Raw genomic sequence first — 57,671 nt, 5'->3', positions numbered from 1 at the left:
TGCTCGACCTCTCATGCGGTCAGTGCAGCTACTGCGGCAGCTGCGCCAGAGCCTGTCCGACCGGAGCACTCGACTTGCAACTGGGCCGTCAGGTGCAGACCCGGGTCCAGATCGAGGAGAGCTGTCAGGCACGGCAGGGCTTCTACTGCCTGCTCTGTGAAGATGCCTGCCCCCAGCAGGCGATCAAGGCCACCGCCGACGGCATCAACGTCAATATGGATGCCTGCAATGGCTGCGGTGCCTGCGGCCTAGCCTGTCTGCACGGCGCCATCACCCTGATCCGCCAGCCGGGTAGTCGCTGAAAAGCAAAAGGGGCCAGCTGGCCCCTTTTGCTTTTATATCTGTTCTTGTTTTCTGCCGGTCAGGCCATCGCCAGAATGGACTCCTGCTCAATGCCCAGCAGGTGACAGAGACGGGTCGGATCGCGCACCGCATCGGCCAGGGTGTACTCACCCAGCACTTCGAGGAAGGCGTTCATGGCGCGGCGCAGGATGCCCTGAATGCGGCAGCCGCCGGAGAGACGGCAGTTCTCACGCTTGCAGTCGACCGGACAGAGCACATGCTCCATGTCCATCACCACATCGCGCAGGTTGATGGAGACTGCGGAGCGACCGAGCCGAATACCGCCATGCTTGCCACGCACCGTCTCGATGTACCCCTTGATGCCGAGCTGGTGCACTATCTTGACCACGTGGTTGCGAGAGATGCCGAAGGTATCGGCCACTTCGGTAATGGTCGACAGGCGATCGCCCGGCTGCACCGCCAGGAAGGTCAGGGTACGCAGGGCGTAGTCGGTAAATCGTGTCAGTTGCATGGTCGCACTTGCCTCTTACTACAAGCCAGGAATCAGGACGACAACATTGAGCTAAGAGGCAGGAGACAACCGGTTTGCCTCTGTCCACCAGAGGGGGCCTGTCTCTTAATCTGAGTTGCGGAGTGACAAGGTTAAGAGCAGCACAACCGGGTGTCGATGAAGATGCACATAAATCGACACTTTCTTTGATTGATCGCAAACTTGCCGGGTTAGCCCGGCGTTTGCCTCCATTCTGGCGGCTAAATTTCCCGAAATTCCTTGCCGCCGCCCCCAACACACAAGAGGGGAAATCCCCCTTCGAACAGTGAATGAACGGGGCGTCAGTGAGGCTGTTTCAGCCAGTTTTTCAGCGCGACCGAGGGGATGGAACTCTCGGAGGCGACGGCAAATGCGCCCCAGTCCACCGCACACTGCAGCGCATCCTTGATGGCCATGCCTCGCGCCAGACCATGGATCAATCCGCCAGCGAAGGCATCCCCTGCCCCCGTGGTATCAACCACCGAAACCGGCCGGGCGGCGACCCTGATCTGCTCCTCGCCATGGATGGCCACTGCGCCCGCCTTGCCTTCGGTCAACACCAGCCATTCGAGCTGCTCCCCCGCCAGCTGACGGGCATGTTGCCAGGGGTCGCTCACCTCGCCGAGATCGGAGCGGGAGGCCACCAGCACGTGGCAGGGACGGCGCGCTTGACCACCCTTGGGATACTGGGCCACCACAAAGCTCTTGCCGAGCATCTGGCGCATGTAGCTGATGATGGCGGTACCGGGATAGTTCACGTAGAGGCAGTCGATCCCCTCCAGCGGCAGATCACCGGGCAGATCGGGACGCCGCGGGCGGCGCAGTATGGTGCGCTCGCCGGTGGAATCCACCAGGATCAGCAGCTCGCCAGTCTCGCCGCCAAAGCGCTCTACATGGCTGCAATCCAGCCCGTAACCGGCCGCCTGCTCCAGCAGCCAGTCGCCGGTCTCGTCCAGCCCGATGCGGGAGGCGATGGTCACCTCATGACCCGCCCATACCAGCCCGATGCCGGTGTTGGCTGCGCCACCGCCCAACCTGCGCCCCTGATCCACATATTGCAGCCGGGCCCCCGCCACCAGCGGTTCGGAGAGGGAGAGCACATGATCACAGTTGAGATTGGCAAGCAGCAGAATGCGGGACATAGAGACCTCGGACGATGGAGATAGCCCAAAAGAGACAGGCTGAACCCCGAGTAGAGCCCAGCCTGACAGAAGAGACAACCGGCAGCGATCGGGAATCCGATCGGGATCAATAGATGGGCAGCTCCACCCCGGCCAGCAGCTCGTCGATGCGCGCCTGGGTCGGCTGCTGCATCACGCTCTGGATCACCTCCTTGGTGAGGTGGGGCGAGAAGGAGCTGATGAAGTCATACATGTAGTTCTGCAGCAGAATACTCTTGCTGAAGCAGATCTGGGCCGGGCAAGGCTTGAACAGGTGCTCCAGATTGATGGAGACCAGCCCGGGGCTGTCGGTGTCGTTGGCCACCAGCGAGGAGATGATGCCGATGCCAAAGCCCAACTCCACGTAGCGCTTGATCACCCCGGCATCCATCACCGTCATGTAGTAGCTCGGGGTCAGTCCCGCCGCCTGAAACACCTCATCCTGCACCTGACGACCGGTGGCTCCGCTCTCGTAACTGAGGATGGGGTAGTGGCAGAGCTGCTCCAGCGTCGGCTTCTTCACCTTGGCCAGAGGGTGATCCTGCGGCACCACCAGAGAGAGGGTCCAGAGGTAGGCGGGCAGCGCGATCAGCTCCTTGTCGAAGCCAATTTCGTGGGCAACGATGGAGAAATCGGAGTAACCCTTGCTGATCTGCTCCTTGCTCGCCGACATCACCGGATGGAGGTGGAACGAGATCTTGGGGTACTTCTTGGTGAAGTAGGTAACCGATTTGGGCAGCAGATAGCGGGCGATGGTATGAGTGGTGTGAATATTGAGGGTGCCCACGGTCGGATCCAGATACTCGCGGGAGATCGCCTTGATCTTGCTCTCGATATTGAGCATCGCCTCGGCACACTTGATGATCTCCTCGCCCACCGGGGTGATGCGGTGCAGATGCTTGCCACGGCGCTCGAAGATCCGCACTCCCAGCTCGCTCTCCAGCAGGCCGATCTGCTTGCTGACCCCGGGCTGGCTGGTATAGAGCGCATCGGACGCCACCGAGACGTTGAGGTTGTGGTCCCGGATCGCGATCAAGTACTTCAATTGCTGTAGTTTCAAGGCTTCACCCTCTCAAGCTGGTGCGGCGATCACGCCAGACAAACAGGCCGCCACAAAGGGCGGCCAGTGTATCATCCGATCCCGACATCGCAGCGCTTGATCCTTCATTTTGCTACAAAATCTAGCACCCGAAGGGGGTCGCTGACAAACCGGGCTCAGGCCGCGCCGGCCTGCAGCGGCAGGATCCCCAAAAACTGCAGCAACCACTGCATCATGGTGGTCGAATCCACCTCCCCCTCCAGCGAGGAGAGGCTGCTCTGGTAACGCTCGTCGGGCAGCAGGCCACGGCGCCGTTCGATCAGCGCCCGGTTGTACTCCACCGAAAATTCCGGATGTCCCTGAATGGCCACTATGTTGTTCCCCTGCAGAAACATGAAGTTGGGGCAAAAATCGTTGCCCGCCAGCCGGGTCGCTCCGGGTGGCAGCAGGGCCACCTGATCCTGATGACTGGCCAGAATACGGATCTGATCACGAGACGGCGCCATCCAGGGCTCATCAGCCAACATGGGGTGCACCGACACTCCCAGTCCCCACCCCTTGGTAGACTTCACCACTTCGCCCCCCAGCGCCTGGGCGATCACCTGATGACCAAAACAGATCCCGGCCAGCTTGACGTCGGCATCATGGGCACGGCGGATCCAGCCGCGCAGTGCCTGGATCCAGGGGATATCGCTGTAGGCATCGTGGCGCGAACCTGTGATGAGCCAGGCAGTGCACTCATGCAGATCCTCCGGCAACTCGCCATCGATGGCTGACCAGACCCGAAACTCCAGCTCGGGTGCCAGCGGCTGAAACCCCCTGATAAACATCTCGGAGTAGACGGGGCCAAAACGATCCGCCAGATCGGGATCCAGCCGGTCACAATCGAGAATTCCCAATCGCATCTGTTGCTCCTTTACAGAAGTGCCCCCGCAGACTAGCGATCTGCGGGGGCAAGAGAATCAAATCATGCTGGTGAGCCCTGAGCTCATCACTTCATGGTTGGCATAGAGAACTCGGCACCACTGCGCAGGCTCTGGGGCCAGCGCGCCGTTACCGTCTTCATCCGGGTATAGAAGCGAACCCCGTCCGGTCCGTGCATGTTGAGCGGCCCGAAGATGGAGCGCTTCCAGCCACCAAAGCTGTGAAACGCCATCGGCACCGGAATGGGAACGTTCACCCCTACCATACCGACCTGTACCCGCGCCGTGAAGTCCCGCGCGGTGTCGCCGTCGCAGGTAAAGATGGCGGTGCCATTGCCGTACTCATGCTCGTTGATGAGTCGCAGTGCCGTCTCGTAGTCCGGCACCCGCACGATGGAGAGCACGGGGCCGAAGATCTCCTCGCGGTAGATCCGCATCTCTGGCGTCACCTCGTCAAACAGGCAGCCACCAATAAAGTACCCCTCTTCGTGGTTCAGCGTGCGGCCATCGACCCGCAGCGCGGCCCCTTCGGCCACCCCCTGATCCACATAACCGCGCACCTTGGCCAGATGCTCCTTGCTGATAAGCGGCCCCATCTCGTTTTCCGGGCTCTGGCCCAGCCCCGGGCCCACCCGCAGCTTCTCAACGAGCGGTGTCAGTTTGGCTACCAAGGCATCGGCGGTCTCGTCACCCACTACCACGGCTACCGAAATGGCCATGCAGCGCTCGCCCGCCGCCCCATAAGCAGCCCCCATCAGAGCTGAGACCGCCTGATCGAGATCAGCATCCGGCATCACCACCATATGGTTCTTGGCGCCGCCCAGCGCCTGCACTCGCTTGCCGTGGGCCGAGGCGGTGGCATAGATGTACTGGGCGATGGGGGTGGAGCCGACAAACGACACGGCGCCGACCCGCGGGTCGGTCAGCAGCACATCCACCACCTCCTTGTCACCGTTCACCACGTTGAGCACCCCGTCCGGCAGACCGGCCTCCTTGAGCAGCTCGGCCATCCGCAGCGAGAGCGAGGGATCCTTCTCGGAGGGTTTGAGAATAAAGGTATTGCCGCAGGCGATGGCGACCGGGAACATCCAGAGCGGCACCATGGCCGGGAAGTTGAACGGCGTGATACCGGCGCAGACCCCGACCGGCTGCATCATGGAGTAGCTGTCTACCCCGCGACCGACGTTGAGGGAGTGCTCCCCCTTGAGCAGATGGGGAATGCCGCAGGCAAACTCCACCACCTCCAACCCGCGGGTCAACTCACCCTGCGCATCGGAGAAGACTTTGCCGTGCTCGCGGCTGATGAGCTCGGCCAGCTCGTCCCTGTGCTGCTCCATCAACTCTTTGAAGCGGAAAAAGACCCGAGCCCGCACCAGCGGCGGGGTTTGCGACCAGTCGGCAAAGGCACGCTCGGCGATGGCGATCGCCTCCTGACACTCGGCGGCGCTGGAAAGCCCGACGCTTCCCTGCTGCTTGCCGCAGGCTGGGTTGAAGATGGCGCCCTGGCGCTCGCTACGACTCTCCTGCGGCTGGCCGTTGATGAAGTTGCTGACCCTGTATGTCATGTATCCTCCGTGATAACTGATGTGGTAAATGCGCTGAGCAAAACAACGCAAGGCCCCGCCAGTGCGGGGCCATCAAATGGGTTAGGGTTGTGCCTGCAGGGCATCCTGCAGCAGGGTGAAGAGATCATCGATCTGGCTGCGCTCGATGATGAGAGGTGGCGACAGAGCGATGATGTCGCCGGTCACCCTGATCAGCGCCCCCTTCTCGAAGCAGCGGACAAACACCTCATAGGCGCGCTTGCCCGGCGCATCCGGCATGGATTCAAGTTCGATACCGGCCACCAGCCCGTAGTTGCGCACATCCTTCACATGCTTGCAGCCCTTCAGCGAATGGGCCGCCTCCTCCCAGTAGCCCGCCAGATCCGCGGCGCGGCTAAGCAGGTTCTCGTTGCGATAGATCTCGAGGGTCGCGAGACCGGCAGCGGCAGCCACCGGGTGGCCGGAGTAGGTGTAGCCGTGGAACAGCTCGATGGCTCCTTTGCCTGCCGCCATCATGTCGTCATAAATATGCTTTTGCACCAGCACAGCTCCCATGGGGATAGCGCCGTTGGTGAGCCCCTTGGCGCAGGTGATCATGTCGGGGATGGCATCGAACTCCTGTGCGGCAAAGGGGGAGCCGAGGCGACCGAAACCGGTGATCACCTCGTCAAAAATCAGCAAGATGCCGTGTTTGGTACAGATCTCGCGCAGCCGCTTGAGGTAGCCTTTGGGCGGCATCAGCACGCCGGTACTACCAGCGATGGGCTCGACGATCACCGCCGCGATATTGCTGGCATCGTGCAGAAAGACGATCTTTTCCAGCTCGTCGGCCAGCGCCACATCCTCCTCGGGCAGTCCTTTGGTGAAGGCATTCTTGGCGATATTGAGGGTATGGGGTAGATGATCCACCCCGGTCAACAGGGAGCCAAACCACTTGCGATTACCGGGAATGCCCCCCACCGAGATGCCGCCAAAACCGACGCCATGGTAGCCCCGCTCGCGGCCAATCAACCGGGTACGGGTGCCCTGACCACGGGCCCGCTGCCAGGCCAGTGCGATTTTGAGCGCGGTATCGACCGATTCTGAGCCGGAGTTAGTGTAGAAGACATGGCCAAAGCCCTGGGGAGCGATCTCCACCAGCCGGTTAGCCAGCTCGAACGGCAGGGGGTGGCCCATCTGAAAGGTGGGGGCAAAATCGAGGTGGGAAATCTGCTGGGAGACCGCCTCGGCAATCTCGCGCCGACCATGGCCCGCGTTGCAACACCAGAGTCCGGCAGTGCCATCCAGTATCTTGCGGCCATCCTCTGAGTGATAATACATCCCCTCTGCCGACTTCAGGATGCGCGGCGCCGCCTTGAACTGCTGGTTGGCGGTGAACGGCATCCAGAAAGCGGACATGTCGGAGGGGGTATTGATGTCGCTGATCGGTTTCATGGTCACCTCATCCTTAAGGTGTTTAGCAACTATTGGCTATTGCCCATTAAATTAAACACCTGAATCCATAAAAAAGGGCTCATGATCGCCCTGTCTGATGCCACCCCTAGCTAGATGGCTCTACAGGGTGGTATAAGATATTTAACACAAATTTAATAATAGTAAACAGTCAAGGAGTGTCTATCGATGGATATCGGTCACCGTCTCAAGGCGGTTCGCACCAAGGCGGCCCTCTCCCAGCGTGAGCTGGCCAAACGTTCGGGCGTGACCAACGGATTCATCTCCCAGATCGAAAAGAATCAGGTGAGCCCGTCAGTTGCCTCCCTGCGCAAGGTGCTGGAAGGGATCCCCATGTCACTGGCCAGCTTCTTTACCGAAGAGACTGAAATGGACTCCGAAGTGATCTTCCGCGCCGCCGACATGCCTGATCTCGGCACGCATCCCATCAGCTATCGACTGGTGGGCCACAGCCGCGCCAACCGCGCTATCGGCATGATGCAGGAAGTATTGCCACCGGGCGCCGATACCGGCGACGACATGCTGAGCCACGAGGGTGAAGAGTGCGGCATCGTCATCAAGGGCGAGGTTGAAGTGACCGTGGGCGAGCAGATCTACCTGCTGACACCGGGCGATGGCTACTACTTCGACAGCCGCACTCCCCACCGTTTTCGCAATGTGGGCGGGCAGGAGTGCGTATTGATTTCGGCCAATACTCCCGCCAGTTTCTAACTGGGTGATAAGGGGTCAGCCAGTCACCAATGTTTAATGAATTGTTACAAAGTGGATTTACAAGTGGCCGGATGTTTAGCATATTGATACGCGGACAATGACTTTTGCCGGTTCAAGGAGTGAACATGAGTGACCTGACCCTGGCCCAGTGGCAACACAAGGCCGCCCATCTGACCCTGCCCTCACAAGCCTTTATCAACGGTAGCTATCGGGATGCCGTCAATGGTGCCACCTTCGACTGTATCAACCCGGCCAACGGCAAGCTGCTGACCAGGGTAGCAGCGTGCGATGCCGCCGATGCCGAACTGGCGGTACAGGCCGCTCGTAAAGCCTTCAATGACAAGCGCTGGAGCGGCATGGCGCCGAAACAGCGCAAGCTGATCATGCAGCGCTTCGCCGAACTGATGCGTCTCAACAAGGTGGAGCTGGCACTGCTGGAGTCGCTGGACATGGGCAAGCCCATCGGCGATGCCATGGGATACGATGCCCCTGCTGCAGCCAACTGCATCGCCTGGAACGCCGAGGCTATCGACAAGATCTACGATCAGGTCGCTCCGGTCGAGGAATCCGCCCTGGCGCTGGTGACCCGCGAAGCGCTCGGGGTGGTCGCCGCCATCGTGCCATGGAACTTCCCGCTGGTGATGGCCTGCTGGAAGCTGGGGCCGGCGCTCGCTACCGGCAACTCGGTCATTCTCAAACCTTCCGAAAAGTCCCCCCTGACCGCCTTGCGTATCGCAGGTCTGGCCAAGGAGGCCGGCATTCCTGACGGCGTGTTCAACGTACTGCCCGGCTTTGGCCATACCGTGGGCGAAGCGCTGGCCATGCACATGGATGTGGATTGCATCACCTTCACCGGCTCCACCAAAATCGGCAAGCACCTGGTGGAGTGTTCCGGCAAGTCCAACCTCAAGCGCGCCTTTATGGAGTGCGGCGGCAAGAGCCCCAACATCATACTGGCGGATGCGCCGGATCTGGACGCCGCCGCCAAAAGCGCGGCCAGCGCCATCTTCTACAACCAGGGCGAGGTGTGCACCGCCGCCTCCCGGCTGCTGGTGCAAAACAGCATCAAGCCGCAGTTTATGGAAAGGCTGCTGGCCCACGCCCGCGAATGGATCTCGGCCAACCCGCTCGACCCCGCTACCCGCATCGGCGCCATGGTAGATCACATCCAGATGGAGCAGGTGCTGCGCTATGTCGAGATTGGCAAGCAGGAGGGGGCCAAGCTGCTACTGGGGGGCAAACGCACCAATCTTGAGAGCGGCGGCTTCTATATCGAGCCCACCATCTTCGATGAGGTAACCCCGCAGATGCGTATCTTCCGCGAGGAGATTTTCGGCCCTGTGCTGGCGGTGACCGGCTTCGACACGCTGGAAGAAGCCATCGCCCTTGGCAACGACACCGACTACGGGCTGGCGGCGGCGATCTGGACAGCGGATCTCAACAAGGCGGTGAAGGGCTCCCGCGCCCTGCGCGCCGGCACCGTGTTCGTCAACAACTGGGATGGCGGCGACATGACCATGCCGTTTGGCGGCTTCAAGCAGTCCGGTAACGGTCGCGACAAGTCGCTGCACGCGCTGGAGAAGTACACCGAGCTGAAAAGTACCTGGATCCAGCTCGAATAAGGGTATAAATAGCCATCATCATCAGCAAGGGGGGATAAATCCCCCCTTTTGCATTTTGGCCTTCCATCAGGCAGCACAATCGATATAATCATCAAATAAGCAAGCCATTAAATATAAAGACAAAAATGCTATTTTTTCTGGGAAGCGTACTTTTTCTGGTGATCGGGTTGCCCCTGCTGTTTTTCGTGCTGGGGCACGGCGAGGCCTACGTGACCTGGGGCCCCTGGATCTCTGCCATCGCTCTGATGTTGTGGCTGTTGATGGACGTCGACAAGATCCGTCGCGGCAAAGGATGACCCGCTTCCAACCGTATTCTCAAACTTCGTTTATTCGCTTCTTTCCTCGATAAAGGATCGCTACACTGATTTTTTGCGATGTTTTCCCGCATCCAACGCATCAGTAAAGGTCATCCGCATGCCGCAACAGATCCAGCGCCAGGGCGTCATCTACGCCCTGTGCGCCTATACCCTTTGGGGCATAGCCCCCATCTATTTCAAAACCATCTCTGCCGTCCCGGCTGCCGAAATTCTGACCCACAGGATGATCTGGTCCTGCGTGCTGCTGATGGTGCTCACCCTGGCAGGCCGCCAGTGGCACAAGGTGCAGGCCGTGCTGCGTCAGCCAAAAGTGCTGCTCACCCTGGCGTTTACCTCGGTCACCGTTGGCGGCAACTGGCTGCTGTTTATCTGGGCCATCAACAACGGGCACATGCTGGATGCCAGCCTCGGCTACTACATCAACCCGCTGTTCAACGTGCTGCTGGGGATGGTGTTTCTGAGCGAGAAACTGCGCCGGCTGCAGTGGTGGGCGGTGGCGCTGGCCTTTGCCGGAGTGGCGATCCAGCTCATCGCCTTTGGCTCCCTGCCCTGGATTGCACTGGTGCTGGCGTCGAGCTTCGCCATCTATGGTCTGGTGCGCAAAAAGCTGGCCCTCGATGCACTTACCGGCCTGCTGATCGAAACCATGATCATGCTGCCACCGGCAGCCATCTATCTGTGGGGATTTGCCGACAGCCCCACCAGCCACCTCACCCAGAATGACTGGCACCTCAACCTGCTGCTGATCGCTGCAGGCGCCGTCACCACAGCCCCCCTGCTCTGTTTCACCGCCGCTGCGACCCGGCTCAAGCTATCCACCCTGGGCTTCTTCCAGTACATAGGCCCCAGCCTGATGTTCATCCTCGCGGTCACTCTCTACGGCGAGGAGCTGGCAATGGACAAGGCTCTCACTTTCGCCTGTATCTGGAGCGCACTGCTGATCTTCACGCTCGATGGGCTGCGCAACGGCAAGCGACCCGCTGCAACGAGCAATATAAAGCTTTCAAAATCAAATCCGTAGATAACAAAGTAGTCATAAGCGATATGCCATTTTCTCGCCTCCTGGCCTGTTAAACCGGTAGCCTTGGACTCAATGTGGGAATAGGATCCGCACTCCCAATTCTTCATCCAGCTATAAGGATCAACAGGCATGAATCGAAAATGGTCGCTCCCCATCGTGGCAATCGCGGGGGGAGCGTTACTCTGGCTCGGCAACACCTTTGGTATGAAATGGGCTTTGATGGCCCTGATCGGATTCGGCTTCGGCTTCACCCTCTCCTTCAGCCGCTTCGGTATCGTGTTCGGTTGGCGCGAGATGCTGACCAAGCGCAACAGCTACTATGTGCGGGTTCACCTGCTTACCATCGCCATCGAAATTCTGCTGTTCACCTGCTTCCTCTCCTTTAGCCACGCCCTGTTTGGCGATGCCATGGTGGGCAACGTGATGGCCATCGGCATTCCCTTCATCGTCGGCGCCTTCCTGTTCGGCATCGGCATGCAGCTGGCAGGCGTCTGCGCCACCGGCACCCTCTACTGCTGCGGCGAGGGGCAACCCCGCTTCTGGCTGGTGCTGCTCTGCTACGGCATCGGCACCCTGATCAGCAACCAGTTCCGCCCCGAACTGGAGGCCACCTTCTCCAGCCATGTGGTGCTGGCCAAGGATTTGACCGGCAATATCTGGAGCGGCATGCTGCTCAACCTGGCGCTGGTCGCCGCGCTGTTCCTGCTGTTTCGCAAGAGCGAGCTCAAACGTACCGGCGAGCTCAAGCCCCTCTTCAGCGGCGGCAACCTGTTCTGGCGCGATGGCCGCTTCACCGTGCTGACCGGCGGCATCATCATCGCCATACTCAACTCCACTGTCGTCGCCCTGCACGGCTCGGCCTGGACCATCACCGGCGCCGTCTATGACATGGCGCTGCGCGGTGCCTCCCTGTTCGGCCTGTTCGAGGGCCACCCCAAGCTGGCCCAACCGCTCTTCATCAACCCCATGGTTGGCATGTTCTGGCTCGGCATTCTGGGGGCCATGCTGGCGCGCTGCATCAGCGGTGGCGGCACCTTCGCCCCGATGCGGCTCGGCAACAGCCTGGCCTCCATCATCGGCGGCCTGCTGATGGGGATGGGCGCCATGTACAGCGCCTGCAACCTCGGCGGCTTCTTCGACGGTACCGCCTCAGGCAGCCTGCACGGCTGGGTCTGGATGCTGATGGCCCTCGCCGGCAGCCTGATCGGCATCCGCCTGCGTCCGCTGTTCAAGCTATAAGCCACAGACCGGTACTCTCCAACAAGGGAGTCAGGTCACACCAAATAGAGAGAGCCAGTCCGCTTGTGCGGGCTGGCTCTCTTTTTTCTGTCGCGCCGCTATCATACCGGCGCTTCCACTAGATCCGCATCAGAACCACTGGCCGTGGCGCTTGATGTAGATGCTCTTGATGGTCTGGGTCAGCCCCATGTAGGCCAGCATGGTAATCACCAGCCACATGAAGTACTTGGGCCCATCCAGGGTGATGAAGCCGAAGTGCTCCGCCACCGGCGAGAACGGCAGGTAGCAGCCGATGGCGATAGCGATGGAGGTGGAGAGCAGCACCGGCAGGGTAGCGGTACTCTGCAGGAACGGGATCTTGCGGGTACGTAACATGTGCACCACCAGGGTCTGCGACACCAGTCCCTCGATGAACCAGCCGGAGTTCATGATGGCCTGACCGTTGACCAGCGGATCCATGCTGCCGTTGGCAGTGGCATAGAGAGCGCCGGCGCCGAACACGAACCACATCAGGCAGTAGGTGCTGATATCGAACACCGACGAGGTCGGGCCGAGCCACAGCATGAAGCGCTTGATGTTGCTCGCCTCCCACTTGCGCGGCCGCTTGAGGAACTCGGGATCCATCTTGTCCCAGGGCAGCAGCATCTGGGAGACGTCATACACCAGGTTCTGGATCAACATCTGCATCGCCAGCATGGGTGCCCATGGCAGCCAGGCGGAGGCCACCAGCACCGAGAAGACGTTGCCGAAGTTGGAGCTGGCGGTCATGTTGAGGTACTTGAGGATATTGCCAAAAGTCTCGCGCCCCTTGATCACCCCCTCCTCCAGCACCATCAGACTCTTCTCCAGCAGGATGATGTCGGCGGTCTCCTTGGCGATATCGGCCCCGCTGTCCACCGAGATCCCCACGTCCGCATCCCGCAGCGCCGGCGCATCGTTGATGCCGTCACCGAGGAAACCGACGGTGTTGCCGTTGGCCTGCAGCGCCTTCACCACCCGCGACTTCTGCAGCGGGGTGAGCTTGGCGAAGATGGTGGTCTGCTTGACCACCTCGCACAGCGCCACGTCATCCATTCCTTCGATATCCTTGCCGAGCAGCGGTACACCGGGCTCCAGCCCAACATCACGACACACCTTGCTGGTAATGATAGGATTATCGCCGGTCAGTACCTTTACCGCTACGCCATAGTCGTTCAGCGCACGAATGGCCGGTGCGGCTGAATCCTTGGGCGGATCGAAGAAGGTGAGGAAACCGCGCACCACCAGATTGACCTCGTCACTGGTGCGATAGCTCTGCTTGCACTCGGCAGCCGGGATCTCTCGGGTTGCCACGATCAACACCCGATAACCGTCGGCGTTGTACTCTTCACTGCGACGCAGCAAGGTACGGCGCTCAATCTCATCCAGCTCTCGGATCTGCTTGCCATCATCGATGTGGCTGGAGACGGAGAGCATCTCCTCGACCGCTCCCTTGGAAACCATCAGCTGCTGGCCACGCTCATCCTGTACGATCACCGACAGGCGCCGGCGCACGAAGTCGAACGGCAACTCATCCACCTTGCTGTAACCCGCCGGCTTGCAGCCAGCCCCCAGTGCATCGGCGTGCTCGATCACGGCGATGTCCATCAGATTCTTCATGCCGCTCTGATGATAACTGTTGAGCCAGGCCAACTGCAGGATCCGGTCGTCCCGGTTGCCACGCACGTCGTAGTGGTGCTCGAGGATGATCTTGTCCTGGGTCAGGGTACCGGTCTTGTCGGTGCAGAGCACGTCCATGGCACCGAAGTTTTGCACCGAGTTGAGCCGCTTGACCACTACCTTACGCTTGGCCATGGCCACCGCCCCCCGCGCCAGGTTGGCAGAAACGATCATCGGCAGCATCTCGGGGGTGAGCCCCACCGCCACCGCCAGCGCGAAGGTGAGTGCAGACATCCAGTCACCACTGCTGATACCACTCAGCATAAAGACGATGGGTACCATCACCAGCATGAAACGAATAAGCAGCCTGGTGACGCTGTTGACGCCGCGATCGAAACTGGTCTCGATGCGCTTGTGGCTCACCACGTTGCGGGCCAGCGAACCGAAGTAGGTGTCGCTGCCGGTGGCCACGACCACAGCCTTGGCTGTACCGCTCACCACGTTGGTGCCCATGAAGCAGATGTTGGGCTGATCGAGCAACCCCACGTCCCCTGTGCTGTTGCCGTCTGCCGACTTCTCGGCCACAGCTCCCAGAGTGTCATACTTCTCTACCGGCAGTGCTTCACCGGTCAGCACCGCCTGGCTGATGAAGAGATCGCGGGATTCAATCAGCTTGATGTCGGCGGGGATCATGTCTCCCGCCTGCAAGTGCACTATGTCTCCGGCCACCAGCTCGGTCATTGCCACCTCCTTGCGCTGGGGGGTAGCGCCCGGCGAGGGACGACGCTGTACAGTGGCAGTGTTGCGCACCAGTGACTTGAGCGCCTCGGCCGCCTTGGCCGAACGGTACTCCTGCCAGAAGCGCAGCAGACCGCTCAGGCCCACCATGACACCGAGGATGATCACCTTGACCCAGTCCTCATCACCCGGCTCGGCCATCAGCACGTCCATCACGTAACTGACCAGCCCAAGCACCATCAAGACCATCACAAACGGGTTTTTGAACGCCTGCAGCAGCTGGATCAATGGATGGGGCGGCTTGTCGTGGGTCACCTCGTTGGGGCCAAACTGGACCAGACGGTTGGCAGCCTCGGTCGCGGTAAGGCCATCAATATTGCCGCGCACGGCAGTAAGGGTGTATTCGAGAGACTTGTCGGCCTCGTCGAGCACCCGGGAGGAGAGCTTCTCATTGGCACGGCCCGGGGCGACGAACCCCTGTTGCTTGTGCCGGCTGGCAGTATGTTGTTGCTTCATAACTTTAAATCCTGATTTTCGCTTGCAGCAGGGCCCTGTCGCGGGCCAGGCCTGGCGTCAGTACTGATATCGAAGGCAGTAAACCCGATGCGTTGCCGGCACGCTCAACTGGCGTGCACGGGGCGGCCCGTCAGACAAACGTCTACCGTCGCGCTCACTGGCATAGTCGGGTCAGATCAGGGGTCAGGACTCCATATCCTGTTACCCGCAGGGGGGTCAGGCGTGGAGAGGTATGGACCCCGAGGGTCGAGGTTTGGGCTCTTCGGTCATACGATATCCTCCGAGTGGGGTGGAGATAGGGCCGGACATACCATAGACAGCGATACACACTGTCGTTGGCAGGCATGGCCATGGGTCTGCATTATCGACCTACCAATACGGTGATCCCGCAACCAGAGCGGCATACATCCATAAAGAAAATAAGGATTACGACAGCTTGAAATAACGGGATGCGGGCAGGAAATAGTATCAGTGATTTCTGGCGGGTACGTATATCGGAGAAAACCACACCCATGGAAATATTTCGATGCAACCCTTGTTACGACCGAATTATATTAATCAATCACGTCAATTATTTTAATTTGAAACCTGTCCTATCGAAAACGAAATAGTTTTCAATATGAAATTATCCATCTTGTTATTTTACGCTTGATCCCTTCCCGACCACGACACAGATACATGGTTCCAACGCTGTGACGGCCCTGACGGGCACCGGGAGTATGTGATGAAGCGTTCAATTGCAGGGGTCGCGAGGCGCGCATGGCTCGCAGATGAGCGGAACGATCCAGATTTACAACCGAAATCCCTGATGAAGGCGGGATGAAGAGGTTGTGAGAGTCGATGCTGACTCATATAGATGCTGCACTCTATGCTTGTGATTCGAGCAATCAGAGTGAGAGAGAAGATAAAATATTCGGCCTCAGCTCTGGTAAACCCGCATCGCGATTTGCAATCGGCTACAACTGTCGCAGTCCATAATATTTACCTGTCTATTGATAACACGCAGAGATTCTAACCAAAAGGATCTTCAGGCGCAAAGTTTAATTCTATTTTTTTATCCTGTAATTTCTTGGAAATATAATAACTATTCCTATTAGGAAAAGATTCGATAGCTCATGATGTTGGCAACCCAGGTCTGCGCCACCACCATCCGATCACGCTGACCATAGAAAACGGGAGGCCTGGCCTCCCGTTCTTCTCGAATCCCATCTCTGCCACAGCATCACTGCGCCGGCTGGGAAACCCCTTCCAGATGGATTTCAACCCGACGATCCGGAGCCAGACAGGCGATCAGCTCCTGCTTGGAGCTGCTGGCACAGCTGCTGCCAGTGACCGGATTGGCCTTGCCACGCCCCTCGACCCGCACCTTGTCGGCATACAAACCTTTGGATACCAGATAGCTGGCCACGCTCTGGGCCCGCTTCTCGGAAAGAGCCAGGTTGTAGTTGTCGGAGCCGATACGGTCGGTATAACCGATGACAGTTGCGACACCATCTTTCGGATTGGCCGCCACAATCTGGCCGAACAGGGTATCGAGCGCCTGATTGGCAGCCGGTTTCAGGGTCGCTTTGTTGAACTCGAACAGCACATCGGAACTCAGGCTGAAGGTCTTGGGTTCCACCACCACAGCCGGAGCCGGTTCAGCAGCCGGAGCGGGCGCCGGCACAGCAACCTCACCCCCTTGCTGACCGAAACGATAGAGCATGCCGAACGAGATCAGGCCGTTATCCAGCTCGATGCCGGAGCGATCGAGAGAGGCATCCCCCAGCGGCGTGGTGTACTGGTACTCCAGACGGGCGGCCCAGTCACGATCGATGGCGTATTCGGCACCCAGCGCCCCGACAAAGGCGGCACCATGCTTTTTACCGGTCTCGCTGACATTGGCGAAGCTGAGTTCACTTTCAGTCCAGGCATAAGCACCGCCCAGTCGGCCATAAAGATCGAGCACATTCGTTGCCGGGAAGCTGATCTTCATGGTGGCCTGAATCATCTGGCTCTTGGCTTCGGTGTTGAGGGTATTGGCGCCGGTACCCGAGGTCGTATCGTATTTGCCAAGCCAGTCATAACCCAACTCGAAACCCAGATTGGGGTTGAGCTGATAACCGGCAAACAGACCCAGTCCCAGATCGTCCGTGTTCTCGCTGGTATTGCCCAGCGTCTGGGCTATCGACTCGGCATACTGGTTATGATCAACACCGTAATAGTTGGACCAACCGGCCTTGCCACCGACATACCAGGTATTGTCCTGAGCGGCGGCGTGAACGGCGCCGGCCGCCAGCAAACCGCTGACCAACACGGCAAGCATGGATTTATTCATATTTTTGCCTCTGCAATAAGTCGTTATGGGCGCCTGAGTGCGCACTCTCCCTGTGTGAAGCCGTCAGGCGGCCTCTCCGCCGATCAGGGTATCCCATCCGAAGGCAGCCTCAAATGACCAGCCCATCAGGAGTGTGAGCTTGCCTGCAATATCCGGCGTAAAAATCGCCAGCACAGCGGTTCACATTGTTTTGTCAGTAAAACCATGGGCAGGGGTTACCCTGCAATAACTTCTCTACGCCCGACATATAAAAAAGGGAGGCATGGCACCTCCCTCTGGACTGGTCGTAGCAACCCTCTTGCTCAACTGGCCAGGAACAACCGGTAGGCGGGATCGTTGCTTACCTCTTTCCAGCCGTAGCCAATCTCGCGCAGGTAGTCGTGGAAAGCGGCCACGTCCTCGTCCGGCAGCTCGAAGGCGCAGAGCACCCGGCCGTAGTCGGCACCGTGGTTGCGGTAGTGGAACAGGCTGATGTTCCAGCGACAGCCGAGGGTCTCGAGGAAACGCATCAGAGCGCCAGGCTGCTCCGGAAACTTGAAGCTGTAAAGGCGCTCACCAAGGGGCCGGGCCGGGCGGCCGCCAATCATGTAACGCACGTGGTTCTTGGCCAGCTCGCTCTCGGTCATGTTGACCACCGGATAGCCGTTGCCACCGAGCTGATCGATGATCTGGCCCAGCTCCTCGTCACCGCCGGTGAGGCGCACCGAGACGAACAGCGACGCCTGCTCGGCATCCGCATAGCGATAGTTGAACTCGGTCACCATGCGCGGCCCGAGCTGACGGCAGAAGTCGAGGAAGGCCCCCTTGCGCTCGGGGATGGTCACCGCCAGCATGCCCTCGCGCTTCTCGCCGATCTCGCAGCGCTCCGACACGTAACGCAGGCTGTGGAAGTTGACGTTGGCACCGGACAAAATGGCCGCCATCCGGCCCCCCTTGACCTGCTCCCGCTCGCTGTAGGCCTTGAGGCCGGCCAGCGACAGGGCGCCCGAGGGCTCGGCGATGGCGCGGCAGTCGTCGAAAATGTCTTTCAGCGCGGCGCAGATCTGGTCGTTGGAGACGGTCACCACCTCGTCCAGATACTGGTTGCACAGCCGGAAGGTCTCCTCGCCGATGCGCTTAACCGCCACCCCGTCGGCAAATAGCGAGACCCGCTCCAGATTGACCGGCTCGCCGGCCGCCAGCGCGGCCTTGAGACAGGCAGACCCTTCAGCCTCCACCCCGATCACCTTCACATCCGGCAGCAGCTGCTTGATATAGACCGCCACCCCGGCGGCCAGTCCGCCGCCACCCACCGGCACGAAGACGTGGGTAAGGTGGGTATCCTGCTCCAGCAGCTCCTTGCCGATGGTGCCCTGCCCGGCGATCACCTCGACGTCGTCAAACGGCGGGATCAGGGTGTAGCCCTCCAACTCGGCGAGGCGGCGGCTCTCGCCGTAGGCCTCGTCGAAGCTGTTGCCAAACAGCATGACGTTGCCGCCCTGACGGCGCACCGCGTCGATCTTGATGTCCGGCGTGGTCTTGGGCATCACGATGATCGCCTTGATGCCGAGCTTGGCGGCCGACAGGGCAACCCCTTGCGCGTGGTTGCCGGCAGAGGCGGCGATGACGCCGCGCGCCTTCTGCTCCTCGGTGAGGGTGGCGATCTTGTGGTAGGCACCGCGCAGCTTGAAGGAGTGGACCGGTTGCAGGTCCTCCCGCTTCAGGCTGACGTGATTGCCGAGCCGTTCGGAGAGTTTCTTCAGGGTTTGCAAAGGGGTCACCCGCGCCGCCTCATAGACGGGGGAGAGCAGCACCTTGCGTAGATAATCCGCCGCAGAGACCATGATTTATTCCCCCAGCATCGAACGATCGCGCACCGCACCCTTGTCGGCACTGGTGGCGAACATGGCGTAGGCGCGCAGGGCAAAGGAGACCTGACGCTGGCGATCGAGCGGCTTCCAGCCACGGGCTTCGACGGCGACACGGCGGGTGGCCAGCACGCTGTCGGCCACCTCCAGCACCATGCTGCGGGCCGGGATGTTGATACTGATGATGTCGCCATCCTCCACCAGACCGATCGTGCCGCCGGAAGCCGCCTCCGGCGAGACGTGGCCGATGGAGAGGCCCGAGGTGCCGCCGGAGAAGCGGCCATCGGTGATCAGGGCGCACGCCTTGCCGAGTCCCATGGATTTCAGATAGGTGGTGGGGTAGAGCATCTCCTGCATGCCGGGGCCCCCTTTCGGCCCTTCGTAGCGGATCACTACCACCTCGCCCGCTTTCACGGTGCCGTCGAGGATGCCGCTCACCGCGCTCTCCTGACTCTCAAACACCCGGGCCGGGCCACGGAAGGTGAGGTTCTCCTCATCTACCCCGGCAGTCTTGACGATGGCCCCGTTGACCGCGAGGTTGCCGGAAAGCACGGCAAGGCCGCCCTCCTGGCTGTAGGCGTGATCCAGCGAGCGGATGCACCCTTCGGCGCGGTCCAGATCCAGCTCTGGCCAGCGGCAATCCTGACTGAACGCTTTGGTGGTGCGGATGCCGGCCGGGCCGGCGCGGTAGAAGTCCACCACCTCCTGGCTCGGCTGACGGCTGACGTCATATTCATCGAGCTGTTCGACGAGGGAGCAACCCAGCACGGTGCGAGTATCCCCATGCACCAGACCCGCTTTTTCCAGCTGACCCAGGATGGCCACTACGCCACCGGCACGGTGCACATCTTCCATGTGGTATTTCTGGGTGGAGGGCGCCACCTTGCAGAGCTGCGGCACCTTGCGTGACATGCGATCGATGTCGGCCATGGTGAAGTCGACCCCGGCCTCCTGCGCCGCCGCCAGCAGGTGCAGCACGGTATTGGTGGAGCCGCCCATGGCGATATCGAGCGCCATGGCGTTCTCGAACGCTGCCTTGGTAGCGATATTGCGCGGCAGGGCGGTCTCGTCATCCTGCTCATACCAGCGCTTGGCCAAAGTCACGATGCGCTGGCCCGCCAGCTTGAACAGCTGCTCGCGATCGGCGTGGGTCGCCAGCATGGAGCCGTTGCCCGGCTGGGAGAGGCCGAGCGCCTCGGTCAGACAGTTCATGGAGTTGGCGGTAAACATGCCGGAACAGGAGCCGCAGGTGGGGCAGGCGCTGCGCTCCACCTGTTCACTCTGGGCGTCCGACACCTTGGGATCGGCGCCCTGGATCATGGCGTCCACCAGATCCAGTTTGATGATCTGGTCGGAGAGCTTGGTCTTGCCCGCTTCCATCGGGCCGCCGGAGACGAAGATCACCGGAATGTTGATGCGCAGGGCCGCCATCAGCATCCCCGGGGTGATCTTGTCGCAGTTGGAGATGCAGACCATGGCGTCGGCGCAGTGGGCGTTGACCATGTACTCCACCGAATCGGCGATCAGCTCCCGCGATGGCAGGGAGTAGAGCATGCCGCCGTGGCCCATGGCGATGCCGTCATCCACGGCGATGGTGTTGAACTCTTTGGCCACCCCGCCGGCAGCTTCGATCTCGCGGGCCACCAGTTGCCCCAAGTCCTTGAGGTGGACGTGGCCCGGTACGAACTGGGTGAAGGAGTTGACCACGGCGATGATGGGCTTGCCGAAATCCTGATCGGTCATTCCGGTGGCACGCCACAGGGCGCGGGCCCCGGCCATGTTACGTCCGTGGGTGGTGGTGGCGGATCTCAACTTCGGCATGTCTCTACTCCCTGAATGCCCAGCGGGCTCATTAACTCTGGAAATGAAAAAGTGACTCTCGGATCGGGAATCGATCCTGGTGAGGGCACCGCGCAGTGCCCTGACCGGAAGCGACTCGGGGAGGCACAGCGCCTCCCCTCTCTCATCAGTCGTTGACGGGCGTCAGCCAACCCCACTTGTCTTCGGTCTTGCCATTGAACAGGCCGAAGAAGGCGTTCTGCAGCAGCTCGGTCACCGGGCCACGGCTGCCAGCGCCCACCTTCATTCGATCGACGGAGCGCACCGGGGTCACCTCGGCAGCGGTGCCGGTCATAAAGATCTCGTCCGCCACATAGAGCGCCTCGCGGGGCAGCGCCTGCTCGCGCACCTCGTAACCGAGATCGCGGGCCAGCGTCATGATGGTGTCGCGGGTGATCCCGGGCAGGATGGCGGCGGTAGCGGGCGGGGTAAACAGCACGCCGTTCTTCACCAGAAACAGGTTCTCCCCCGCCCCTTCGCTCAGGTAGCCGTTCACATCCAGCGCCAACCCCTCGGCGAAGCCGTTGCGCTTGGCCTCGCGGCTGATCAGCTGGGAGGACAAATAGTTACCGCCCGCCTTGGCGCCGGTGGGAATGGTGTTGGGAGCGAGCCGGTTCCATGAGGTGACACAGACATCCACCCCGTTTTTCAGCCCCTCTTCCCCCAGATAAGCGCCCCACGGCAGAGCGGCGACCATCAGGTCAGCCTTGGCATCCAGTGGCGGATGCAGCCCCAGCCCCACGTTGCCGACAAAGGCCAGCGGGCGCAGGTAACCGCTCTTCAGGCCGTTCTCGCGCACCACGGTGCGGCAGGCTTCATTCACGTCGGCCTCGCTGTAAGGAACGTCCATCCAGTAGATTTTGGCGGAGTCGAACAGGCGGCGGGTGTGCTCCTGCAGACGGAAGATGCAGGTGCCCTTGGGGGTGTCGTAGGCACGCACCCCCTCAAACACCGAGGAGCCGTAGTGCAGGACGTGGCTCATCACGTGCACCTGGGCATCCTGCCAGGGCACCAGTTTGCCGTTGAACCAGATGTATTGGGGGTGAGTGGCGGATTGGGAAGGCTGTGACATTGGCTTGGCTCCTTAAGCTCTGATCCGGGGTTGCTGTTCCAGTGCATCGACCCGGGAGACGTCCACCAACTTCACCAGCTGGCTCCACAACTGCTGGATGGGACGCACCGACTCGACAGTAACCGTGATCCGCAGCTGTTGGCAATCCTGCTCCATATTCAAGGCGCAGAGATTGAAGCCGCGGTGACGCACCACCCGCAGCACCCGCTCCATCACTTCGGGTCTGGGCTGGGCGTGGATATGCAGGGTGTGTTGTGCAAATGCTGGTTGGGCAAGGGTGTGCGGATTCATGGGCGTTGCTCCATCATCTGGTGGTTGGCGACTCCCGGCGGAACCAGGGGCCAGACGTTTTCTTCCTCTGAAATGGCCACATGCAGCAGATAGGCGCTCTCGCTTGCCAGCAGGCGCTCGAGGGCTCCGGCTATCTGCTCCTTGCATGTGATGGTTTCGCCGGGGATGCCGAAAGCAGCAGCCAGGGCGACGAAGTCGGGGTTGTCGGAGAGGATGGTCTCGCTGTAGCGGCCGTCGAAGAACAGCTCCTGCCACTGGCGCACCATGCCGAGGCGCTGGTTATCCAGCAGCACCATCTTCACCTTGAGCTGGGCGCGGCGGATGGTGCCAAGCTCCTGCACGTTCATCATGAAAGAGCCATCACCGCTCACCAGCACCACTTCATCCTCCGGGCGCGACATCTTGGCGCCGATGGCGGCGGGCAGACCAAAGCCCATGGTGCCGAGACCGGCGCTGGAGAGGTGGTTGCGCGGGCTGGTGAAGCGCATGTGTTGGGCGACCCACATCTGGTGCTGACCCACATCGCAGGCCACCACGCTGCTATCCGGTAGCCGGGTAGAGAGCTGCTTGAGCAGAGCTGGGGCATAGATGGCCTGACCCGGATGGTCGTAGCGAAACGCATACTCCCGGGCCATGTTTGCGCAATGCTCACGCCATGGGTCGATGGAGAGGGACATGGCGAGGCGTGGCAACACCAGCTTGAGATCCTGGGTGATACCCACCTCGGCGGCACGGCGCTTGCCGAACTCGGCGGCATCCACATCGAGATGGATCACCTTGGCCTCGGGGGCGAACTCCTCCAGCTTGCCGGTCACCCTGTCGTCGAAACGGGCACCCACCACCAGCAGCAGATCGCACTGCTGCACCGCATAGTTGGCCGCCTTTGTGCCGTGCATGCCGAGCATACCGAGGTAAACGGGACTATCGGGGTCGAGCGCGCCAATCCCCTTGAGGGTGGTGACCGCAGGCATTCCGGTTGCGGCAGCAAAGTCACGCAACTGCTGCTCGGCATTGGCCATGCCCACTCCGCCACCGACGTAGAGCACCGGACGCTCGGCGACAGCCAGCAGGGTGCGGGCTGCGGCCAGATCCGAGGGGTTGAGCACCTCCGGCTCTTCCACCGCAAACAGCGGGCTCTGGGCAGGCACGGCGGCCAGTTGCACATCCTTGGGCAGATCGATCAGCACAGGGCCGGGGCGACCTTCGGTGGCGATGGCGAAAGCTTCTGCCAGCACGCGCCCCAGATCGGCGGCATCGGTCACCATGAAGGAGTGCTTGGTACAGGAGAGGGACATGCCGAGCACGTCGACCTCCTGAAATGCATCGGTACCGATGGCGGAACAGGGCACCTGACCGCTGATGGCCACCAGCGGCACCGAATCGAGCAGCGCCTCTGCCAGACCGGTCACCAGATTGGTGGCGCCGGGGCCGGAGGTAGCGATGCAGACCCCCACCTGACCGGAGGCGCGGGCGTAGCCCACCGCCGCCATGGCGGCGCCCTGCTCGTGGCGACAGAGCTGATGGGCCAGACCACCGTCATACAGGGCATCGTAGACCGGCATGATGGCCCCGCCCGGGTAACCAAACACCTGGGTCACACCCTGTTTCTTGAGAGCCTGTACCAAAAACTGCGCGCCGTTCATGTGGAAAATCCTGTCCTTTGGTCGAAAAAAAACCCCCGAGCAGTGAGGCTCGGGGGTCGCTTGTTTCGTTCTGTCCGGTGGTGGGTCTATCCCTTGTTCCGTGCAGCTAAACGAGCCCCGAGCGGTGAGATAATAATCACCACTAGGACCACAATAATGCTGACGAAACGGGAGGCCATGTTCATAGTTACAACCGGAAATCCTGTGAAATTGGGGCGGTTTCTACCGCGAATGGCTATTAGAACTAGCACGGTGATTTTTATTGGGCAAGCCTTTTTTCTGTGACAACCCACTGATTTTGGCTATTCCCCAGCCGGAACTCTGGAATAAAAAACCAACAACAAGCAGTTAGTCAGAACATATATCAACTCAAGGACGGGATTTATGTCATTAGCTGTGGTTTATAGCCGTGCCAGCCTCGGGATCGCGGCCCCGCAAGTTACAGTGGAAGTTCACCTCTCCAACGGCCTGCCCGCCTTCAACATGGTCGGCCTGCCGGAAACCTCGGTGAAGGAGTCGCGGGATCGGGTCCGCAGTGCCCTGCTCAACGGCAACTTCGAGTTTCCGAGCAAACACATCACCGTCAATCTGGCCCCCGCCGACCTGCCCAAGGAGGGGGGCCGCTTCGATCTGGCCATCGCTATCGGCATTCTCGCTGCTTCCAAACAAATACCCGCAAAATACCTGCTCGATCACGAATTTTTGGGGGAGTTGGCCCTGACCGGCGAAATTCGCCCCGTGCTCGGGGTGCTGCCCGCCGTGCTCGCCTGCCGGGATGCGGGGCGCACCCTGCTGGTACCGCGAGAGAACGGCCCGGAAGCCTCTCTCATTCAGGATGCCGAGGTGCGCACCGCCCATCAGCTGCTGGCTGTCACAGCTTGGCTGGCAGGCCAGTACGAACTGCCGCTGCCGGATCCCCAAAGCGCGGAGAGCCTGCCAGATGTGCCGGACCTGCAGGATGTGATCGGCCAGTCACAGGCCAAGCGGGCGCTGGAGATCGCCGCCGCCGGCAGCCACAACCTGCTGTTCATCGGCCCGCCCGGCACCGGCAAGAGCATGCTGGCGAGCCGATTGCCCGGCATTCTGCCGCCGCTCAGCGAGCAGGAAGCGCAGCAGACCGCCGCCATCCACTCCATCGGCGGCCTCACCCCACGCGCCGGCCACTGGCACCACAGACCCTATCGCACGCCCCATCACAGTGCCTCAGCAGTGGCGTTGGTGGGCGGTGGCAGCCACCCGCGGCCCGGCGAAATATCGTTGGCCCACAACGGGGTTCTGTTTCTGGATGAATTGCCCGAGTTCGAGCGCAAGGTGCTCGACTCCCTGCGCGAGCCGCTGGAGACGGGCCACATCACCATCAGTCGGGCCGCCCGTCAGGTGGATTTTCCCGCTCGCTTCCAGCTGGTCGGCGCCATGAACCCCAGCCCCTGCGGCCACTATGGTGACGGCCAGACCCGCTCCAGCCCGGATCAGATCTTGCGCTACCTCGGCAAGCTCTCCGGCCCCTTTCTCGACCGCTTCGATCTGACTGTGGAAGTGCCACTGCTACCCAAGGGGAGCCTCACCGGCAAGGCGGAGCGGGGGGAGTCTAGCCAGCAGATCCGCGATCGAGTGCTGGCAGCGCGAGAGCGGATGCTGAGCCGCAATGGCAAACTCAACAACCTGCTGGATAGCCGTGAGATAGAGGATATTTGCCGCTTATCGGTGCAAGATGCCGAATTTTTGGAGAATGCCATCCAGAAGCTGGGGCTCAGTATCCGGGCCTGGCACCGCATCCTGCGGGTGTCGCGCACCATCGCCGATCTGGCCGGGCAATCCGCCATCGGCAAGGAGCATCTTATCGAGGCGCTCGGTTATCGCGCCATGGACAGGCTGCTATCGCGATTGCGCAGCAGCTGACAGAAGGGAAAGGGTGAGTCCGACTCCGTAACGGCTCTTAATGGTCTCACGGGCAATCGGCTGATATTATGGCCACAGATCTGACCACTTGATGGCCCTTTATCGACAGCAAGACGGACCCGACTCATGCCCAACAAGCTGACAGAGCGACTGCGCGGCAGCCTCTCCACCCTGCTCTATTTTTTCAACACCCTCTTCTGGTTTGTCCCCATCTTCTCGCTGGGTCTGCTCAAGCTCCTGCTCCCCCTCAAGGGGTGGCGCACCCTCTGCAACTGGCTGCTGGATGGCTGTGCCAGCTGCTGGATCGGTTTCAACAATCTGATCCAGAAAACCATCATCAAAACTCCTTTCGAGGTGGTCGGAGTGGACAAAGGGCGCCGGAATGAGTGGTATATGGTGATTGCCAACCATCAATCCTGGGTCGACATACTGGTACTGCAGCGGGTTTTTAACCAAAAAATCCCCTTCCTGAAGTTTTTCCTCAAGAAAGAGCTGATTTGGGTACCTTTTCTCGGTCTGGCATGGTGGGCGCTCGACTTCCCCTTCATGCGGCGATACTCCAGGAAATTTCTGGAAAAGCATCCCCATCTGAAGGGAAAAGACATAGAAACAACCCGTAAAGCCTGTGCCAGGTTCCGCCACATTCCTGTGAGTGTGATGAACTTCGTCGAAGGCACCCGCTTCACCGGCAGCAAGCATCAGAAGCAGGGCTCGCCCTATCGTCATCTGCTGCTCCCGAAAGCGGGGGGCATCGCCTTTACTCTGGCCGCCATGGGTGATCAGTTGCATCAACTGGTGGATGTCACCATCGCCTATCCGGACGGCATCCCCAGCTACTGGGACTTCATGTGTGGCCGGGTCGGGCAAATAAAGGTTCAGGTCCGCTATTTGCCGATCGACCGCAAGCTGGTGGGGGATTACTTCAATGACCCCGAGTTCCAACAAGAGTTTCAACAGTGGTTGAACGGGATCTGGCACGAAAAGGACCAGACCCTGAGCCAACTGCTGGCAACCAAGGCTCAGTAAACATTCATGCTATCCCTGCTTCCCGGCCCGCTGGTGCTGATCATCAGCGCGGGCCTGACCATCCTTTTCACCGCCTTGTGCGCCAGCCTGATCCTGCTGGTGTCGCTGGCCAAACTGCTGCTGCCGATCCCGGCCTTTGGTCGCGCCTGCAGCCGCCTCAACAACCGCTTCATGAGACTGTGGCTGGCCTGCAATGCGCTGGTGATCCGCCTCACCACCCGTATTGACTGGCAGGTGGAGGACAATACCAAGCTGCGCAAGGATGGCTGGTATCTCATCATCAGCAACCATATGAGCTGGACCGATATCGTGGTGCTCGGCCACCTGTTCCGCGACCGGCTGCCGATGCCCAAGTTCTTTATGAAGCACGAGCTGATCTATATCCCGCTGTTGGGGCTCGCCTGCTGGGGGCTCGATATGCCCTTTATGCGTCGCTACTCACGGGAGTTTTTGCTGAAGAACCCGCACCTGCGCGGCAAGGATATCGAGACAACCCGTAATGCCTGCGAGAAGTTTCGCCATATCCCCACTACCGTCATCAATTTCGTGGAAGGGACCCGCTTCACCGAGCAGAAACGGGATGCTGCCCGCTCCCGCTATCGCCACCTGATGCCGCCCAAAGCGGCAGGACTGGCCTTTACGCTGGCAGCCATGGGCGAGCAATTCGACAGCCTGATCAACGTCACCATCCGCTATCCGGACAACGCCGAGACCCCGTTCAAGGACTTCCTGATGGGGCGGGTGAAACGCATTCAGGTGCGGATCGAAGAGCTGCCGGTGGATGAGGCGCTCATTGGGGATTACTTCAATGACAAGCAGTTCAAGCGCGGTTTTCAGGAGTGGCTAAACCAGCGCTGGCAGGAGAAAGACGAGGTGCTGGAGGGGTGGCAGAGCGGTCAGACGCCGCTGCCGGTTGCCGCCAAATCCGGGGAGGAATCCAAAGAGAGCGCAGAAGCCAACTCGGCCAACTGATCTTCGGAAAAGACAGCAATCCCGTGGCGGCGCAGCAGGGCGGTGGTCTTGCCCTCGCCCGCCACAGAGACCCCTTCGAAGCGGCCGTTATAGATACGGCCGCTGCCACATGAGGGGCTCCCCTCTTTCAGCAGGGCGAAGCGAATGCCCTGCGTCTGACAAATAGCCAACGCCAGCGCGGCGCCGCGATCAAACTCGGCAGTCACATCCAGCCCGCTCGCCGTCACTACCCGCTCGCCCTGCCGCTCGGCAGGAGGGCGCGGGGTCAGCAAACCGCCCGCCACTTCGGGGCAGAAGGCCAGCACCCGCCCCTCGGCACCCAGCGCACTCAGCCAGTCGCTGACAATCCCCTTGCTCTGGCCGTCGTAACGCACCGGCTGACCCAGCAGGCAGGCACTCACCAGCACCTTGTGCACGCTGGTCTTACTCATGCTTCCGCTCCGTGCATCACCTGATCGAACATCACGCAGCAGGGGCTCTCCAGCCGGTAGAGGATGGCAGGACGCTGTTTGCCGGTGCGCTTGCGGCCGGTATCCACCAGAATGTCGGCGCGATGGATCCGCTTGCGAAATGCCGCCGTATTCATGGGTGTTTGCAGGATGATTTCGAAGGCGCGCTGCACCTCGGAGAGGGTGAACTCGGGCCCCAGCAGTTGCAGCGGCAGGGTGCTGTAACGGCTCTTGATCCGCAGCCGCTCCAGTCCCTTGGCGATAAGCTGGACATGGTCGAAGGCGAGGCTCAGCCCCGGCAGGTTGGCGAGCGGATGCCAGCAACCGTGGATCGCCTCCACTTCCGGATCGACCAGACAGAGATAGACCAGGGTCGTGGACCAGCCGCGGGGATCCCGCTCCAGATTGCCGAGGGTGCAGACCTGCTCGCTGTAGCAGTGACCGAGCCCCCACTCCGCCAGCAGACGGCGCTGGGCGGCATCCAGATCCCGATCCCGGGTCTCGTCGATGCGCAGCGCCGGCAGTTGCCAGCAGTGGGCAAAGGGGGGGCGATCGCGGGTCTCGAGGAGCAGCTCGAGCCGCTCCTCATGCAACCGCAGCACCACCATATCCAGACTCATTCTCAGCATGCCGATCGCCCTGCTCGCCTTCCATTAATGTTTGGTAGATAATATCACACGAATAGTATGTGCAGGAGCCAATCATGGGAACCGTCGCCAGCCTGGATATTGATGCGCAGAAGGGCTTTACCCCCCTCTGCCCGAACGAACTGCCCGTCGCGGGCGGTGATGATATTGTGGCTGCGCTCAACGCTCAGGCCACCCTCGCCACGCTGCGGATCGGCAGCAAAGACTCTCACCCTGCCAATGCCGACTGGGCCGTTTCTGACCCCGCCGGCATGCTGCTGCCGCTGGATCTGCCCAACGCCGACCTCACCTGGCCGGTGCACTGCGTACCGGGTAGCAAAGGCTTCGAGCTGCTCGACGGCCTACCCGCTCCCATCGACTATGACTTCTTCGTCTGGAAGGGGGTCGAACCGGATCTCCATCCCTACGGCACCTGCTTCCACGACCTGGCCGAACGGCGCAGCACCGGACTCATCGAATTCCTGCAAGCCCGCAAGGTCGATACCGTACTGGTCGGCGGCCTCGCCACCGACTACTGTGTCAAAACCAGCGTGCTGCAACTGCGCCGCGCCGGTTTCCGGGTGATCGTCCATCTCGATGCCTGCCGTGGCATCGCCCCCGCGACGGTTGCCAGCGCCCACACCCAGATGATTGAGGCTGGCGCCGAACTGGCCCAGACCCTGATCGATGTACAACGCCTGCTGGACGCCTGATATGCCACCGATTCTTACCAGCCTGCTCGACACCGACGCCTGCACGTTACATATGCGGCAGGGGAGCTCCATCGTGCTCACCAGTCTGCGAGGAGCCTGATATGCCCCCAATCCTCACCAGCCTGCTCGACACCGACGCCTACAAGCTGCATATGCAGCAGGCGGTGTTCCATCGCTATCCGGATGCCGAGGTGGTGGCCGAGTTTCACAGCCGCAATGAAGAGGATCTGCTGCCCATGATGGGGCAGATCGAGGAGCAACTGCGCCTCGCCGGTTCCCTGCGACTGACCAGGCCAGAGCTCGATTTTCTGGCCGAGCGTCCCTTCTTCACCCCTGACTACCTCGACCACCTGCGCCGCAAGCCGCTCGACGCCTCCCTGCTCAAGGTGTTCGAGCAGGATGGCCGCATCAATGTGCGGGTCGAGGGCCCCTGGCAGGATGTGATCCTGTGGGAGATCCCGGTGCTCGCCATCATCAGCGAGATGCGCAACCGCTTCCGCTACCCCCAGTTCGGCGTCAGCCACGCGCTGGAGCGGCTCGATCAGAAGATCGACAAGCTGGAGAAGGAGCTGAGCAGCGACGAGATGAGCGAGTTTAACCTCATCGACTTCGGCACCCGCCGCCGCTTCTCTCACGCGGTACAGGATGCGGTAGTGGGTCGCCTCAAGGAGCGGCTGCCGGCGTTTCGCGGCACCAGCAACTACATGCTGGCCCAGAAGTACAAGCTGCCCGCGGTCGGCACCCAGGCCCATGAGTGGTTCCAGGCGCACCAGCAGCTCGGCTTCCCGCTGGAGCACAGCCAGCGCGCTGCCCTCACCAGCTGGCTGGACGAGTTCACCGACCATCTCGGCATCGCCCTGACCGACTGCATCACCATGGATGCCTTCCTGCGGGACTTCGACTTCGAGCTGGCCAGCAGCTATCAGGGCTTGCGTCACGACTCCGGCGATCCCGTGGTGTGGGGCGAGAAGGCGATCAGCCACTATCAGCGGCTCGGCATCGACCCCACCGACAAGACCCTGGTCTTCTCCGACGGGCTCAACCTCGACAAGGCGGTGCAGCTGTTCCGCCACTTCCGTGGCCGCATCAACACCAGCTTCGGCATCGGCACCAAGCTCACCTGCGATCTGCCCGGTGTCAGCCCGATGAACATCGTCTTCAAGCTGATCGAGTGCAATGGCGGCCCGGTTGCCAAGATCTCCGACAGCCCGGGCAAGACCCTCTGCCGGGATGCGGAGTTTATCCGCAACCTCAAACAGGCGTTCCACGTCGGGGTCTGATCTTCGAAATCGCCAGAAAACAAAAAGCCCGCCGGTTCACACCGGCGGGCTTTTTATCGACTCAAGGGGTATCAGTCTTTCTTGGCCAGCAGGAACTGCACCAGCTTGTTGAACTGCTCTTGAGAGGTGATGGATTCAATCTTCACCATGTACTTGCCGTTCACCAGGAAAGCCGGTACACCGCGAATGTTGTAGCTCTCGGTGTTGCGATCAAACTGGGAGACCATGCCGGAGACGGCGAAGCTGTCGACGGCACCGTCGAACTCTTCAGCCGGTACGCCGTTATCCACGAAGATCTTCTTCACATCGTCACGGCTCATCGGCGGCTGACGCTGGGTGTGGATCTTGTTGAAGATGGCCGGAGTCAGCTTGGCTTCAGCGTTGAGCAGGCTGGCAACGGCGTAGGCACGCTGCATCTCGGGGCCCATTTCGCGGCCGAGGAAGGCAACCGGGTTCTTCTTGAGGGGCACACCCTCTGGCAACCCGGCCTTCAACTGTTCAACGATCGGTTCGAAGGTAGCGCAGTGCGGGCAATAGTAGGAGAAGAACTCCATCACTTCCGGCTGAGCACTGCCAGTCTGTTTGACCACATCGTAGTTGACGCCTTCCTTGAACTCGGGGGCGGCGTGAACCATGGGGATCATCAGCATGGCAGCAAGGAAAAATAGAACTTTTTTCATGATGTTTCCTGTTAAGGGATCACTGTGAGGCACGCCCGGCGAACCGAAGCAGTGCCAAGCCTATTGTTTCGCCATGCTGACGTCAATGGTCAGGGCCGGAGATCGAGTCCCGCTTTCCTCGCAAGATCCCTTCTATTTCACCAGTTTGGCATCAGGCTCAACGGTGGCGCCTTGAGTGCCTCCAGCTGATCGTGCAGTGTCGCTATCTGTTGACGCCAGTAGTGATCGGTATTGAACCAGGGGAAGTGACGGGGGAAGGCAGGATCTTCCCAGCGCCGTGCCAGCCAGGCCATGTAGTGAACGATGCGCATCGCCCGCAGCGGCTCGATCAGCGCCAGCTCCCGCGAGTCGAACTCCATAAACTCCTCGTAGCCCGCCAGCAGGGTATCGAGCTGGATCTGCTGCTCGTGGCGCTCGCCGCTCAGCATCATCCAGAGATCCTGAATCGCGGGGCCGGTGCGGCAATCATCGAGGTCGACAAACATGGGGCCATCGCGCCAGAGGATGTTGCCCGGGTGGCAATCGCCATGCAGGGAGATCTGCGCCACATCCAGGGTCATGGCGTCGCTGACATGCTTGATCAGCTCGTCGAGTACCCCGAAGAATTGCTTCGCCAGCCCGCTTGGCAGCCACTCGCCAGACGCCAGCAGCTGACGCGGTTCATGCAGCATGCTCTCCACATCGAGCCGCACCCGATGGTGAAACGGCTTGCTGGCGCCGATCTGATGAATGCGACCGAGGAAACGCCCCACCCACTCAAGCTGGTCGAGATTATCCACCTCGAACTGGCGGCCACCGACGCTCTGCCAGATGGCAAAGGGGTAACCCTCGTGCTCCAGCAGGGTCTCGCCCGCGAAGGCGAGCGGCGCGGCGACCGGGATCTCAGCCTCTGCGAGACGGGTGGCAAACTCGTGCTCTTCGAGGATCTGGGCCCGGCTCCAGCGGCCGGGACGGTAGAACTTCACCACATAGCGGCGACGATCCTCATCCTGAAACTGATAGACCCGGTTTTCGTAGCTGTTGAGCTCGATAAGGCCGGAGTCGAGTCGCAGGCCACTGAGATCGAGCGCATCCATGATGAGGTCGGGATTGAGGTCGGAATAGTTGAAACGCATGTCATCCACCATAAGAAAGGGGCGCCGTTGCGCCCCATTCTATCACTACTGACCGCCATTGCCGTGCTCGCTGGTGACCGGACTGGTGTCACATCCGGCACACCACCACATGCAGTTACAGCCGGCTGATAAACTTGCTGCCCTGGCGCAGGTTGCCCTTGCTGTCATCAGGGGCAGCTCCCTCCCGCTTCAGCACGAACTGGATATCCAGCGTTGGTCGTTTCAGGTTGTAGGGGTCGACCGCCAGACTGACCGGCAGGGTATAGATCTCGCCCGCCTTCAGGGTCACTTCACGGGGGCCGAACCACTGATACTCGGGCAAGCCCTCCACATCCAGCTGGTAGGTCTGGGACTGCAGGGTCTTGTTGAGGATCTTGAGGGTGTAGGTGTTCTCAATCAGCCCCTCGCTGTTTTCGCGGAACAGCTGGTTGCGATCCCGCAGGATATCGAGCCCCATCGGCATGATGGACATGGCGTTGTAGACAAAGACCCCCAGCATCACCGCCATCACCAGCCCGTAACCAATCAACTTGGGCCGAGCCACATGGGTGGAGTCGTTGGCCAGCTTGTGCTCGGTGGTGTAACTGATGAGCCCTTTCGGGTAGCCCATCCGCTCCATGGTCTGGTCGCAGGCATCGACGCAGGCACCGCAGTTGATGCACTCATACTGCAGGCCATCGCGGATATCGATACCGGTCGGGCAAACCTGCACGCAGAGATCGCAGTCGATACAGTCACCCAATCCCATCGCCTTGGGATCCGCCTTGCGGGAGCGGGCGCCACGGGTCTCGCCACGCTTGGTGTCATAGCCGACGATGAAGGTGTCCTTGTCGAACATGGCGGACTGGAAGCGGGCATAGGGGCACATGTGGATACACATGATGGCACGCATCCAGCCCGCGTTGCCGTAGGTGATGATGGTGAAGAAGATCACCCAGAACAGCACCCATCCGCTGGCCTGCAGAGTGAAGAGGTCCGGCACCAGTTCAGTTACATCCTGGAAGTAGGCGACGAAGGTCAGGCCGGTTACCAGCGAGATCGCCAGCCAGGCCAGATGCTTGGCCCCCTTGCGGGCCAGCTTCTCGCCGCTCCAGGGCGCCTCGTCCAGCTTGCGCCGCTTGTTGGCGGGCCCTTCCAGCTTCTCTTCAAACCAGATGAACATGAAGGTCCAGACCGTCTGCGGGCAGAGATAGCCACACCAGACCCGACCGAGGAAGGTGGTAATAAAGAAGAGTCCGAAGGCGGCGATCATGAAGAGCCAGGCGAGCAGGGTCAGATCCTGCGGCCAGATGGTGGCGCCAAAGATATGGAACTGCTGGTGACCGAGGTCGAACAGCACCGCCTGTCGCCCGTCGTAACGCAGCCAGGGCAGCAGCACGAACAGCGCCACAAAGAACCAGCCCATGGCCTTGCGCATCCGCTGCCAATACCCTTTCTGGGCCCGCACATAGATGCGGTTGCCCGGGTTGAATCTGTCGTCGCTGGCTTTGAACGTATTGGGGTTGAAGGTCCCGGTTACGCCCTTGTTGGTGACGTCCTTGATATCGATTTTATCGTGGTCGGCCATTGCAAGACATCGCTCCCTTATTTGTTATGGAGCGGATTATATCTTAAACAGCATGCTAATTGTGTGGATTAGATGTATCTAATATTGGGGTTGGATCGCAATTTTCGGCAACAAAAAAGCGCATCACCACGAGGTGATGCGCTTCCGCTAAAGATTCACTTGATTCCGCGAGCCTTGAGCAGTGCCTCTTTGAAATCGGGCACATGATCCTTGGCCAGACCGGGGATCATCGCCTGCTTGTCGGATTCCCGCATCTTGAGGTGATAGATCAGCATGTCGTCGGTCAGCTCGGACAGAGGCCCTTCAAATCCCGCTTCTTGGGCCAGTTTGGCAACAAACTGCACCAGGCTGAGATCCTGTTCCTTGATCCAGGCAGGCTGCAACAACTCCAGCAGCTCTTCGATACGATGACATTGCATAGACAACCTCTTTAATCTGTCACGTTAAATTCAGGCAACCTTACCCATCAAGGCTACTTCGATTCGATCCCGCCCATTATGCTTGGCCTGATACAGGGCCGCATCCGCTTTTTGGATCAAATCGGCGATTTTCATGCTGTTGTCCGGTATCAGTGTCGCAACACCAAAACTACATGTGACCCGACCGGAGACCAGTGACTTCTGGTGCGGGATGGCCAGCTCCTTGAGCGCCTGCCGCACATTGTCGGCCACCTGCAGTGCCCCCTGCATGCCGGTGCAGGGCAGCAGCAAGGCGAACTCTTCGCCCCCGTACCGGGCCGCCAGATCGTCCTCGCGCCGCTCCACCTCGGCCAGCAAACCAGCCACCTGTTGCAAACAGTCATCCCCCAGCTGATGGCCGTAGAGATCGTTGAACTGCTTGAAGTAATCCACATCCACCAGCACCAGCGACAACGGCGCCCGGGCGCGATGGCAGCGCCGCCAGGCCCGCTCCAGAGAGTCGTCGAGATGGGCGCGGTTGGCGATGCCGGTCAGGCCGTCGAGGCGGGAGGTGAGACGCAAATGCTCGGAGACCGCCTTCAGTTCGGCCACCAGCTCGGCGTTGGAGAAACGGTGGTGGAGCGAGGCGATCTGATCCCGCCGCATCCGGCGCAACAGGGTCGGCAGAAAGACAAACAGATAGCCCGCCAGCATGCAGGAGACAATCCGCTCCTGCTCGTTGCCATTGCCCAGCTCGAACAGCATCGCCATGCCCAGCGGCAGGGCGGAACCATAGAGGGTGCGGCGGCTGCCAAACAGCATGATGGCGCTGCCGGTAAGAATGAGACTGGAGAGCATCATCATGGCGGCCCGGTAGGTATCGGGCAGCTTGTCCATGTAGAGCAGCACCCCGAGGGCCCAGATGATGGAGGTGATGGTGGCTCCGATAAAGAGCTCCCGCTCCAGCACCGGCAACGGCGTCTGGTGCAGGCGGGCTCGGCGCCAGCGCAGGTGCCAGCCCCGACCCAGTAGCCACAGGAAAGTGCCTGCCAGCCAACCGAGTGCTTCGATGGCGGGTAGATAGTCGTGAAACAGCAGACTCCAGCCAAATGCCAACACGCCCAAACAGGGGAGACTGAACGATGCATGGGTATAGAGCTGGGCCATGATGGCCTGCTTAACCTGACGTGTCACACTCTGGGTCAACTGAGTACTCCTGTACAAGAGCCGAGCAGTCTACCATTACCCCCTGACCCGCAACAATAAAGCGCCGCTTATTAAGAAGTTAATCAATCAATAACGATTTCTTCTGCGCTGGCAGGTGAGTCCTTGCTCACCCCTTCTCCAATTCATCGAGGATCGGACACTCGGGATTTTCATCCCCGTGGCAGCAGCAAACCAACCCTTCCAGGGAGGTAAGCATGGCCTGCAAACCGGCAATGCGGGCGCGCAGATCGACGATCTTCTCCTGCGCCAGCTTCTTCACCTGGGCGCTGGTTCTGTGTTCGTCCCGATAGAGTGCCAGCAGCTCCTGACACTCTTCCAGATTGAAGCCGGTCTCCCGCGCCCGCTTGACGAAACGCAGCTCGCGCAGCGCCCCCTCGGTGTAACTGCGATAACCGTTGTCACTGCGTACCGGGGCTGTGATGAGGCCAATGCTCTCGTAATAACGGATGGTCTTGGCGGTCAGCCCAGTGGCCTTGGCAACCTTGCTGATGTTCATTTATGCCTCCTTACTGATCGGGTTGGATGCTGGCCCGTGCGCCGCCCTGGGCTGCCAGCGTTTCAATAACAGGGAATTGCTCAAAACGGTGATGCTGCTCAGGGCCATGGCCGCCCCCGCCAGCTCGGGGCTCAGGTAGCCTAGCGCCGCCAGCGGAATGCCAATGATGTTGAACACGAAGGCCCAGAACAGATTCTGCTGTATGGTGCGCCAGGTCGCCGCCGAGATGTCGATGGCATCGGCCACCAGCCGCGGATCAGAGCGCATCAGGGTGATGGAAGCGGTCTCCATCGCCACGTCGGAGCCGGAGCCCATGGCGATACCGACATCCGCCGCCGCCAGCGCCGGGGCGTCGTTCACCCCGTCCCCCACCATGGCCACCATCCCGCGGGTTTGCGCCCGCAGCGCCTCCACTTTCTCCACCTTGCCCGCTGGCAGCACGGAGTCAAAGGCCCCGTCCAGCCCCAGCTTGGCGGCGATATGGGCCACCGGCGCCGGTGCATCGCCGCTCACCAGCCAGCTGGCGATGCCGCGCTGGCGCAGGGTGGCGATGGCTTCCGGGCTCTCGGGGCGCAGGGTATCGGCCAAAGCAGCGATACCAACCACAGCACCGTCGATGGCAACCCAAACCCGGGTCGCCCCATCGGCGGCTTGTTCATCCTGTTGCGGCGGTTCAATGCCGAGCTGGGCTAGCAGGGAACCATTGCCGATGGCGACACTGTGGCCCGCCACCTGACCGACTATGCCGGCACCGACCCGCACCTCGACCGCGTCGGGCTGAGGCAGTGCCACCCCGCTGCCGACCGCCTCGCGCATCGCCAGCGCCAGCGGGTGTTCGCTCGCCTGCTGCAGGGCGGCGGCCAGATGCAACTGCTCGTCATTGCCGCTCCAGCTGGCTAGCACCGGCTTGCCTTGAGTGAGCGTGCCGGTCTTGTCGAAGATCAGCGCCTTGATGGCGTGGGCCTTCTGCAAGGTATCCACATCCTTGATCAGGATGCCGTGGCGCGCCGCGACGCCAGTGCCGGTGACAATGGCCGCCGGGGTCGCCAGCCCCAGCGCACAGGGGCAGGCGATCACCAGCACCGCCACCGCTGCCAGCAGCGCCTGACCGAAGTCGTTGCTGATGGCGTACCACACCAGCAGGGTGAACAGGGCAATGGCCATCACCACCGGCACAAACACGGCGGAGACCTTGTCCACCAGCTGCTGCAGCGGTGCCTTGCCCATCTGGGCACTCTCCACCAGCGCGATGATCTTGCTGAGGCTGGAATCCTCCCCCACGGTCGTGGCTTCGATCTCCAGCACGCCGGAGCGGTTGATGGCTCCGCCCAGCACCTTGTCGCCCGCACTGCGCGGCACCGGCAGACTCTCGCCGGTGAGGATCGATTCGTCCAGTTCGCTGGCGCCGCTAACGATTTTGCCATCCACCGGCACCCGCTCGCCCACCAGCACCCGCAGCCGATCGCCGCGCAGCACCTCGTCGATGGCGACGCTTTGCCAGCTCTCGCCACGCCAGACGGTGGCGGTTTCCGGCCGCAGCGCCATCAGTTCGCGAATGGCGGACTGGGTGCTGCGTCTGGCCCGTGCCTCCAGCAACTTGCCGAGGGAGATCAGGGTAATGATGATGGCGCTCGCCTCGAAATAGAGCTTGCCGCTAGCAGCCATCCCCAGCGTCAACAACAGATAGAGGCTGTAGAAGTAAGCGGCGCTGGTGCCGGTTGCTACCAGCACATCCATATTGGCTGCGCGGTTCTTGATGGCGAGCCAGGCACCGCGATAGAAGCGGGCGCCGATCCAGAACTGCACCGGGGTGGCGAGCAGCAGCTCCAGCCAGGCGGGTAGATGCCAGGGGAACAGTCCGGCCATGGCCAGCATCCCCACCAGCAGCGGCAACGTCAGCAAAGCCGAGACGATGACCCGAGTTTGAGCCTGACGGGCTGTGGCGGCCTCCTGCGCTTCCCGCTCCAGCAACTGCTGGCGGCGGCCACTGGCCGAGCCTTGTGCCAGCTGAGCACCAAAGCCGAGCGCTTCGATCTGCTCGCGCAAAGCGGCCGGGGTCTGCATCCCGGGGACCAGCACGACCCGGGCCTGTTCGATGGAGAAGTTGACCTCGGCCGAGATAACGCCGGGCAGCGCCGCCAGCATCTTGTTCAGGCGGGCCGAACAACCGGCACATGTCATGCCGGTAATTTGAAACAAAAGGGTCTCGCTGCCGTAGTCGTAACCCTGGCTCTTGATACTGTCGAGCACCACAGGCAGGCGGTCGGGGCTGGCCAACTCGATAGCCGCCTGCTCCAGCGCGAAATTGACGGTGGCCGATACCCCGTCGAGTTTGTTGAGGCTGGTCGCGATGCGGCCTGCGCAGTTGGCGCAGCTCATGCCGCTGAGCGGCAACTGCAGATGAATGGGTGATTGAAGATGAGTGGTCATGTTGTTCCTCCCCGGAACCCGTCGGCACCACAAAACGCCGACTGGCAAACCCTAACCTTTACTGTAAGGGCAAGCTCAAGCCACATGATCCACTTTTTGCAGATGAAAAAACGGCGCCCGTTTGCTGCCAGAGAGCAAACGGGCGCCGCATTCAGCTATTGCGCGGTGTGAGCTGAACTCAGATACCGTACTGAGCGCGGTAAGCCTTCATGGCCGCCAGTTGCGCTGCCAGCTCCGGCTGTTCGGCCTGCTTCTCTTCCAGATACTGGATCAAGTCGCTCATCTGGATGATGGCGATGATGTGGGCGCCGTAGTCACGCTCCACTTCCTGAATGGCGGAGAGTTCGCCCTTGCCCTTCTCCTGACGGTCCAGCGCGATCAGCACGCCCGCCAGCGAGGCGCCGTTGGCCTGGATCAGATCCATGGATTCGCGGATGGCGGTACCGGCGGTGATGACATCGTCCACCAGCATGATGCGACCTTTGAGCGGGCTGCCCACCAGATTGCCGCCCTCGCCGTGATCCTTGGCCTCCTTGCGGTTGAAGCACCAGGGCACGTCCACATCGTGCTGCTCCACCAGCTGCACGGCGGTGGCGGAGGCGATGGGGATCCCCTTGTAGGCCGGGCCAAACAGCACATCGAACTCGATACCGGCATCCATCAGGGCGGCGGCATAGAAGCGGCCGAGACGGGCCAGATCGCGGCCGCTGTTGAACAGACCGGCGTTGAAGAAGTAGGGGCTTTTACGACCGGATTTCAGGGTAAATTCACCGAATTTGAGGACCTGTTTCTCCAGGGCGAATTCGATAAATTGACGCTGGTAGGCTTTCATTCTGGCTCCTTGCTTGGCTTGTCGTTGTCTTGTGTGGGGGTATAAAAAAACGCGGTCAATGCCGCGTTTTTAAAATCAGGAGAGCGACTGCTTCTGCAGCGCAATGATGTCGGCGATGCCGCCCTTGGCGAGCGCCAGCATCTCCAGCAGCTCTTCATGGGTGAAGGGCTCGGCCTCCGCAGTGCCCTGCACTTCGATGATGCGACCATCTTCGGTCATCACCACGTTCATGTCGGTCTCGGCGGCGGAGTCTTCGATGTACTCCAGATCGCAGATGGCTTCTCCCTGATACATGCCGACGGAGACGGCGGCGATCATCTGCTTGAGCGGGCTCTGCTTGATCATGCCCTTCTCGACCATCCAGTTCAGCGCATCCACCAGCGCCACGCAGGCACCGGTAATGGAGGCGGTGCGGGTGCCGCCATCGGCTTGCAGCACGTCACAGTCAACTGTGATGGAGTGCTCGCCCAGCGCAGTCAGGTCTACCGCTGCGCGCAGGGAGCGGGCGATCAGCCGGGAGATCTCCAGAGTGCGGCCACTCTGCTTGCCGGAGGCCGCTTCGCGGTTCATCCGGGAGTGGGTGGAGCGCGGCAGCATGCCGTATTCTGCAGTCACCCAGCCCTGGTTCTTCCCTTTCAGGAAGCGAGGCACGCTGGTGTCGACGCTGGCGGTGCAGAGCACGCGAGTGTTACCGAACTCCACCAGCACTGAGCCTTCTGCATGTTTGGTGAAATTGCGGGTAATGGTAACCGGGCGAAGTTGCGCGGCACTGCGATCGCTTGGACGTGACATGGAACGGACCTCTGGGCTGGCTCAAATTGGCGGGGGATTATAAGTGATCCCGCCCCAAATATCAGCCGCTAAAACCACGGCATCGGCTGACGAGCAGGGCCGGGCTGAGTATACTGGCCGCACACTTCATCAAGCCCGGAACAATCAATGATTCACAGCATGACCGCCTACGCCCGCAAGGAATTCAAGGGCGACTGGGGCACAGCCGTTTGGGAAATTCGTTCGGTCAACCAGCGCTATCTGGAAACCTACATTCGCCTGCCGGAGCAACTGCGCAGCCTGGAACCGGTACTGCGTGAGCGTTTCCGCGCCAAACTGCAGCGCGGCAAGGTGGAGTGCAACCTGCGTTTCGAGGCTGCTCAGGCCGCAGCCAGCCAGCTGCACATCAATGAAGAGCTGGCCAAGCTCATCATCGACAGCGCCAGCTGGGTAATGAAAGAGGCGGGTCAGGGCCAACTCAATCCGGTCGACGTACTGCGTTGGCCGGGCGTCATGGCTGCCGCCGAGCAGGACATGGACGCGGTCGCCACCGAGCTGCTCGGCGGTTTTGACCAGACCATGGAAGATTTCCTCGCCTCCCGCGCCAGCGAAGGGGCCAACCTCAAGGCGCTGATCGAGCAGCGTCTGGCCGGTATTCAGGTGGAAGTGAAGAAGGTGCGCGTCCACCTGCCGCAGATCATCGAGTGGCAGCGCCAGAAGCTCACCGACCGTCTGGCCGAAGCCAAGGTTGAGCTGGATCCGGCCCGCATCGAGCAGGAGATCGTGCTGCTGGCCCAGAAGATCGACGTGGCCGAAGAGCTGGATCGTCTGGAGATGCACATCAGCGAAACCAACAAGATCATGAAAAAGGGTGGCGCCTGCGGCCGTCGTCTCGACTTTATGATGCAGGAGTTCAACCGCGAGTCGAACACGCTTGGCTCCAAGTCCATCAACGCCGAAGTGACCCAGTCCGCCGTCGAGCTGAAAGTCCTGATCGAGCAGATGCGCGAGCAGATCCAGAACATCGAATGATGGGTCGCTGACTATCCGGTTGTTGCCTGCAAAAGAGCCCTTGATTCCTCAAGGGCTCTTTTATTTTCTGGCCATGAGATTTCCACCAGTGAGCCAACGAGCGAGAGACGCCCTAGCCTATAGGCATCACCAGTGCCGGTTGGTGCGGGTCGCTCAGCCGCTCGGCGAGGTAGTCCACCAGCATCCGCACCTTGGGGGAGAGGTGGCGGTTATGGGGATAGAGGGCCCAGATCCCCTCCGCCGGGGCCCGCAGTTCGGGCAGCAGCTCGATCAATTCGCCTCGGGCCAGATGGTCGCTCACGTAGTAGTCCGGCAGCTGGATGATGCCGATTCCCTTGAGCGCCGCATCCAGCAGGGCGTGGCCGCTGTTGCACTGCAGCAGGCCGCGCACCCGCACGCTGTGGGGGCGGCCATCCAGAGTGAAGTGCCACTCGTCGCTGTTGCCCACCAGACAGGTGTGGCGGGTCAGCTCGGAGAGGCTGTTGGGCATGCCGTGGCGAGCGGTGTAGGCCGGTGAGGCGCAGACATAGGGCACCCGCTGCGCCAGCTTGCGTGCCACCAGCGTCGAATCCTTGAGGTGGCCAAGCCGCAGCGCCAGATCGTAGCCTTCGTGCACCAGGTCCAGCAGCTGGTTGGTGAGGTTGAGGGTCACCTCCAGCTGGGGGAAACGCACCATGAAGTCGTTCACCAGCGGGGCGATGCGGCTCTCGCCGTAGGAGACGGGTGCCGTGATGCGCAGCGACCCTTGCGGTACCGCCTGATGGCGCCCCACCGCCAGCTCCGCCTCGTAGAGGTTGTCCAGCAGCTGACGACAGTGGCGATAGTAAATCTCGCCAAGTTCGGTGAGCCGCACCTGACGGGTGGTACGCAGCAGCAGCTTGGCCTGCAGCCGATCTTCCAGCTGTGCCACCTGACGGCTGACCTGCGCCACCGACACTCCCAGCTTGCGCGCCGCCGGGGTAAAGCCCCCCTGCTCCGCCACGCTGACAAATTCACAGATCCCTTCCCAGCCGAACATTATTACCTGTGTGTAAAAGTGATTTGAGATTTGCCCTCATTATCACCAAATCGGCGGGAAACTACACTGACTGTCCGAACTCATCTCTGTTCACCCTGCTCAACAAGAAGGATGTCATTCATGGCACAGGTTCAAAGCATCAAGTGTAAAGCCGCCATCGCCTGGGGCCCGGGTCAGCCCCTCTCCATCGAAGAGGTCGAGGTCATGCCGCCGCAAGCGGGCGAGGTGCGGGTGCGCATCGTCGCCACCGGTGTCTGCCACACCGATGCCTTCACTCTCTCAGGTGAAGATCCGGAAGGGGTCTTCCCCTGCATTCTCGGCCACGAGGGGGGCGGCATCGTCGAATCGGTCGGCGAAGGGGTCACCAGCGTCAAAGTCGGCGATCACGTGATCCCGCTCTACACCCCCGAGTGCGGCGAGTGCAAATTCTGCAAATCCGGCAAGACCAACCTCTGCCAGAAGATCCGCGCCACCCAGGGCAAGGGGCTGATGCCGGACGGCACCACCCGCTTCTCGAAAGATGGCCAGCCCATCTATCACTACATGGGCACCTCCACCTTCAGCGAATACACGGTACTGCCGGAGATCTCCATCGCCAAGGTGGACCCGGCCGCCCCGCTGGAAGAGGTCTGTCTGCTCGGTTGTGGCGTCACCACCGGCATCGGCGCCGTGATGAACACCGCCAAGGTGAAAGAGGGTGAGAGCGTCGCCATCTTCGGGCTGGGGGGCATCGGCCTCTCGGCGGTGATCGGGGCTCGTCTGGCCAAGGCCGGTCGCATCATCGCCATCGACATCAACGAGAGCAAGTTCGAACTGGCCCGCAAGCTGGGTGCCACCGACTGCATCAACCCGAACGACTACGACAAACCGATTCAGGAGGTGATCGTCGAACTGACCGATGGCGGCGTCGACTTCTCCTTCGAGTGCATCGGCAACGTCAAGGTGATGCGCGCAGCGCTGGAGTGCTGCCACAAGGGCTGGGGCGAGTCGGTCATCATCGGCGTCGCCGGAGCGGGTCAGGAGATCAGCACCCGTCCGTTCCAGCTGGTGACCGGTCGGGTCTGGCGCGGCAGCGCCTTCGGCGGGGTACGCGGTCGCAGCGAACTGCCGAGCTATGTGCAGCGCTACATGCAGGGCGAGTTCCGCCTCGATGACTTCATCACCCACACCATGCCGCTTGAGCAGATCAACGAGGCATTCGATCTGATGCACCAAGGCAAGAGCATCCGCACCGTCATCCACTACTGAGCATGATCACCCCGCCCGCCACTGCGGGCGGGGTGCAGGAGTCCTTCGATGAATCTGGAGATTATCAGCAGCAACAAGAGCTTCGGCGGCTGGCACAAGCGCTATCGTCACCGCGCCAGCGTGCTCGGCTGCGAGATGAATTTTGCCATCTATCTGCCGCCTCAGGCCCTCACCGGCCAGAAGGTGCCGGTGCTCTACTGGCTCAGCGGCCTCACCTGCACCGATGAGAACTTCATGCAGAAGGCGGGTGCCCAACGCATCGCCGCCGAGCTCGGCATCGCCCTGGTGGCGCCGGACACCAGCCCCCGCGGCGACGGGGTGGCGGACGATCCCGGTTATGACCTCGGCATGGGCGCGGGCTTCTACGTCAACGCCAGCCAGAGCCCCTGGCAGGCGCACTACCAGATGTATGACTACGTCACCCGCGAGCTGCCTGACTTGATAGAGACCCACTTCCCGGTCTCGACCCGACGCGCCATCAGTGGCCACTCCATGGGCGGTCACGGAGCGCTGATCGCCGCGTTGCGGGAGCCGGGTCGCTACCGCTCGGTGTCGGCGTTCAGCCCGATCTGCCACCCGAGCCGCTGCCCCTGGGGCCAGAAGGCGCTCGGGGCGTATCTCGGCAGCAATCCGCTGTTGTGGCAGGAGTGGGATGCCTGCCAGCTGCTGCGCCACCAGCCGGTCACGCCGCTGCCCACCCTAGTAGATGTGGGGCTGGATGATCCCTTCCTCGCCGAGCAGCTGCATATCGATGCGCTGGCCGAGGTAGCCGCCAGCAAGGAGTGGCCACTGGAGCTCAACCGCCACGAGGGCTATGACCACAGCTACTACTTCGTGGCGAGCTTTATCGAGGCGCACCTGCGCTTTCACGCCCGCCACCTCTGATCAAAACAGGCCCGTTGCGGGCCTGTTTTAGTTGTGGTGATCGGTTGATATCAACTGCCCGCTCGGGTCACTCCGCCGGAGCCTGCGATCTGCTGCTCCACCTCGGGATCGCCCCAGTAGGCGATGTTGCCTGAACCGGCGATGCCGACTTTCAGCGTCTCCTGCGCCCGCACCGCCACATCACCGCTGCCGGCGATATTGACCTCTACCTCGTTGCCGCGCATCTCGCTCCCGAGCACGTCGCCAGATCCGGCAATGTTCAGCTCGATGGCCTGTGCCGAACCGCTGCCCAGCTCCAGACTGCCGGTGCCAGCGATATTCCCTTCCAGCCGTTTCAGCTCCAGCTGACTGGCGACGATGTCACCGGTACCGGCCACCGACAGCACCAGCTCATCGCCCTTGAAGCCGCTCAGATCGCCGTTACCGGTCCCGGCCAATGCCAGTTCGTTCAACACCGGCAAGGTGATGGTCAGCTCCAGCGGCTCGGTAGGATCGAGCCGGTAACCCTCCTTCACCTCGATCTCCAGCTTGTCGCCGCTCTCGGTCAGCACCAGATAGGGCAGCAGGTTCTCCTGCCCCTTGATCAGGATGCCGCGCGGCTCCCCCGCGACCAGATGGAGGGTGGCAGGCACCCCCGCCAGCACCCGGGTCACCCCGTCACCGAGCGCCTGCTGGCGCTCGACCACAGCCCCCGTTCCGGTCACTCTGGTCCGATCCAGCCAGTGACAACCACTGAGCCCAGCCATCAACATGACAACCATCATCCATTTCATCACTACTCTCCTCCTTATGTGTTGGCCATCCAGGGCCAATTGGTTTTCATGCTTTGCAAAGCGCGAGCCAAAAATTAACATTATGATTCAAAAGGAAATAACTATTTAAACCAGAACAGACAGAATAATTTAGAGAGCCATTTAGACCATGTTTTGGTGAAAATAACCATTCTCGAACGGATATGATTTTGGCTGATTGGCGGGTCGTCCTGCCGGTCACTATGCTGACAGCCCGTGGAAGTTTTTGATTGCCCTGCCGGTCTGTTGAGCCAATAGTGGTACTTCGTGCGTACCAAGCTCTCCATTGCGGTAATGTCATTACCACTGTCTTGTCAGTCTTCACTGCCAACAAGGAGCCAGAGCGTGACCCAAGCAAGCCCTCTCTATGCCACCGCCACCGGTCTGCCGGAACCGACTCGCACCCCGCTGCTGACCGGCAGCGATCCCGAGCAGAAACGGCGCGAGCTGCTCGCCTACTTCTGCCAGACCTTCGATCTCTACGACTCGCTGTTCGACTGTCTGGCCGATGAGAGGGCCTGGTTCAACAAGGCGATCCCCCTGCGCCATCCGCTCATCTTCTACTACGGCCACACCGCCGCCTTCTTTATTAACAAGCTGCTGGCGGCACGCCTGATCGATCAGCGGCTGGATGCCCGCATCGAGGCCATGGTCGCCATCGGGGTGGACGAGATGAGCTGGGATGATCTGGACGAGACCCACTACGACTGGCCCAAAGTCAGCGAGCTACGCAGCTATCGGGCCAAAGTCCGTTCGCTGGTGTGCGATTTTATTCGCCAGATGCCGCTCACCCTGCCCATCGACTGGCAGAGCCCGGCCTGGGTCATCCTGATGGGGATAGAGCACGAGCGTATCCACCTCGAGACCTCCAGCGTGCTGCTCCGCCAGTTGCCACTCGCCTGGGTGCGGCCGCAGCCTTATTGGCCCGCCTGTACCGAAGTCCGCCACCGCATTGATCAGGTACCCGCCAACAGTCTGCTGCCGGTGGCCGGCGGCAAGGTGCGCCTTGGCAAGCAGGACGCCACCTACGGCTGGGACAACGAATATGGCGAGCGCCATATCGAGCTGGCCCCGTTTCAGGCCAGCCGCATGCTGGTGAGCAATGCCGAGTACCTCGCCTTCGTCCAGGCGGGGGGCTACGGCCAGCAACAGTGGTGGGATGAAGAGGGGTGGAGCTGGTGCCAGTACGCCAAGGCGCAGATGCCCACCTTCTGGGTGGGTGACCCCGCCGAGCCCGAACAATTGCAGCTGCGGCTGATGACCGAGCAGGTCGCCATGCCCTGGGACTGGCCAGTCGAGGTGAATCAGCTGGAGGCGGCCGCTTTCTGTCGCTGGCAGGCAGCTCGCACCGGTCTGCCAATCCAGCTGCCGAGCGAGGCGGAGTGGCAGCTGCTGCGCGAACAGCTACCCGGCGATCAGCCGGACTGGACGGAAGCCCCCGGCAATATCAATCTGGCCCGTTTCGCCTCCTCCTGCCCGGTGGATGCCTGCCCGCAAGGGGAGTTCTTCGATCTGGTGGGCAATGTCTGGCAGTGGACCAGCACCGCCATCGACGGCTTCGACGGCTTTAAAATCCACCCGCTCTACGACGACTTCTCCACCCCCACCTTTGATGGCAAGCACACCCTGATCAAGGGGGGCAGCTGGATCAGCACGGGTAACGAAGCGCTCAAATCATCCCGTTACGCCTTCCGGCGTCACTTCTTCCAGCATGCGGGTTTCCGCTATCTGGTCTCCCGTTATCAGGAACCCGTTATCGTGAATCCCTATGAAACCGACACGCTGGTCGCTCAGTACCTCGACTTCCAGTACGGCCCGAGCCACTTCGGGGTAGCCAACTACGCCAAGACGCTTGCTGATCTTGCTGGCGAGCTGTGCAGCAACCACCAGCGGGCGCTGGATATCGGCTGCGCCACCGGTCGTGCCAGCTTCGAACTGGCTCGCCACTTCCAGCATGTGGACGGGGTGGACTACTCAGCCCGCTTCATCGACGTGGCGCTGGCCCTCGCCAGCCAGGACAGCTTCCGCTACGCCATTCCGCTGGAGGGTGAACTGGTGGAGTATTGCGAGGCACGCCTGTCGAGCCACGGGCTGGGGGCGAGTCAGGCTGAGCGCATCCACTTCAGTCAGGGGGATGCCTGCAACCTCAAGCCCAAATATGACCACTACGATCTGGTGCTCGCCTCCAACCTGATCGACCGGCTGCGGGAGCCCGCCCGCTTCCTGCGGGATATCGCTCCCCGGCTGCGCAGCGGTGGCCTGCTGGTGCTCACCAGCCCCTATACATGGCTGGCGGAATATACCCCGCCCGCCAACTGGCTCGGCGGCATTCGTGAAAACGGCGAGGCGCTCACCACCTATCAGGCGCTGCAACGGCTGCTGGCGGCGGAGTTCGAGGAGCACTGCCCGCCGCGGGATGTGCCCTTCGTCATCCGCGAGACCGCCCGCAAATACCAGCACACGGTGGCGCAGCTGACCGTCTGGCGCAAACGCTAGCACGCCGGTCGACATGCAGATGAGAAGAGGGAGGCCAACGGGCCTCCCTCTTGTTATGGCAGTCAAAACGGCGCGAGTATCACTCTCCCTGCTCGTGATAGCGGCGCGCCAGTACGGCGCACACCATCAGCTGGATCTGGTGGAAGATCATCAGCGGCAACACCATCACCCCGACGCTGGCGGCGGGGAACATGACGTTGGCCATCGGCACCCCGTTGGCCAGACTCTTTTTCGAGCCGCAGAAGACGATGGTGATCTCGTCCGCCTTGTCGAACCCGAGACGACGGCTGATCCAGACGTTCCAGCAGAGCACCAGCGCCAGCAAGATGCAGCTCAGCAACACGATACTGGCCAGATCGTACCAGCCTACTTGATGCCAAATCCCCTGCACCACCGCCTCGCTGAAGGCGACGTAGACCACCAGCAGGATGGAGCTCTGATCCAGCTTGCCGATGAGCGGACGGTGGCTGTCGACCCAGCGACCAATGAGCGGGCGCGACAGGTGGCCCACCACAAACGGCAGCATCAGCTGCATCATGATGGCCTGGATGGAGTGCCAGGTGTCGATCCCCTCCCCCTGCACGTGGATCATCATCCCCACCAGCACCGGCGAGAGGAAGATACCGAGGATGCTGGAGGCCGAGGCGCTGCACACTGCCGCCGACACATTGCCCCCCGCCATCGAGGTAAAGGCGATGGCCGACTGCACGGTGGCAGGCAGGGCGCAGAGATAGAGGAAGCCGAGGTAGATGGCTGGGCTCAGCCAGCTCGGTACCAGCGGGGTGAGCAGCAGCCCGAGCAGCGGAAAGAGCACGAAGGTGCTGAGCATCACCACCAGATGAAGCCGCCAGTGACCGAGGCCCGCCAGCAGGTTCTGGCGCGACAACTTGGCGCCATGCATGAAGAACAAGAGTGCCACCGCCAGCTTGGTCAGCAGACCAAACCAGACGGCCACCTGTCCCTCGCAGGGAAAGAGGGAGGCCAGGGTGACCACAGCAATCAGCACAACAGTAAAGGGATCCAGACGCACGAAAGGTCTCCATCAGAAGGGCATCCTGCTGCCGTGACGGCAGTCAGGATTGGGGAGGACAAGAAACAGAGCGGGAGATGTCTGGCACCTCCCGCTAAAACGAACCTCCAGCTTACCCCGATAACGGAGAGGCGCAACGTTGTGCAGCGGTTAATTGTTCATCAATGCTTAACGCCTTTGCTTTGTCGAATAGCGGAAGTTGCTGACCCGCAGCCAGATAGCGCCAAACCGCGGCTAAATGGATAAAAAACGGGCGACCAAGGCCGTCCGTCTCGCTTTTTCGTTCTGCCGATCAGTGCTGGCTGGCCAGCTTGCCGTTGCCGGTTTTCTTCTCATTGCCGGCGAGCTTGCGAGCCTGCCGCTTCTCGAAGCGGGAGATCCACCAGTAGGCCAGCGCCGAAAAGACCGCGGTCATAAAGACGTTGATGAAGAAGGCGCGCACCAGATCCACCCCGGCCGGGAAGGCGGAGGCGCTCATGCTCACCACGAAGATGGCGATCAGCACCGAGACCACCGCCATGCCGAAGGTGCGCGAGCCCATGCGGAAGTCACGGGGGGTATCGTCATGTTTCCAGCGGAACACGAAGTAGGCCACCATGATGAAGATCGGCGGCAACATGGCGGTGCCGGCGGTAAGGTTGATGGCGGTGTTCATCATCTGCTGCACCGACTCGGAACCGAAGCCGTTGACCACCAGCATCGCGAACACGAAGACAAACTGCCACCAGGCGGCGCGCACCGGCACGCCGTGCTCGTTGAGCTGGGTGGTCTTCTCGCCGTAAACCCCCTGCGGGATCTCGGAGAAGTGGATCTTCACCGGCGCCGAGGTCCACATCATCATGGAGCCGAACATGGCGATAAACAGCACCACGCCGACGAAGCGGCCCACCAGCGCCTCGGAGAGCCCGAAATACTGCGCCATACCGGTGAAGATCTCCACCATGCCGCCGGCATAGGTGAGGCTCTCGCGCGGCACGAACACGTTCACCAGCAGGGAACCGACCGCATACATGGCACCGATGACAATGCCGGCACTGATGATCACCTTGATGAAGGACTTCTGGCCGCCCTTGACGTCATTGAGGTAGGCCGCCGCCGTCTCGGCACCGCCCGCCGCTTGGAAGATCCAGCACATGATGCCGAGCGTCGCCCAGTTGACGGTGGGAGTCATCGCCTCCAGGGTGATGGGCTGGGCCGGCACATGATCGCCACTCAGGGCCATCAGGGCGCCCAGTACATAGATGGCGAACAGGGCAAATACCCCGTAGGCCACGATCTCGGCAATCTTGCCGAGCCAGCTCGCCCCCTTGGTGGAGATGTGGGTCGCCGCTGCAAACAACACGATGGAGATGATCGAGGTGACCATGGGGGAGAAGCTGTACTCATAGCCCAGCATGGCGTAGGAGGCGTAGGCGATGACGTTGGGCAGCAGGGAGACGAACCAGAACAGGTTCACGAACCAGTAGAGAAACGAACCCAGATAGGCCATCCGGGTGCCGAGCGGTTTTTTAAGCCAGTCGTACATCCCCGACTCGGAGTTTTTATTGGCCGAGACGAACTCGGCGATGATGAAAACAAACGGGATGAAGTAGACGATGGTCGCCAGCAGGAAGATGGGGGCGGAGCTGAGCCCCAGCTCTATGTTGTTGTTGACGATATTGCGCACGTTGAACACGGCGGCAAAGGTCATCGACAACAGGGCAAACTTGCCTATGGTGCCGCGTACGGATTCAGACATGGTGTCCTCCAGTGGACTTGCGCTCCCTGCGGGGAGCGCTGTGACTCTGTGATGTGTTCGGCAAGGGTCTGTCGGCCCCGCGCTTTACTCTCTTGTTATGATCGGGCCGCGTGGACGGCCTCGTTGGTGAACCGGTGCAGTCTCCCGCACCGGCTCGCAATACCATTCAGACGATCGGAGTTCCCGGCGCCATCGGCACCCGCGGCTGCAGCAGCACGCTCTGGCTCTCGTCCGGGGTCTCGGCGCAGAGCAACATGCACTCGGATCGCTCGCCGCGCATCTTGGTGGGCTTGAGGTTGGTCAGCACCACCACCTCGCTGCCCATCAGCTCCGCTTCGCTGTAGTAAGGCACCAGACTGGTGACGGTCTGCAGCGGCCGCTCGCCACCCACGTCGATCTGGACGATGTAGAGTTTGTCGGCACCGGGGTGACGCACCACCTCCAACACCTTGCCCACCTTCATCTCGACCCGTTTGAATTCGGCAAACTCGATCGTCTCGCTCATGCTCTTTTCCTTTTCTGGTTCAACGGTTTGCGGGTGGCCAACGGCCACCCGGTTTGATTGGGATTCAATACAGTGGCTATGGCGTCTGCATGGCAACCTGCGCTGTCGGCTGGGCCTCTTTGGCACGAGCTTCGGCACTGAGGGAGGCCTCGTATCTGTTGTATTTCCACCAGGCGAAGCCGAGGAAGATCACGATCCCGCCGACGTTGTAGAAGATGATGGTCATGATGTCGGCGCCGGTCGGGAAGGTGGAGGCGAGGAAGCCCACCGAGAAGATGGCGATCAGCACCGAGACCACGGCGATGCCGGTGGTGCGCGAACCCATCCTGAAATCCCGCGGCAGGTGGTCGAGTTTCAGGCGTAGATTGAGGTAGGCCAGCATGATGAACAGCGGCGGCAGCATGGAGGCGGCAGCGGTCATGTTGATGACGGTGTTCATCAGATCCTGCGCTGTGTTGGAGCCCAGAGTCGGGATCACCATCAGCGGCAGCACGATGAGGTACTGGATCCAGGCTGCACGGGCGGGCACGCCGTTCTCGTTCAGCTCGACCGTCTTCTTGCCGAAGATGCCGGCCGGGATTTCGGAGAAGAAGATCTTCACCGGGGTCGCGGTCCACATCAGCAGGGAGCCGAACATGGCGGTGAAGGAGACCAGCCCGACGAAGCGGTTCATCAGGATCTCCGGCAGACCGAAGTAGGCCGCCAGCCCTTCAAACACCTGCACCGAGCCGCCGGTATATTTCAGGGTGCCGCTCGGCACAAACACGTTGATCAACAGCGAGGCGATGGAGTAGAGCACCCCGATAAAGATCCCGGCGATGATGATCACCTTCACGAAGGACTTGGAGCCCCCTTTCACGTCATTGACGTAGACCGCCACCGACTCGGCGCCACCGGCTGCCATAAAGATCCAGGTAGTGATGCCGAGGAAGGCCCAGCTGAAATCGGGGACCATGGCCTCTACCGTGATGGGGTCAGCCGGCTGCACGCCACCCACCAGTGCCGCACCCGCCAGCAGGATGTAGGAGAGGGTCAGCAGCAGCATCAGGGACGAGGTCACCGAGGTGATGGGGCCGAGCATCTTGGCGCCGTTGGTGGAGACGTAGGTGGCAAAGGCGAACAGCACCATGCTCAATGCCGTGGTCGCCACCGGGGTGAGAATGTACTCGTAGCCGAGGAAGGCATAGGAGGCGTAGGCGATAACCCGCGGCAGCAGCGAGGTGAAGAAGAACAGGTTCACGAACCAGTAGGTGTAGGCGGAGATGAAGGCCCAGCGACCGCCGAGGGAGCTCTTCACCCAGGCATAGACGCCCGCTTCGGAGTTTTTGTTCAGTGACACAAATTCCGCAATGATCAGGCAGAACGGAATGAAGTAAAAAATGGTGGCCAGAAAGAACATCGGGGCCGAGGCCAGACCGATCTCGATGTTGTTGTTGATGACGTTGTTGAAGCTGAATACCGCCGCGAAGGTGAGCGACAGCAGACCAAACTTGCCTATCGTATTGCGTTTGGAATCAGACATGGTGCATCTCCAGACCTGTAGTTATCTAGCGAAAGAGCGGGGCATGGGTTGTAGGGTGAGCCCCGCCCTTCCGGCTTTTATCAGTGCAGAACCGGCGGCTTGTTATTTGTTCTTGAAGTAGCCGCCTTCGACGGTGACCTTGATGATCACCTTGCGCACCGGCCCGTCGCCGACAAACCTGTAAGCCTCGTCGTTCTCGAAGATCACCACCTGACCGTTGCCGACCTTCTGGCGCTCGCGCACCTCACCGGCCAACCACTCGCGGTCTGTGGTGTCGTCATAGGCCTGCTCGACCCGCAGATCATCCTTGGCAGCCCACTCCACCGTCTCTTCCCCTTCCAGGTAGTAATGGACGTCGAAATAGCGGCGCTGCCCCTCGAACAGTGAGGTGGCCGGGCTGGCCCCCTCCTGCAAGCGGTAGGTGAGAGAGTCACCGATGGAGTGGCAGATGCCGGGCTTGAGGTTGGGCAGGTTGTTGATGGCCTCCACGCAGCGGCCCCACTTCTTGCCCTCCCGGTAGATGTTTTTGAACAGGGTCAGGTTGTCCAGGGTGATCATGCGAGGTTCCTCCCGCCGTTGATGGTGAGATCGAGCCCGGCCAGCGCAGCCGGATTGAGGTTGCCACGGGCGATGGGCAGCAGGGTCAGGCCGAAGCTGAATGGCTCGAAGCGCACCCGCCAGGAGTCCAGCACCTCGGATCCCCAGGAGTTGGAGCCCAGCCCCAACACCTTGTGATCCAGGTTGAGGGTGAGATAGCCGCTCGGTTCCAGCTCGTTGATGTGCTGCGCCGCGTGGATATGCTCCCAGCTGTAGGGCCAGACGCTCAGGTTGATGGGGGCATCAGGCCGCACGTAGAGACCGGCGCCGTGGCGGTTGGTCAGGGTCGCCCAGCGCACCTGCTGGCGGTTGCCGTTGTCCTGCGGGAAGGGGTAGTGCTCCCACATCTCGCTGACTGTGCTCTGGAAGCTGTCGATCCAGTTGCTCTGGCGGCTATCCTGATAGTTTTCACCCGGCCCCATGCCGTAGTAGTGCACCCGGTCGAGATCCTGACGAATGCCCAGCTCGAAGCCGATCTTGGGGATGATGTCGTCATAACCGCCGTAGGGCTGACCGGAGAGGGCCACGTGCAGCTGACCGTTCGGGCTCAGGGTGTAGACGTAGCGGCAGCGCATGCCGAAGTCGAACACCGGCGGCGCGATCAGGCTCTCCACCGTCACCTCGACCGCGTCACCCAGCTGACGCCAGCTCAGAGTGCGGAAGTGCTCCTGCATGATCTGCAGGTGGTTCGGGTGCCACAGGCTCTCGTACTCCTGCTTGTGGTTGTCGATCATCGGCTTGAAGAAGGTGAGGCGCGGCGAGCGCTCAATCAGCTCATTTCCATCCTGCTGCCAGCTCACCAGCTTGCCGTCGAGGCGTGAGAAACGCAGGGCAAAACCGCTGCCACTTAGGGTCAGGTCAAGGCGCTCATCGGCGATATGCAACGGGGTGGCATTGGGATTGGCAAAGGGCTGCAGCTGGCGATTCGATGCCTTCAGTTGGAACTGGTACTGGCCCAACTCGTGCTCCGCCGCGCTGTAGCGGGTGGCGGTGGCCTTGATGACCCGCAGCTGGACGAAGGTTTCTCGCCCATCGAGGGATGGCAGTTCGAGTTGCAGCTCAGTGGTGGCACCGGGAGCCACCCCTTCCAGCCGGATCTGCTGGCTGGCCAGCAGTTCGCCCTCGGCCTTCACTTCGACCAGCAGACGGATGTCGTCGAGATTGGAGAACCAGTAACGGTTTTCCACTTCCAGCTTGCCGCTCGCCAGATCCAGCGCGCGCACCTTGACCGGGCAGATAACCTGCTTGTATTCGCGCAGGCCCGGCCCCGGGGTTTGATCCGGATAGATGAGCCCATCCATGCAGAAGTTGTAGTTGTTGGGGTAGTCGCCATAGTCGCCGCCGTACTTGTAGACGGGGCGGCCCTGTTCGTCCTGATCCAGAATGCCGTGATCGCACCACTCCCAGATGTAGTGACCCTGAATGTGGGGATGACGGTCGAACACCTGCTGGTATTCACTCAGGCCACCCGGGCCGTTGCCCATGGCGTGGGCGTACTCGCAGAGGATGCGCGGCTTATCCATCGGGAACTCGCCGAAGCAGTTCATCTGGGAGACGCGGGAATACATGGTGCTCACCACATCCACCACCTCGGCATCGCGATCCTCTTCGTAGTGCACCAGCCGGGTCGGGTCGATCCCCTTGCAGCGCTGGTACATGGCTTTGATGTTGCAGCCGTAGCCGGACTCGTTGCCGAGCGACCAGATGATGATGGAGGGGTGGTTCTTCTGGGCGTGAACATGGCGCTCAATGCGATCCACAAACACCGGCTCCCAGAAGGGGTCATCGGTGATGCGGCTGAGATCGCCGACGTTGGCAAAGCCGTGGGTCTCCACGTCGGTCTCCGCCATCACGAACAGGCCGTACTGATCGCACAGCTCGTAGAAGCGCGGGTCGTTCGGGTAGTGGGCGGTGCGCACCGAGTTGAGGTTGTGCTGCTTCATCAGCACGATATCGCGTTCAACACGATCCATACCGACCGCGCGGCTCTTGAGGTGGTCGTTGTCGTGGCGGTTCACCCCGTGCAGCTTGAGGTAGTGACCGTTGACGTAGAAGAGGCCATCCTTGACCTTGATTTCACGCACCCCGACCCGCTGCGGGATCACTTCCAGCAGCTCGCCCTGACCGTTGTAGAGGGAGAGTTGCAGCTGATAGAGGTAAGGATCTTCGGCGCTCCACAGATGGGGGCTGGCCAGATCCAGCGTGAAGTGGCAGTCACACTTGCCATCGATGGCGAGATGGTCGAGCGAGCCTCTGGCGATCTCGCTGCCCTGATCCAGCAGCGACCAAACCAGACGGTGATCACGGGCAGGTGCACCCAGATTCTCCAGCTGGATATCGCAGCTCAGGGTAGCGCTCTGGTTATCATCGGCCAGCGCGGTGCGGATGAAGAAGTCCTGCACATGGGCGGCCGGTTTGCCCACCAGATAGACGTCGCGGAAGATCCCCGCCATCCACCACATGTCCTGATCTTCGATATAGGTGGAGTCGGCCCACTGCATCACCCGCACCGACAGCAGGTTCTCGCCAACCTTGGCGTAGGCACTGATATCGAACTCGGCGGTGAGGCGACTCCCCTTGCTGAAGCCGACGTAGTGGCCGTTCACATAGACCTCGAAGTAGGTCTCCACCCCGTCAAACTTGATGATCACCTGCTCGCCGTCCCAGGCCGGGCTCAGCGTGAAGCTGCGCTGATAGGCACCGGTGGGGTTGTTGGTCGGCACGAAGGGCACATCGATGGGGAAGGGAAAACCTTCGTCGGTGTACTGCAGCTGGCCATGTCCTTCCATCTGCCACATGTTGGGCACAGTGATCTGGCCCCACTCGCTCATGGGGCTGTGATAGAAGGCCTCCGGCACCTGCAGGGGGTGGTCGAAGTAGTGGAACTGCCACTGGCCGCCAAGGCTCAGAAAACGGCGGCTCAGCTCGCGCTGCATGGTGGCCGCCAGCCCGTGGTCGGCATAAGAGAAGAAGTAGGCACGCGGGGCCAGCCTGTTTTCACCAACGAATTGGACGTTTTCCCAGTTATTCACATGTCCTCCCGGAACAAGGCAACGTTAACTGGGTAAACTCTAGATAAACATTTACTAAATATCAGCTTTGAATTGGTAAAGTTTTAACCTGATCACAATGAACAGATGGTTTTGTGAGCGAGATCAGAAGCGGGAGATAAAGGAGGGCAAGATATGGATGAGTGGCATGGATGTTGATAGCAGTTGGCTGATCTGCAATAAAATCAGCTACAAAACAATATGATATGAAGTTGTTGGATGATATGGGAAAGAGGTTTGCTTGGGAGAGGAGTCGCACCACCGCAAGATGGTGCGACTAAAAAGCAGAGCATTTTACTAAAATCAGCGAGTGGTGCCGCGCAGGGTCAACTTGCTCGGTACCAGCACTCGGAGTGGAATATCCCGCTCGTCTCGCAGCCGCTCAACCAGCAAATTGACCCCCTGGGAGCCCATTAACTCGGAGTGGATCCGCACCGTTGAGAGCGGCGGGAAGGTGAACTTGGCGGTCGGAATATCGTTGACGCTGATAAGCTCGATCTGCTGGGGAATCGCCAATCCCTTCTCGTGAATGGCACGCAGCACACCAATGGCGATGGAGTCGGAGGCGACGAACAGCGCCTTGGGCCAATCGCCGGCCAGCATCTCCTTCGCCAACTGGTAGCCGGAAGCGCTGGAGAAGTCGCCACGATAGAGATCGCTCTCCTGCACCACCCCCAGCCGCTGGCCATAATCCCGGAAAGCCAGTTCACGCAGGTCCGGATTCTCATCCTGGCCACCGATATAACCGATACGCTGGTGCCCCTGCGCGATAAAGTAATCAACCACTTGCTGGCTGATCAGGGCAAGATCCACATCGACCGAGTCGAACTCTCCCTGTGAACGGCAGTCGACAAACACCAGCTGGCTGGAACAAGCCCTGAGTTGGGCCAGACGCTCGGACGTGAGGGTGCCGACCACCAGAATGCCATCCACGGCGCTCAATTCACGCCCTTCACCACAGTTGTAGAGATGAGTCAGCTCGATATTGAGGCGGGCACTCTGGGTCTCGATACCATAACGGATGGCGAGATAGTAAGGGTCGTTGACCTCGGTACTCTGGGGATAGGCATAGACCACCAGAAAGTGCAGTTTGCTCTTGTGTACCCCCTTACGGGCGGTGCTGGTCTTGTACTCCAGCCGTTCAGCAATCTCGAAGATCCGCTGCTTGGTCTCTTCCTTGACGCTCAGGCTGGGATCCTCGTTCAGTACCCGGGATACCGTGGCGAGAGAAACCCCCGCTTCCTGTGCAATTTCCTTCAACGTAGCCATCAATACCTCGCTGGCAGCATCACGTGTTAATCGGCAACGGCTAAAGAGTAACGGGCAATCCCTTGATAGCCCAGCACTTTTACTAAAATGCCGGCGGCATGACAGATTTTTGGAACGCAGAAATGCAAAAAGGCCTCCCGAATGGGAGGCCTCTTCTAAATAGGTGCCTGACAGTGTCCTACTCTCGCATGGCGAATGCCACACTACCATCGGCGCTACCGCGTTTCACTTCTGAGTTCGGCATGGGA

Annotated in this window: 48 protein-coding genes (1 of these 48 running past the window's edge); 15 read left to right on the top strand and 33 right to left on the bottom strand. The window is 60.9% G+C overall.

Annotation, left to right across the window (positions count from 1 at the left end):
- Window positions 1-302, top strand: the 3' portion of a protein-coding gene (locus tag G5154_RS11790) for a ferredoxin-type protein NapF (protein WP_216979892.1). It extends 220 nt beyond the left edge of the window; 302 of the gene's 522 nt are visible here — the last part of the coding sequence; the start codon falls outside the window, past its left edge; its stop codon occupies window positions 300-302.
- A gap of 59 nt (window positions 303-361) precedes the next feature.
- Here the strand turns inward: G5154_RS11790 and G5154_RS11785 are convergent, their stop codons facing one another.
- From G5154_RS11785 to G5154_RS11760, 6 genes are all read right to left on the bottom strand, one after another.
- Entirely contained in the window at window positions 362-814 is a 453-nt protein-coding gene (locus G5154_RS11785; protein WP_005341983.1) for an Rrf2 family transcriptional regulator, read from the bottom strand.
- A gap of 320 nt (window positions 815-1,134) precedes the next feature.
- On the bottom strand, window positions 1,135-1,974 hold the full coding sequence (locus G5154_RS11780) for a PfkB family carbohydrate kinase (protein WP_019445767.1): 840 nt from the start codon (window positions 1,972-1,974) through the stop codon (window positions 1,135-1,137).
- A 106-nt stretch (window positions 1,975-2,080) separates the two neighbouring features.
- Window positions 2,081-3,052, bottom strand: a complete 972-nt coding sequence (locus G5154_RS11775) for a LysR substrate-binding domain-containing protein (protein WP_033114758.1) — start codon at window positions 3,050-3,052, stop codon at window positions 2,081-2,083.
- A gap of 155 nt (window positions 3,053-3,207) precedes the next feature.
- Window positions 3,208-3,936: a glutamine amidotransferase-related protein gene (locus G5154_RS11770; protein ID WP_421250924.1), complete on the bottom strand. Its 729-nt coding sequence runs from the start codon at window positions 3,934-3,936 to the stop codon at window positions 3,208-3,210.
- 86 nt (window positions 3,937-4,022) lie between these two features.
- Entirely contained in the window at window positions 4,023-5,519 is a 1,497-nt protein-coding gene (locus tag G5154_RS11765) for a CoA-acylating methylmalonate-semialdehyde dehydrogenase (RefSeq protein ID WP_337073269.1), read from the bottom strand.
- A gap of 81 nt (window positions 5,520-5,600) precedes the next feature.
- Window positions 5,601-6,932 carry an aspartate aminotransferase family protein gene (locus tag G5154_RS11760; protein ID WP_421250925.1) on the bottom strand — a complete coding sequence of 444 codons (1,332 nt, stop codon included), beginning with the start codon at window positions 6,930-6,932 and terminating at the stop codon, window positions 5,601-5,603.
- Between the two features lie 186 nt (window positions 6,933-7,118).
- Here G5154_RS11760 and G5154_RS11755 point away from each other — a divergent pair, with 186 nt between their 5' ends.
- From G5154_RS11755 to G5154_RS11735, 5 genes are all read left to right on the top strand, one after another.
- Window positions 7,119-7,661: a cupin domain-containing protein gene (locus tag G5154_RS11755; protein WP_005341995.1), complete on the top strand. Its 543-nt coding sequence runs from the start codon at window positions 7,119-7,121 to the stop codon at window positions 7,659-7,661.
- Window positions 7,662-7,786: 125 nt separating this feature from the next.
- Window positions 7,787-9,283, top strand: a complete 1,497-nt coding sequence (locus tag G5154_RS11750; protein ID WP_421212423.1) for an aldehyde dehydrogenase — start codon at window positions 7,787-7,789, stop codon at window positions 9,281-9,283.
- 167 nt (window positions 9,284-9,450) lie between these two features.
- Window positions 9,451-9,579: a hypothetical protein gene (locus G5154_RS11745; protein WP_265324673.1), complete on the top strand. Its 129-nt coding sequence runs from the start codon at window positions 9,451-9,453 to the stop codon at window positions 9,577-9,579.
- A gap of 118 nt (window positions 9,580-9,697) precedes the next feature.
- The gene (gene rarD / locus G5154_RS11740) at window positions 9,698-10,621 is read left to right on the top strand and encodes an EamA family transporter RarD (RefSeq protein ID WP_005342001.1); all 924 of its coding nucleotides are present in this window, start codon (window positions 9,698-9,700) and stop codon (window positions 10,619-10,621) included.
- A gap of 129 nt (window positions 10,622-10,750) precedes the next feature.
- The gene (locus tag G5154_RS11735; protein ID WP_216979886.1) at window positions 10,751-11,860 is read left to right on the top strand and encodes a YeeE/YedE thiosulfate transporter family protein; all 1,110 of its coding nucleotides are present in this window, start codon (window positions 10,751-10,753) and stop codon (window positions 11,858-11,860) included.
- A 129-nt stretch (window positions 11,861-11,989) separates the two neighbouring features.
- On the opposite strand, the gene mgtA is transcribed toward G5154_RS11735, so the two are convergent.
- From mgtA to ilvG, 7 genes are all read right to left on the bottom strand, one after another.
- Window positions 11,990-14,752 (bottom strand): magnesium-translocating P-type ATPase, encoded by a 2,763-nt coding sequence (gene mgtA, locus G5154_RS11730; protein ID WP_236347826.1) that lies wholly within the window; start codon window positions 14,750-14,752, stop codon window positions 11,990-11,992.
- Window positions 14,753-15,974: 1,222 nt separating this feature from the next.
- Window positions 15,975-17,069, bottom strand: coding sequence for a porin OmpA (ompA, locus tag G5154_RS11725; RefSeq protein ID WP_216979884.1), 1,095 nt, complete (start codon window positions 17,067-17,069; stop codon window positions 15,975-15,977).
- Window positions 17,070-17,371: 302 nt separating this feature from the next.
- Window positions 17,372-18,892 (bottom strand): threonine ammonia-lyase, biosynthetic, encoded by a 1,521-nt coding sequence (gene ilvA, locus G5154_RS11720; RefSeq protein ID WP_421250927.1) that lies wholly within the window; start codon window positions 18,890-18,892, stop codon window positions 17,372-17,374.
- A 3-nt stretch (window positions 18,893-18,895) separates the two neighbouring features.
- Window positions 18,896-20,737, bottom strand: a complete 1,842-nt coding sequence (ilvD, locus tag G5154_RS11715) for a dihydroxy-acid dehydratase (RefSeq protein ID WP_421250928.1) — start codon at window positions 20,735-20,737, stop codon at window positions 18,896-18,898.
- A 145-nt stretch (window positions 20,738-20,882) separates the two neighbouring features.
- The gene (locus G5154_RS11710; protein WP_421250929.1) at window positions 20,883-21,827 is read right to left on the bottom strand and encodes a branched-chain amino acid transaminase; all 945 of its coding nucleotides are present in this window, start codon (window positions 21,825-21,827) and stop codon (window positions 20,883-20,885) included.
- Window positions 21,828-21,839: 12 nt separating this feature from the next.
- Window positions 21,840-22,118, bottom strand: coding sequence for an acetolactate synthase 2 small subunit (ilvM, locus tag G5154_RS11705; RefSeq protein ID WP_005342011.1), 279 nt, complete (start codon window positions 22,116-22,118; stop codon window positions 21,840-21,842).
- On the bottom strand, window positions 22,115-23,761 hold the full coding sequence (gene ilvG / locus G5154_RS11700) for an acetolactate synthase 2 catalytic subunit (RefSeq protein ID WP_421250930.1): 1,647 nt from the start codon (window positions 23,759-23,761) through the stop codon (window positions 22,115-22,117). Before ilvG ends, ilvM begins: the two co-directional genes overlap by 4 nt.
- Window positions 23,762-24,145: 384 nt before the next feature.
- On the opposite strand from ilvG, the gene G5154_RS11695 reads away from it, so the two are divergent.
- The 3 genes from G5154_RS11695 (at window position 24,146) to G5154_RS11685 (ending at window position 27,658) form a co-directional block, all read left to right on the top strand.
- The gene (locus G5154_RS11695; protein WP_139407044.1) at window positions 24,146-25,660 is read left to right on the top strand and encodes a YifB family Mg chelatase-like AAA ATPase; all 1,515 of its coding nucleotides are present in this window, start codon (window positions 24,146-24,148) and stop codon (window positions 25,658-25,660) included.
- A 126-nt stretch (window positions 25,661-25,786) separates the two neighbouring features.
- Window positions 25,787-26,686 (top strand): acyltransferase, encoded by a 900-nt coding sequence (locus G5154_RS11690; protein WP_043823224.1) that lies wholly within the window; start codon window positions 25,787-25,789, stop codon window positions 26,684-26,686.
- A 6-nt stretch (window positions 26,687-26,692) separates the two neighbouring features.
- Window positions 26,693-27,658 carry an acyltransferase gene (locus G5154_RS11685; RefSeq protein ID WP_421250931.1) on the top strand — a complete coding sequence of 322 codons (966 nt, stop codon included), beginning with the start codon at window positions 26,693-26,695 and terminating at the stop codon, window positions 27,656-27,658.
- On the opposite strand, the gene G5154_RS11680 is transcribed toward G5154_RS11685, so the two are convergent.
- Window positions 27,583-28,089: a DUF523 domain-containing protein gene (locus G5154_RS11680; RefSeq protein WP_421250932.1), complete on the bottom strand. Its 507-nt coding sequence runs from the start codon at window positions 28,087-28,089 to the stop codon at window positions 27,583-27,585. The genes G5154_RS11685 and G5154_RS11680 overlap by 76 nt on opposite strands.
- The gene (locus G5154_RS11675; RefSeq protein WP_005339607.1) at window positions 28,086-28,736 is read right to left on the bottom strand and encodes an NUDIX hydrolase; all 651 of its coding nucleotides are present in this window, start codon (window positions 28,734-28,736) and stop codon (window positions 28,086-28,088) included. Before G5154_RS11675 ends, G5154_RS11680 begins: the two co-directional genes overlap by 4 nt.
- Window positions 28,737-28,810: 74 nt before the next feature.
- Between G5154_RS11675 and G5154_RS11670 the strand changes: the two genes are divergently transcribed.
- Complete coding sequence (locus G5154_RS11670; RefSeq protein ID WP_005357452.1) at window positions 28,811-29,446, top strand: nicotinamidase; 636 nt, start codon at window positions 28,811-28,813, stop codon at window positions 29,444-29,446.
- 101 nt (window positions 29,447-29,547) lie between these two features.
- Window positions 29,548-30,726, top strand: a complete 1,179-nt coding sequence (gene pncB / locus G5154_RS11665; RefSeq protein WP_005342020.1) for a nicotinate phosphoribosyltransferase — start codon at window positions 29,548-29,550, stop codon at window positions 30,724-30,726.
- Window positions 30,727-30,797: 71 nt separating this feature from the next.
- On the opposite strand, the gene G5154_RS11660 is transcribed toward pncB, so the two are convergent.
- The 9 genes from G5154_RS11660 to rph all read right to left on the bottom strand — a co-directional run bounded on the left by G5154_RS11660 (window position 30,798) and on the right by rph (window position 40,263).
- On the bottom strand, window positions 30,798-31,406 hold the full coding sequence (locus G5154_RS11660) for a thiol:disulfide interchange protein DsbA/DsbL (RefSeq protein WP_005356138.1): 609 nt from the start codon (window positions 31,404-31,406) through the stop codon (window positions 30,798-30,800).
- A 137-nt stretch (window positions 31,407-31,543) separates the two neighbouring features.
- Window positions 31,544-32,533: a serine/threonine protein kinase gene (locus G5154_RS11655; RefSeq protein ID WP_040095068.1), complete on the bottom strand. Its 990-nt coding sequence runs from the start codon at window positions 32,531-32,533 to the stop codon at window positions 31,544-31,546.
- Between the two features lie 103 nt (window positions 32,534-32,636).
- Window positions 32,637-34,088 carry a cytochrome c oxidase accessory protein CcoG gene (gene ccoG, locus G5154_RS11650; RefSeq protein ID WP_421250933.1) on the bottom strand — a complete coding sequence of 484 codons (1,452 nt, stop codon included), beginning with the start codon at window positions 34,086-34,088 and terminating at the stop codon, window positions 32,637-32,639.
- A 155-nt stretch (window positions 34,089-34,243) separates the two neighbouring features.
- Window positions 34,244-34,507, bottom strand: a complete 264-nt coding sequence (locus G5154_RS11645; RefSeq protein ID WP_005339598.1) for a YihD family protein — start codon at window positions 34,505-34,507, stop codon at window positions 34,244-34,246.
- 30 nt (window positions 34,508-34,537) lie between these two features.
- Window positions 34,538-35,692: a GGDEF domain-containing protein gene (locus tag G5154_RS11640; protein ID WP_005339596.1), complete on the bottom strand. Its 1,155-nt coding sequence runs from the start codon at window positions 35,690-35,692 to the stop codon at window positions 34,538-34,540.
- Window positions 35,693-35,819: 127 nt separating this feature from the next.
- Window positions 35,820-36,209 carry a Cu(I)-responsive transcriptional regulator gene (cueR, locus tag G5154_RS11635; protein WP_005356117.1) on the bottom strand — a complete coding sequence of 130 codons (390 nt, stop codon included), beginning with the start codon at window positions 36,207-36,209 and terminating at the stop codon, window positions 35,820-35,822.
- Entirely contained in the window at window positions 36,210-38,639 is a 2,430-nt protein-coding gene (locus G5154_RS11630) for a heavy metal translocating P-type ATPase (RefSeq protein ID WP_421250934.1), read from the bottom strand. It lies immediately after the preceding gene.
- Window positions 38,640-38,817: 178 nt separating this feature from the next.
- Window positions 38,818-39,471, bottom strand: coding sequence for an orotate phosphoribosyltransferase (gene pyrE / locus G5154_RS11625; RefSeq protein WP_010676102.1), 654 nt, complete (start codon window positions 39,469-39,471; stop codon window positions 38,818-38,820).
- A 75-nt stretch (window positions 39,472-39,546) separates the two neighbouring features.
- A complete protein-coding gene (rph, locus tag G5154_RS11620; RefSeq protein WP_005339589.1) occupies window positions 39,547-40,263 on the bottom strand; it encodes a ribonuclease PH in 717 nt (238 codons plus the stop codon).
- A gap of 147 nt (window positions 40,264-40,410) precedes the next feature.
- Here rph and G5154_RS11615 point away from each other — a divergent pair, with 147 nt between their 5' ends.
- Window positions 40,411-41,274: a YicC/YloC family endoribonuclease gene (locus tag G5154_RS11615; RefSeq protein WP_005342032.1), complete on the top strand. Its 864-nt coding sequence runs from the start codon at window positions 40,411-40,413 to the stop codon at window positions 41,272-41,274.
- A gap of 112 nt (window positions 41,275-41,386) precedes the next feature.
- Here G5154_RS11615 and G5154_RS11610 read toward each other — a convergent pair whose 3' ends face one another.
- Window positions 41,387-42,292, bottom strand: a complete 906-nt coding sequence (locus tag G5154_RS11610; RefSeq protein WP_043851532.1) for a LysR substrate-binding domain-containing protein — start codon at window positions 42,290-42,292, stop codon at window positions 41,387-41,389.
- Between the two features lie 120 nt (window positions 42,293-42,412).
- Here G5154_RS11610 and G5154_RS11605 point away from each other — a divergent pair, with 120 nt between their 5' ends.
- Together G5154_RS11605 and fghA are read left to right on the top strand one after the other, a co-directional pair.
- The gene (locus tag G5154_RS11605; protein WP_120416233.1) at window positions 42,413-43,540 is read left to right on the top strand and encodes an S-(hydroxymethyl)glutathione dehydrogenase/class III alcohol dehydrogenase; all 1,128 of its coding nucleotides are present in this window, start codon (window positions 42,413-42,415) and stop codon (window positions 43,538-43,540) included.
- A gap of 48 nt (window positions 43,541-43,588) precedes the next feature.
- Window positions 43,589-44,425: an S-formylglutathione hydrolase gene (gene fghA, locus G5154_RS11600; RefSeq protein WP_421250935.1), complete on the top strand. Its 837-nt coding sequence runs from the start codon at window positions 43,589-43,591 to the stop codon at window positions 44,423-44,425.
- A gap of 50 nt (window positions 44,426-44,475) precedes the next feature.
- Here fghA and G5154_RS11595 read toward each other — a convergent pair whose 3' ends face one another.
- A complete protein-coding gene (locus G5154_RS11595) occupies window positions 44,476-45,198 on the bottom strand; it encodes a head GIN domain-containing protein (protein ID WP_216979864.1) in 723 nt (240 codons plus the stop codon).
- Window positions 45,199-45,561: 363 nt separating this feature from the next.
- Between G5154_RS11595 and ovoA the strand changes: the two genes are divergently transcribed.
- Window positions 45,562-47,712: a 5-histidylcysteine sulfoxide synthase gene (ovoA, locus tag G5154_RS11590; RefSeq protein ID WP_421250936.1), complete on the top strand. Its 2,151-nt coding sequence runs from the start codon at window positions 45,562-45,564 to the stop codon at window positions 47,710-47,712.
- 79 nt (window positions 47,713-47,791) lie between these two features.
- Here the strand turns inward: ovoA and G5154_RS11585 are convergent, their stop codons facing one another.
- The 7 genes from G5154_RS11585 to ebgR all read right to left on the bottom strand — a co-directional run bounded on the left by G5154_RS11585 (window position 47,792) and on the right by ebgR (window position 57,423).
- On the bottom strand, window positions 47,792-48,742 hold the full coding sequence (locus G5154_RS11585) for a bile acid:sodium symporter family protein (protein ID WP_421250937.1): 951 nt from the start codon (window positions 48,740-48,742) through the stop codon (window positions 47,792-47,794).
- A gap of 292 nt (window positions 48,743-49,034) precedes the next feature.
- A complete protein-coding gene (locus G5154_RS11580; protein WP_421263940.1) occupies window positions 49,035-50,480 on the bottom strand; it encodes an amino acid permease in 1,446 nt (481 codons plus the stop codon).
- A 166-nt stretch (window positions 50,481-50,646) separates the two neighbouring features.
- Window positions 50,647-50,985, bottom strand: a complete 339-nt coding sequence (locus tag G5154_RS11575; RefSeq protein ID WP_101319590.1) for a tRNA-binding protein — start codon at window positions 50,983-50,985, stop codon at window positions 50,647-50,649.
- Window positions 50,986-51,061: 76 nt separating this feature from the next.
- Window positions 51,062-52,507, bottom strand: coding sequence for an amino acid permease (locus G5154_RS11570; RefSeq protein WP_058056269.1), 1,446 nt, complete (start codon window positions 52,505-52,507; stop codon window positions 51,062-51,064).
- Between the two features lie 102 nt (window positions 52,508-52,609).
- Complete coding sequence (locus tag G5154_RS11565; protein ID WP_421250939.1) at window positions 52,610-53,065, bottom strand: beta-galactosidase subunit beta; 456 nt, start codon at window positions 53,063-53,065, stop codon at window positions 52,610-52,612.
- Window positions 53,062-56,136, bottom strand: coding sequence for a beta-galactosidase subunit alpha (gene ebgA / locus G5154_RS11560; RefSeq protein ID WP_421250940.1), 3,075 nt, complete (start codon window positions 56,134-56,136; stop codon window positions 53,062-53,064). Before ebgA ends, G5154_RS11565 begins: the two co-directional genes overlap by 4 nt.
- 321 nt (window positions 56,137-56,457) lie before the next feature.
- Complete coding sequence (ebgR, locus tag G5154_RS11555; RefSeq protein ID WP_421263939.1) at window positions 56,458-57,423, bottom strand: transcriptional regulator EbgR; 966 nt, start codon at window positions 57,421-57,423, stop codon at window positions 56,458-56,460.
- Window positions 57,424-57,671 lie beyond the last annotated feature (248 nt).

The sequence above is a fragment of the Aeromonas sp. 600527 genome (genome assembly GCF_049175415.1).
GTDB lineage: Bacteria > Pseudomonadota > Gammaproteobacteria > Enterobacterales > Aeromonadaceae > Aeromonas > Aeromonas veronii_A.
The sequence above is the reverse complement of the archived record's forward strand: the minus strand, read 5'-3'. Positions and strand labels throughout refer to the sequence as shown.

What these genes read in the sequence shown, in the direction of transcription:
- G5154_RS11605 (WP_120416233.1), top strand. Translation starts at nt 42,413, where the DNA reads ATGGCACAGGTTCAAAGCATCAAGTGTAAAGCCGCCATCGCCTGGGGC.
- G5154_RS11580 (WP_421263940.1), bottom strand. Translation starts at nt 50,480, where the DNA reads ATGTCTGAATCCGTACGCGGCACCATAGGCAAGTTTGCCCTGTTGTCG.
- ilvD (WP_421250928.1), bottom strand. Translation starts at nt 20,737, where the DNA reads ATGCCGAAGTTGAGATCCGCCACCACCACCCACGGACGTAACATGGCC.
- G5154_RS11615 (WP_005342032.1), top strand. Translation starts at nt 40,411, where the DNA reads ATGATTCACAGCATGACCGCCTACGCCCGCAAGGAATTCAAGGGCGAC.
- pncB (WP_005342020.1), top strand. Translation starts at nt 29,548, where the DNA reads ATGCCCCCAATCCTCACCAGCCTGCTCGACACCGACGCCTACAAGCTG.
- G5154_RS11735 (WP_216979886.1), top strand. Translation starts at nt 10,751, where the DNA reads ATGAATCGAAAATGGTCGCTCCCCATCGTGGCAATCGCGGGGGGAGCG.
- G5154_RS11755 (WP_005341995.1), top strand. Translation starts at nt 7,119, where the DNA reads ATGGATATCGGTCACCGTCTCAAGGCGGTTCGCACCAAGGCGGCCCTC.
- ebgR (WP_421263939.1), bottom strand. Translation starts at nt 57,423, where the DNA reads ATGGCTACGTTGAAGGAAATTGCACAGGAAGCGGGGGTTTCTCTCGCC.
- pyrE (WP_010676102.1), bottom strand. Translation starts at nt 39,471, where the DNA reads ATGAAAGCCTACCAGCGTCAATTTATCGAATTCGCCCTGGAGAAACAG.
- G5154_RS11565 (WP_421250939.1), bottom strand. Translation starts at nt 53,065, where the DNA reads ATGATCACCCTGGACAACCTGACCCTGTTCAAAAACATCTACCGGGAG.
- G5154_RS11750 (WP_421212423.1), top strand. Translation starts at nt 7,787, where the DNA reads ATGAGTGACCTGACCCTGGCCCAGTGGCAACACAAGGCCGCCCATCTG.
- rarD (WP_005342001.1), top strand. Translation starts at nt 9,698, where the DNA reads ATGCCGCAACAGATCCAGCGCCAGGGCGTCATCTACGCCCTGTGCGCC.
- G5154_RS11610 (WP_043851532.1), bottom strand. Translation starts at nt 42,292, where the DNA reads ATGTTCGGCTGGGAAGGGATCTGTGAATTTGTCAGCGTGGCGGAGCAG.
- mgtA (WP_236347826.1), bottom strand. Translation starts at nt 14,752, where the DNA reads ATGAAGCAACAACATACTGCCAGCCGGCACAAGCAACAGGGGTTCGTC.
- ilvM (WP_005342011.1), bottom strand. Translation starts at nt 22,118, where the DNA reads ATGAATCCGCACACCCTTGCCCAACCAGCATTTGCACAACACACCCTG.
- G5154_RS11660 (WP_005356138.1), bottom strand. Translation starts at nt 31,406, where the DNA reads ATGAAAAAAGTTCTATTTTTCCTTGCTGCCATGCTGATGATCCCCATG.
- G5154_RS11770 (WP_421250924.1), bottom strand. Translation starts at nt 3,936, where the DNA reads ATGCGATTGGGAATTCTCGATTGTGACCGGCTGGATCCCGATCTGGCG.
- G5154_RS11780 (WP_019445767.1), bottom strand. Translation starts at nt 1,974, where the DNA reads ATGTCCCGCATTCTGCTGCTTGCCAATCTCAACTGTGATCATGTGCTC.
- G5154_RS11695 (WP_139407044.1), top strand. Translation starts at nt 24,146, where the DNA reads ATGTCATTAGCTGTGGTTTATAGCCGTGCCAGCCTCGGGATCGCGGCC.
- rph (WP_005339589.1), bottom strand. Translation starts at nt 40,263, where the DNA reads ATGTCACGTCCAAGCGATCGCAGTGCCGCGCAACTTCGCCCGGTTACC.
- G5154_RS11785 (WP_005341983.1), bottom strand. Translation starts at nt 814, where the DNA reads ATGCAACTGACACGATTTACCGACTACGCCCTGCGTACCCTGACCTTC.
- G5154_RS11675 (WP_005339607.1), bottom strand. Translation starts at nt 28,736, where the DNA reads ATGCTGAGAATGAGTCTGGATATGGTGGTGCTGCGGTTGCATGAGGAG.
- G5154_RS11680 (WP_421250932.1), bottom strand. Translation starts at nt 28,089, where the DNA reads ATGAGTAAGACCAGCGTGCACAAGGTGCTGGTGAGTGCCTGCCTGCTG.
- G5154_RS11710 (WP_421250929.1), bottom strand. Translation starts at nt 21,827, where the DNA reads ATGTCACAGCCTTCCCAATCCGCCACTCACCCCCAATACATCTGGTTC.
- ompA (WP_216979884.1), bottom strand. Translation starts at nt 17,069, where the DNA reads ATGAATAAATCCATGCTTGCCGTGTTGGTCAGCGGTTTGCTGGCGGCC.
- G5154_RS11765 (WP_337073269.1), bottom strand. Translation starts at nt 5,519, where the DNA reads ATGACATACAGGGTCAGCAACTTCATCAACGGCCAGCCGCAGGAGAGT.
- G5154_RS11690 (WP_043823224.1), top strand. Translation starts at nt 25,787, where the DNA reads ATGCCCAACAAGCTGACAGAGCGACTGCGCGGCAGCCTCTCCACCCTG.
- G5154_RS11575 (WP_101319590.1), bottom strand. Translation starts at nt 50,985, where the DNA reads ATGAGCGAGACGATCGAGTTTGCCGAATTCAAACGGGTCGAGATGAAG.
- ilvA (WP_421250927.1), bottom strand. Translation starts at nt 18,892, where the DNA reads ATGGTCTCTGCGGCGGATTATCTACGCAAGGTGCTGCTCTCCCCCGTC.
- G5154_RS11645 (WP_005339598.1), bottom strand. Translation starts at nt 34,507, where the DNA reads ATGCAATGTCATCGTATCGAAGAGCTGCTGGAGTTGTTGCAGCCTGCC.
- fghA (WP_421250935.1), top strand. Translation starts at nt 43,589, where the DNA reads ATGAATCTGGAGATTATCAGCAGCAACAAGAGCTTCGGCGGCTGGCAC.
- G5154_RS11670 (WP_005357452.1), top strand. Translation starts at nt 28,811, where the DNA reads ATGGGAACCGTCGCCAGCCTGGATATTGATGCGCAGAAGGGCTTTACC.
- G5154_RS11630 (WP_421250934.1), bottom strand. Translation starts at nt 38,639, where the DNA reads ATGACCACTCATCTTCAATCACCCATTCATCTGCAGTTGCCGCTCAGC.
- ccoG (WP_421250933.1), bottom strand. Translation starts at nt 34,088, where the DNA reads ATGGCCGACCACGATAAAATCGATATCAAGGACGTCACCAACAAGGGC.
- G5154_RS11760 (WP_421250925.1), bottom strand. Translation starts at nt 6,932, where the DNA reads ATGAAACCGATCAGCGACATCAATACCCCCTCCGACATGTCCGCTTTC.
- G5154_RS11570 (WP_058056269.1), bottom strand. Translation starts at nt 52,507, where the DNA reads ATGTCTGATTCCAAACGCAATACGATAGGCAAGTTTGGTCTGCTGTCG.
- G5154_RS11685 (WP_421250931.1), top strand. Translation starts at nt 26,693, where the DNA reads ATGCTATCCCTGCTTCCCGGCCCGCTGGTGCTGATCATCAGCGCGGGC.
- G5154_RS11595 (WP_216979864.1), bottom strand. Translation starts at nt 45,198, where the DNA reads ATGAAATGGATGATGGTTGTCATGTTGATGGCTGGGCTCAGTGGTTGT.
- ilvG (WP_421250930.1), bottom strand. Translation starts at nt 23,761, where the DNA reads ATGAACGGCGCGCAGTTTTTGGTACAGGCTCTCAAGAAACAGGGTGTG.
- G5154_RS11655 (WP_040095068.1), bottom strand. Translation starts at nt 32,533, where the DNA reads ATGGTGGATGACATGCGTTTCAACTATTCCGACCTCAATCCCGACCTC.
- cueR (WP_005356117.1), bottom strand. Translation starts at nt 36,209, where the DNA reads ATGAACATCAGCAAGGTTGCCAAGGCCACTGGGCTGACCGCCAAGACC.